The 56,948-nt window shown below is 61.8% G+C and carries 50 protein-coding genes and 1 tRNA gene (1 of these 51 running past the window's edge); 26 read left to right on the forward strand and 25 right to left on the reverse strand.

Going from position 1 to position 56,948, the window contains the following annotated elements; all coding sequences use genetic code 11:
* Positions 1–342: 342 nt before the first annotated feature.
* Both cobT and AC07R0_RS08220 read left to right on the forward strand, forming a co-directional pair.
* Positions 343–1,371 carry a nicotinate-nucleotide--dimethylbenzimidazole phosphoribosyltransferase gene (gene cobT, locus AC07R0_RS08215; RefSeq protein WP_495076318.1) on the forward strand — a complete coding sequence of 343 codons (1,029 nt, stop codon included), beginning with the start codon at positions 343–345 and terminating at the stop codon, positions 1,369–1,371.
* A 164-nt stretch (positions 1,372–1,535) separates the two neighbouring features.
* A complete protein-coding gene (locus AC07R0_RS08220; protein WP_495104448.1) occupies positions 1,536–3,779 on the forward strand; it encodes a sensor domain-containing protein in 2,244 nt (747 codons plus the stop codon).
* Between the two features lie 8 nt (positions 3,780–3,787).
* Here AC07R0_RS08220 and nth read toward each other — a convergent pair whose 3' ends face one another.
* The 3 genes from nth to AC07R0_RS08235 all read right to left on the reverse strand — a co-directional run bounded on the left by nth (position 3,788) and on the right by AC07R0_RS08235 (position 5,808).
* Complete coding sequence (nth, locus tag AC07R0_RS08225; RefSeq protein WP_495104449.1) at positions 3,788–4,426, reverse strand: endonuclease III; 639 nt, start codon at positions 4,424–4,426, stop codon at positions 3,788–3,790.
* 18 nt (positions 4,427–4,444) lie between these two features.
* A complete protein-coding gene (locus AC07R0_RS08230; RefSeq protein WP_495104450.1) occupies positions 4,445–5,251 on the reverse strand; it encodes an HDOD domain-containing protein in 807 nt (268 codons plus the stop codon).
* A 68-nt stretch (positions 5,252–5,319) separates the two neighbouring features.
* Positions 5,320–5,808, reverse strand: coding sequence for an AraC family transcriptional regulator (locus AC07R0_RS08235; protein ID WP_495104451.1), 489 nt, complete (start codon positions 5,806–5,808; stop codon positions 5,320–5,322).
* A 58-nt stretch (positions 5,809–5,866) separates the two neighbouring features.
* On the opposite strand from AC07R0_RS08235, the gene AC07R0_RS08240 reads away from it, so the two are divergent.
* The 4 genes from AC07R0_RS08240 to AC07R0_RS08255 all read left to right on the forward strand — a co-directional run bounded on the left by AC07R0_RS08240 (position 5,867) and on the right by AC07R0_RS08255 (position 9,716).
* On the forward strand, positions 5,867–7,042 hold the full coding sequence (locus tag AC07R0_RS08240; RefSeq protein ID WP_495104665.1) for an aminotransferase-like domain-containing protein: 1,176 nt from the start codon (positions 5,867–5,869) through the stop codon (positions 7,040–7,042).
* A gap of 208 nt (positions 7,043–7,250) precedes the next feature.
* Positions 7,251–8,291, forward strand: a complete 1,041-nt coding sequence (locus tag AC07R0_RS08245) for an aromatic ring-hydroxylating dioxygenase subunit alpha (RefSeq protein ID WP_495104452.1) — start codon at positions 7,251–7,253, stop codon at positions 8,289–8,291.
* A complete protein-coding gene (locus AC07R0_RS08250; RefSeq protein ID WP_495104453.1) occupies positions 8,288–9,247 on the forward strand; it encodes a PDR/VanB family oxidoreductase in 960 nt (319 codons plus the stop codon). Before AC07R0_RS08245 ends, AC07R0_RS08250 begins: the two co-directional genes overlap by 4 nt.
* A gap of 4 nt (positions 9,248–9,251) precedes the next feature.
* On the forward strand, positions 9,252–9,716 hold the full coding sequence (locus AC07R0_RS08255) for a MarR family winged helix-turn-helix transcriptional regulator (protein ID WP_495104454.1): 465 nt from the start codon (positions 9,252–9,254) through the stop codon (positions 9,714–9,716).
* Between the two features lie 72 nt (positions 9,717–9,788).
* On the opposite strand, the gene AC07R0_RS08260 is transcribed toward AC07R0_RS08255, so the two are convergent.
* Positions 9,789–10,196: an RcnB family protein gene (locus tag AC07R0_RS08260; RefSeq protein ID WP_495104455.1), complete on the reverse strand. Its 408-nt coding sequence runs from the start codon at positions 10,194–10,196 to the stop codon at positions 9,789–9,791.
* Between the two features lie 184 nt (positions 10,197–10,380).
* Between AC07R0_RS08260 and ddlA the strand changes: the two genes are divergently transcribed.
* Together ddlA and AC07R0_RS08270 are read left to right on the forward strand one after the other, a co-directional pair.
* The gene (gene ddlA / locus AC07R0_RS08265) at positions 10,381–11,487 is read left to right on the forward strand and encodes a D-alanine--D-alanine ligase (RefSeq protein ID WP_495104456.1); all 1,107 of its coding nucleotides are present in this window, start codon (positions 10,381–10,383) and stop codon (positions 11,485–11,487) included.
* Positions 11,488–11,557: 70 nt separating this feature from the next.
* Positions 11,558–12,454: a BRCT domain-containing protein gene (locus AC07R0_RS08270; RefSeq protein ID WP_495104457.1), complete on the forward strand. Its 897-nt coding sequence runs from the start codon at positions 11,558–11,560 to the stop codon at positions 12,452–12,454.
* Positions 12,455–12,457: 3 nt separating this feature from the next.
* Here the strand turns inward: AC07R0_RS08270 and AC07R0_RS08275 are convergent, their stop codons facing one another.
* The 5 genes from AC07R0_RS08275 to AC07R0_RS08295 all read right to left on the reverse strand — a co-directional run bounded on the left by AC07R0_RS08275 (position 12,458) and on the right by AC07R0_RS08295 (position 18,054).
* Complete coding sequence (locus AC07R0_RS08275; RefSeq protein WP_495104458.1) at positions 12,458–12,817, reverse strand: TfoX/Sxy family protein; 360 nt, start codon at positions 12,815–12,817, stop codon at positions 12,458–12,460.
* Positions 12,814–13,914, reverse strand: coding sequence for a lytic murein transglycosylase B (mltB, locus tag AC07R0_RS08280; RefSeq protein WP_495104459.1), 1,101 nt, complete (start codon positions 13,912–13,914; stop codon positions 12,814–12,816). The genes AC07R0_RS08275 and mltB overlap by 4 nt, the downstream gene beginning before the upstream one ends.
* 26 nt (positions 13,915–13,940) lie before the next feature.
* Positions 13,941–15,929, reverse strand: coding sequence for a transglutaminase TgpA family protein (locus AC07R0_RS08285; protein WP_495104460.1), 1,989 nt, complete (start codon positions 15,927–15,929; stop codon positions 13,941–13,943).
* 70 nt (positions 15,930–15,999) lie between these two features.
* A complete protein-coding gene (locus tag AC07R0_RS08290; protein WP_495104461.1) occupies positions 16,000–16,974 on the reverse strand; it encodes a DUF58 domain-containing protein in 975 nt (324 codons plus the stop codon).
* Positions 16,975–17,133: 159 nt separating this feature from the next.
* On the reverse strand, positions 17,134–18,054 hold the full coding sequence (locus AC07R0_RS08295) for an AAA family ATPase (RefSeq protein WP_495104462.1): 921 nt from the start codon (positions 18,052–18,054) through the stop codon (positions 17,134–17,136).
* Between the two features lie 42 nt (positions 18,055–18,096).
* Between AC07R0_RS08295 and AC07R0_RS08300 the strand changes: the two genes are divergently transcribed.
* Entirely contained in the window at positions 18,097–19,050 is a 954-nt protein-coding gene (locus AC07R0_RS08300; protein WP_495104463.1) for a histone deacetylase family protein, read from the forward strand.
* A 71-nt stretch (positions 19,051–19,121) separates the two neighbouring features.
* A complete protein-coding gene (locus AC07R0_RS08305; protein ID WP_495104464.1) occupies positions 19,122–20,459 on the forward strand; it encodes a mechanosensitive ion channel family protein in 1,338 nt (445 codons plus the stop codon).
* Here AC07R0_RS08305 and AC07R0_RS08310 read toward each other — a convergent pair.
* Complete coding sequence (locus AC07R0_RS08310) at positions 20,423–20,650, reverse strand: helix-turn-helix domain-containing protein (protein ID WP_348007854.1); 228 nt, start codon at positions 20,648–20,650, stop codon at positions 20,423–20,425. The genes AC07R0_RS08305 and AC07R0_RS08310 overlap by 37 nt on opposite strands.
* Positions 20,651–20,670: 20 nt before the next feature.
* The gene (locus AC07R0_RS08315; protein WP_495104465.1) at positions 20,671–21,231 is read right to left on the reverse strand and encodes a DUF2975 domain-containing protein; all 561 of its coding nucleotides are present in this window, start codon (positions 21,229–21,231) and stop codon (positions 20,671–20,673) included.
* 88 nt (positions 21,232–21,319) lie between these two features.
* Between AC07R0_RS08315 and AC07R0_RS08320 the strand changes: the two genes are divergently transcribed.
* From AC07R0_RS08320 to AC07R0_RS08345, 6 genes are all read left to right on the forward strand, one after another.
* Positions 21,320–21,937 (forward strand): hypothetical protein, encoded by a 618-nt coding sequence (locus tag AC07R0_RS08320; protein WP_495104466.1) that lies wholly within the window; start codon positions 21,320–21,322, stop codon positions 21,935–21,937.
* Between the two features lie 385 nt (positions 21,938–22,322).
* A complete protein-coding gene (locus AC07R0_RS08325; RefSeq protein WP_495104467.1) occupies positions 22,323–23,072 on the forward strand; it encodes an electron transfer flavoprotein subunit beta/FixA family protein in 750 nt (249 codons plus the stop codon).
* 2 nt (positions 23,073–23,074) lie between these two features.
* The gene (locus tag AC07R0_RS08330; protein ID WP_495104468.1) at positions 23,075–24,007 is read left to right on the forward strand and encodes an electron transfer flavoprotein subunit alpha/FixB family protein; all 933 of its coding nucleotides are present in this window, start codon (positions 23,075–23,077) and stop codon (positions 24,005–24,007) included.
* Positions 24,008–24,079: 72 nt separating this feature from the next.
* Positions 24,080–25,870, forward strand: a complete 1,791-nt coding sequence (locus tag AC07R0_RS08335; protein WP_495104469.1) for an acyl-CoA dehydrogenase — start codon at positions 24,080–24,082, stop codon at positions 25,868–25,870.
* An 80-nt stretch (positions 25,871–25,950) separates the two neighbouring features.
* On the forward strand, positions 25,951–26,907 hold the full coding sequence (locus tag AC07R0_RS08340; RefSeq protein WP_495104470.1) for an NAD(P)H-dependent flavin oxidoreductase: 957 nt from the start codon (positions 25,951–25,953) through the stop codon (positions 26,905–26,907).
* Between the two features lie 94 nt (positions 26,908–27,001).
* Positions 27,002–28,123, forward strand: a complete 1,122-nt coding sequence (locus tag AC07R0_RS08345; RefSeq protein WP_495076293.1) for an acyltransferase family protein — start codon at positions 27,002–27,004, stop codon at positions 28,121–28,123.
* On the opposite strand, the gene AC07R0_RS08350 is transcribed toward AC07R0_RS08345, so the two are convergent.
* The 12 genes from AC07R0_RS08350 to AC07R0_RS08405 form a co-directional block, all read right to left on the reverse strand.
* Positions 28,110–28,730, reverse strand: coding sequence for a glutathione S-transferase (locus tag AC07R0_RS08350; RefSeq protein ID WP_495104471.1), 621 nt, complete (start codon positions 28,728–28,730; stop codon positions 28,110–28,112). The two genes, AC07R0_RS08345 and AC07R0_RS08350, sit on opposite strands and share 14 nt — an antisense overlap.
* A gap of 41 nt (positions 28,731–28,771) precedes the next feature.
* Positions 28,772–29,704, reverse strand: coding sequence for an oxygen-dependent tRNA uridine(34) hydroxylase TrhO (gene trhO, locus AC07R0_RS08355; protein ID WP_495104472.1), 933 nt, complete (start codon positions 29,702–29,704; stop codon positions 28,772–28,774).
* Between the two features lie 61 nt (positions 29,705–29,765).
* Entirely contained in the window at positions 29,766–30,887 is a 1,122-nt protein-coding gene (locus AC07R0_RS08360) for an extracellular catalytic domain type 1 short-chain-length polyhydroxyalkanoate depolymerase (RefSeq protein WP_495104473.1), read from the reverse strand.
* Between the two features lie 35 nt (positions 30,888–30,922).
* Positions 30,923–31,348: a CopG family transcriptional regulator gene (locus AC07R0_RS08365; RefSeq protein ID WP_495104474.1), complete on the reverse strand. Its 426-nt coding sequence runs from the start codon at positions 31,346–31,348 to the stop codon at positions 30,923–30,925.
* Positions 31,349–31,505: 157 nt separating this feature from the next.
* A complete protein-coding gene (locus AC07R0_RS08370) occupies positions 31,506–33,038 on the reverse strand; it encodes a SpoVR family protein (RefSeq protein WP_495076289.1) in 1,533 nt (510 codons plus the stop codon).
* Positions 33,039–33,041: 3 nt separating this feature from the next.
* Positions 33,042–34,313, reverse strand: a complete 1,272-nt coding sequence (locus AC07R0_RS08375) for a YeaH/YhbH family protein (protein WP_495104475.1) — start codon at positions 34,311–34,313, stop codon at positions 33,042–33,044.
* A gap of 81 nt (positions 34,314–34,394) precedes the next feature.
* Positions 34,395–36,317 (reverse strand): PrkA family serine protein kinase, encoded by a 1,923-nt coding sequence (locus AC07R0_RS08380; RefSeq protein ID WP_495076287.1) that lies wholly within the window; start codon positions 36,315–36,317, stop codon positions 34,395–34,397.
* Positions 36,318–36,440: 123 nt separating this feature from the next.
* Entirely contained in the window at positions 36,441–37,154 is a 714-nt protein-coding gene (gene serB, locus AC07R0_RS08385; protein ID WP_495104476.1) for a phosphoserine phosphatase SerB, read from the reverse strand.
* Positions 37,155–37,294: 140 nt separating this feature from the next.
* Positions 37,295–37,385: transfer RNA gene (locus tag AC07R0_RS08390), tRNA-Ser, on the reverse strand.
* Between the two features lie 20 nt (positions 37,386–37,405).
* Entirely contained in the window at positions 37,406–37,783 is a 378-nt protein-coding gene (locus AC07R0_RS08395; protein ID WP_495076285.1) for a DUF2237 family protein, read from the reverse strand.
* Positions 37,784–37,805: 22 nt separating this feature from the next.
* Positions 37,806–38,720 carry an SPFH domain-containing protein gene (locus AC07R0_RS08400; protein WP_495076284.1) on the reverse strand — a complete coding sequence of 305 codons (915 nt, stop codon included), beginning with the start codon at positions 38,718–38,720 and terminating at the stop codon, positions 37,806–37,808.
* A 33-nt stretch (positions 38,721–38,753) separates the two neighbouring features.
* Positions 38,754–39,179 (reverse strand): NfeD family protein, encoded by a 426-nt coding sequence (locus AC07R0_RS08405; RefSeq protein ID WP_495076283.1) that lies wholly within the window; start codon positions 39,177–39,179, stop codon positions 38,754–38,756.
* Between the two features lie 180 nt (positions 39,180–39,359).
* On the opposite strand from AC07R0_RS08405, the gene AC07R0_RS08410 reads away from it, so the two are divergent.
* On the forward strand, positions 39,360–41,633 hold the full coding sequence (locus tag AC07R0_RS08410; RefSeq protein WP_495076282.1) for an Orn/Lys/Arg family decarboxylase: 2,274 nt from the start codon (positions 39,360–39,362) through the stop codon (positions 41,631–41,633).
* Positions 41,634–41,808: 175 nt separating this feature from the next.
* Positions 41,809–42,372 (forward strand): fasciclin domain-containing protein, encoded by a 564-nt coding sequence (locus AC07R0_RS08415; protein ID WP_495076281.1) that lies wholly within the window; start codon positions 41,809–41,811, stop codon positions 42,370–42,372.
* 104 nt (positions 42,373–42,476) lie between these two features.
* Here the strand turns inward: AC07R0_RS08415 and AC07R0_RS08420 are convergent, their stop codons facing one another.
* A complete protein-coding gene (locus AC07R0_RS08420) occupies positions 42,477–43,349 on the reverse strand; it encodes a DNA ligase (protein WP_495104477.1) in 873 nt (290 codons plus the stop codon).
* 182 nt (positions 43,350–43,531) lie between these two features.
* Here AC07R0_RS08420 and ggt point away from each other — a divergent pair, with 182 nt between their 5' ends.
* The gene (gene ggt / locus AC07R0_RS08425; protein ID WP_495104478.1) at positions 43,532–45,253 is read left to right on the forward strand and encodes a gamma-glutamyltransferase; all 1,722 of its coding nucleotides are present in this window, start codon (positions 43,532–43,534) and stop codon (positions 45,251–45,253) included.
* 99 nt (positions 45,254–45,352) lie between these two features.
* Here ggt and fabI read toward each other — a convergent pair whose 3' ends face one another.
* Positions 45,353–46,132: an enoyl-ACP reductase FabI gene (fabI, locus tag AC07R0_RS08430; protein WP_495104479.1), complete on the reverse strand. Its 780-nt coding sequence runs from the start codon at positions 46,130–46,132 to the stop codon at positions 45,353–45,355.
* A gap of 74 nt (positions 46,133–46,206) precedes the next feature.
* Here fabI and AC07R0_RS08435 point away from each other — a divergent pair, with 74 nt between their 5' ends.
* The 7 genes from AC07R0_RS08435 to infB form a co-directional block, all read left to right on the forward strand.
* Positions 46,207–48,006 (forward strand): extracellular solute-binding protein, encoded by a 1,800-nt coding sequence (locus tag AC07R0_RS08435; RefSeq protein WP_495104480.1) that lies wholly within the window; start codon positions 46,207–46,209, stop codon positions 48,004–48,006.
* Between the two features lie 3 nt (positions 48,007–48,009).
* Entirely contained in the window at positions 48,010–49,047 is a 1,038-nt protein-coding gene (locus AC07R0_RS08440; protein ID WP_495076276.1) for a microcin C ABC transporter permease YejB, read from the forward strand.
* Positions 49,031–50,068, forward strand: coding sequence for an ABC transporter permease (locus AC07R0_RS08445; protein WP_495104481.1), 1,038 nt, complete (start codon positions 49,031–49,033; stop codon positions 50,066–50,068). Before AC07R0_RS08440 ends, AC07R0_RS08445 begins: the two co-directional genes overlap by 17 nt.
* Entirely contained in the window at positions 50,065–51,642 is a 1,578-nt protein-coding gene (locus tag AC07R0_RS08450) for an ABC transporter ATP-binding protein (protein ID WP_495104482.1), read from the forward strand. The genes AC07R0_RS08445 and AC07R0_RS08450 overlap by 4 nt, the downstream gene beginning before the upstream one ends.
* Before the next feature lie 193 nt (positions 51,643–51,835).
* A complete protein-coding gene (rimP, locus tag AC07R0_RS08455; protein WP_495104483.1) occupies positions 51,836–52,429 on the forward strand; it encodes a ribosome maturation factor RimP in 594 nt (197 codons plus the stop codon).
* Between the two features lie 78 nt (positions 52,430–52,507).
* On the forward strand, positions 52,508–54,004 hold the full coding sequence (gene nusA, locus AC07R0_RS08460; protein ID WP_495076272.1) for a transcription termination factor NusA: 1,497 nt from the start codon (positions 52,508–52,510) through the stop codon (positions 54,002–54,004).
* A 24-nt stretch (positions 54,005–54,028) separates the two neighbouring features.
* Positions 54,029–56,948: the 5' portion of a translation initiation factor IF-2 gene (gene infB / locus AC07R0_RS08465; RefSeq protein WP_495104484.1), read on the forward strand. 32 nt of this gene lie beyond the right edge of the window; 2,920 of the gene's 2,952 nt are visible here — the first part of the coding sequence; the start codon lies at positions 54,029–54,031; its stop codon lies beyond the right edge, outside the window.

A 56,948-nucleotide genomic window follows, 5' to 3' on the forward strand; every position in this document is an offset into this window, starting at 1 on the left:
GGGCTTGCCGTCGGCGGTCTTGAAGGTGAAGGGCTCGTAGGTGGGGTCGATGGCGACTTTGAGGTCTTTACCTTGTGCCATTGCGGCAATAGACAGGGCGCTCAGGGCGAGAGTCAGAACGATTTTCTTCATTGATGTTCCTGGTAGGAGGGGTGTCAAAAATAGCTTGCAGGACACACTTTAGGGGCTCAAATTTTAGGCCCCAAGGTGGTGCGTAGCGGCAGGGGTTTGCCCTTAACAGCTGGGTAGCTTCGAATGCAAGTCCCATACCAAGGCTGGCCAGGTGGGTTGCTTCCAGTGTCTGCTGTAATCTGCGTATTTTGCATTGACCGAGAACCCACCATGACTTTGACGGATTTGTCCCAATCTTCCTTGCGTCCATTGTTGCAGCTCAAACTGGATCAGAAGACCAAGCCCTTGGGTTCTTTGGGGCGGCTGGAAGCCTTGGCCGTGCAGCTGGGCGAGATTTTGGGCACCGAGGCTCCGGTACTGGAGCAACCCCAATTGGTGGTGTTTGCTGGCGACCATGGCCTGGCTGCGCGCGGTGTGTCGGCCTATCCCAGCGATGTGACCTGGCAGATGGTGGAAAACTTTTTGGCCGGTGGTGCCTGCGTCAGCGTGCTGGCGCGCCAGCATGGCATTGCGCTGACCGTGGTGGACTGCGGCGTACGGCATGACTTTGCGCCCCGTCCGGGGCTGCTGGACTACAAGCTGGCCTATGGCACAGCCGATGCGCTGGAACAAACGGCCATGAGTGCCGCCGAATGCGAGCGGGCGATTGCCCAGGGCCGCGCGGTAGTGAAAAGCCTGCCAGGCAATGTCTTGCTGCTGGGTGAAATGGGCATTGGCAATACCTCGGCAGCATCGCTATTGATGGCCCGTTTGACCGGGCTGGATATTGCGGATTGCACCGGCGTGGGCACCGGCCTGGACGATGCGGGTTTGCAGCGCAAGATCGCCGTGCTGACCCAGGTGCTGGAGCGCCATGCCGGCGTGACCGATCCGTTGGAAGCACTGGAGGCGTTTGGTGGCTTCGAGATGGCGACCATGCTGGGCGCCGTGCTGCAAGCAGCTCAGGAAAACCGCGTAATACTGGTCGATGGCTTCATCACCAGTGCGGTGGTTCTGGTGGCGCATGCACTGCAGCCCTTGGTGTTGCAGCGCTGCGTTTTTGCCCACAGCTCGGGCGAGCGCGGCCATGCCTTGATGCTGCACCATATGGGTGCAACGCCACTGCTGGATTTAGGCCTGCGCCTGGGCGAGGGCTCGGGGGCCGCCATGGCTTGGCCGCTGCTGCAGTCAGCCTGTTTGGTACTGGCGGACATGGCTAGTTTTGCATCTGCAGGCGTGTCGCAAAGCGCGGCTCCGTAATTGGGTATTTGCTACGGTTTTAATAGCTGATTGCGCTGGTTTTATATGCGTTACAAGGCATTTTTGTATGTAAGTATGGTTTAGGGTTTGTGTGTGCGGTGGGGGGCTGTACAGCAGCATATGCACTGGTAAACTGGGCTTCGACCTCGTTGAATGGCCCACCCATGAACATGTCGCCTCCCAATTTTGGAGCCCAGTCTGTCGGAGCACCCGAAGGGGGCTTTACGCGGGCGGTGGCAAGCCAGTTGCTGCAGGCCGTGTCGCACAGTGACAGCGCTTTCCTTGTATGCGGGCCGGACGCCCGCATCAGCTACGTCAACGCAGGTTTTACCCGGGTCTTTGGTTACACCGCAAGCGAAGCGCTGGGCCAGTTGGCCAGTGTGCTGTTGGCCGGGCCACACTCTAATGCCGAGGCCATGCAGCGCATGGCCGGTAACTTTTTGCAGCCAGGCGGCGGCCACACCGAGGCGCTGATGTACACCAAGACCCGCCACCCCTTGTGGGTGTCGGTGGTGGTGGACCCATCGTATGACGAGCGCTGCCAGTTGCTGGGCTTGGTCTGTGTTCTGTCTGACGTTACACAGGTCAAGATGCATGAACAGCTGCAGTACAAGGTGCTGCAAGCCATGGCGCAGGAAATGCCCTTGCAAGACCTGATGGCGCTGGTCTGCTACGAGGTGGAACAGATCGCGCCGGAAGTGACCTCCTCGGTGCTGGCGGTGGACATGCAGGGCCGGCTGCATCCATTGGCGGCACCGGGTCTGGCCAATGAGTTTTCATCTGCGTTGGAAGGGCTGTCCATCGGGCCCCAGGCCGGCTCCTGCGGTACGGCAGCCTGGCGGCGCGCACCTGTAGTGGTGACGGATATCGCCAGTGACCCGCTGTGGGCGCCTTACAAGCACATGATCCTGCCCTATGGTTTTCTGGCCTGCTGGTCCAGCCCCATCATGGCGCAGGATGGCCGGGTGTTGGGCACCTTCGCGTTCTACTTTCGTGAAAATCGCGGGCCGGACCCGTTGCACCAGCGCCTGGTGAATGTCTGTGTGCATCTCTGTGCGCTGGCAATGGAGCGTGAGGAGTCGCGCGCGCATATCCATCAATTGGCATTTTTCGATGCTTTGACCGGCTTGCCGAATCGCACCATGCTGCGCAAACGGGCTGAGGCTGCGGTGGCGGAAGCCGGCCGTACACAGGCGCCGCTGGCTGTGCTGTTTTTCAATATCGACCGATTCAAGCAGGTCAACGACACGCAAGGCCATGGCGCGGGAGATGCGCTGCTGCGCGAAATCGCTGCCCGTCTGGGCCTGTTCGTGCGTGCGGGCGATCTGCTGGGGCGTCATGCGGGGGATGAGTTCGTGGCCGTGCTGACGGGGTGTACCTCCGAGCAGGCCACGCAGTTGGCTGATGAAATGCGTGCCGCAGTGACCGCGCCGGTGCTGCTGTCGGGTACGGTGGTGCACTCCAACGCCAGTCTGGGTGTAGCGATGTTCCCCGAAGATGGCACCGACTTCGATACCCTGCTGACCCACGCCGATCTGGCCATGCACCAGGCCAAGCGCGATGGCCGGGGTTGCATGCGTTTCTTCAATCTGGCTATGGATCGCCAGACCCAGGAACGCATTGCCCTTGAGTCGGCGTTGCGTGAGGCACTGCGCACAGGCGGCCTGCAGCTGCACTACCAGCCGCAGGTCATGGGGCATGGCGATCAGCAATTGCATGGTGTGGAAGCCTTGGCGCGGTGGACGCACGCAGAGCTGGGGGTGATTTCGCCGGCCCGCTTCATTCCGCTGGCGGAAGAGTCTGGCCTGATCGACGTTCTGGGCCGCTGGGGCCTGGAGGAAGCCTGCCGCCAGATGGCCGACTGGCGCAGACGGGGCATAGCCGTACCACGGGTGGCCGTAAATCTGTCGGCGCGCAACTTCCAGGATGTCGGGCTGCCACGCCTGGTGGCCAACTTGCTGAGCGAGCACGGGCTGACCCCGAACGACCTGACGCTGGAGATGACCGAGAGCGTGATGATGGACGCCGGTGGCAGCGCGCTGCAGACCATCCACGCGGTGCACGCCATGGGAGTGCATCTGTCGCTGGACGATTTTGGTACCGGTTATTCCTCCCTCGGCTATTTGCACCGCCTGCCCATTCACGAGCTGAAGCTGGACAAAAGCTTTGTGCAAGACCTGGACGACAGTGCTGCTGCGCAGGCGCTGACCAACACCGTCTTGCGCATCGGCGACGGCTTGCGCCTGACGGTGGTTGCCGAAGGTGTGGAAACCCAGCTGCAGGCCGACTTTCTCACGGACCGCGGCTGCCCGGTGCTGCAGGGTTATCTGTTTGCCAAGCCTTTGCCGGCGCCCGAACTGGAGCAGTGGCTGCAGTCCCGGGCCAGAGCGAGCGTCCCTCTGGTCTGACCGTGGACTCAGGGCGCCGCAGTCTTGGGTTTGAAGTCGCAGTAGCTCGCTACGCCGCACTGCCAGCACAGGGGCTTGCGTGCTTGGCAGATGTAGCGGCCGTGCAATATCAGCCAGTGGTGGGCGTGCACCATGTATTCGGCCGGAATGCGTTTGAGCAGGCCTTTTTCTACTTCCAGCGGGGTCTTGCCGGGCGCCAGCCCAGTGCGATTGCCCAGGCGGAAGATATGCGTGTCCACCGCCATGGTGGGTTCGCCAAAGGCTACGTTCAAAACCACATTGGCGGTCTTGCGGCCCACGCCGGGCAGGGCTTCCAGGGCCTCGCGGTCGTGCGGCACTTCGCCGCCGTGCAGGTCCACCAGCATGCGGCAGGCTTGCATCAGGTGCTTGGCCTTGCTGCGGTACAGGCCTATGGTTTTGATGTAGCCCTCCAGCCCCTCCAGGCCCAGGTCCAGAATGGCCTGCGGCGTGTTGGCAACTGGAAACAGCTTGCGCGTGGCCTTGTTGACGCCCACGTCGGTGGCCTGGGCCGACAGCAGCACGGCCGCCAGCAGCTCAAACGGGCTGCTGTACTCCAGCTCGGTAACGGGGTGCGGGTTGGCGGCCTGCAGGGTGGCAAAAAATCCGGCGATGGCTTGGCGATTCATGCCTGGCAGAGTTCCATTTCAGAGTGAGGAGATATCGACAAACGAGTCGGGCAGGGGGAATTTGGACTGCATCCATTCTCGGTTCAGCTGCAGGGCGTGCACGACCTCTTCGGGTAGCTCGTCCAGCATTTCCACGCCGCCGGCCGGCATATCGGCCAACAGCATGGCCAGGTGCACGATGCCGCCGAGTCGGTTGAATGGGTGGGCGGCCAGCGGGTCGGAGCAGGTGTCCAGCGCGCGCACGATCTCGGCGGGGAAGTTCCAGCGGCGCGCCAGCTCGGCGGTGATCTGGCCCTCGCTGAAGCCGGTCAGGCGCTGTTCGCGCTCCCAGCGGCCACCGGGCTGGTGTGGCAGTTTTTCAATTTCTTGCAGGCTGCTCGGCTCGGCCTGGGCAATCATCAACTCGCCCAGGCGCACCATCATGCTGGCCAGCCAGGCTTCGCTGCCGTCCAGGCCCAGGTGGGCCGACAGCCATTGCGCATAGCCAGCGCTCACCATGCAGCTGCGCCAGAACTCCTTGCGATCCAGGCCGTCCACCACGGGAAACGCGTCGCCCATGGCTGCGGCCAGGCCCAGGGTGCGTACCCGGCCCATGCCCACCAGGGTGATGGCGTCGTCCACCGTGGCCACCTTGCGGCTCAGACCGAAGCTGGCGCTATTGGCCAGGCGCAGCAGGCGGGCGGTCAGGGTGGAGTCCTTGGCGATGATGGCGGCCACCTGCGGGCCGGTGGCATCTTCATCGTTGAGCGTACGGATCAGCGCATGGGCTACTTCCGACATGACGGGCAATTTGACGGATTGAAAAAATACCGAGATGTCCGACATGGTGTCTCCTCTGCAGGTGGGTAGGGCGGCTGAAATGCATGCCTTACATAAGGCCTATTCTTACCTATTTATGCGGCGCGAATGGGTAAACATAAGCTGCATTGCAGGACCCCGGTTTCGGCGTTTACCCGGTAGCCTTCGGGGTAGATTTCCAGCAGCGGCGCCTCCATCAGACGCCAGGCGCCGTCGGCCGTCGCGCTGGGCAGCCATTCGTTGCACAGGTGCATCCGGGCCGCGTGGATGTCCAGTGCCGTGCCGGTAAATTGGCCGCATACATAGCGGCCACCGGCAAAGTCCTGCACCGCCACTTCGGCGCTGGGCATGAAGTCTTCGTCCACCTCCACGCAGCAGTCGTAGCGGCATTGTTCGGCGGGCGTGGTGCTGGCCCGGTCCTGGCGTATGCCCAGCTGGGTGCGCCGGGTTGCGTCCAGACCGTGCTGCTGGCGCCAGGTGGCAAAGCGGGTCCAGGTCTGGGTGCTGGCGGCGCTGCCGTATGGGCCTGTGCAGCGCATATAGGCCAAGTGCATGGGCGGCAGCAACCTCAGTTCTACATGCATGGAGCGTCCCTTTATTAGCGACAATGCGGTTCAGAAAGCGAGAAACCCAACCATGTCCCTGCCATTTGCCGACCGACTCAACAACGTTGAAACCTCCGCCATCCGCGAACTCTTCAAGCTGCTGGGCACGCCCGGCATCATCAGCTTTGCGGGCGGCTTCCCCGACCCTGCGCTGTTTGATGTGGCTGGTATCGCAGAGTCTACCGCCGCCGTGTTGGCGAACAACCCCGGCCCGGTGCTGCAATACGGCGCCACCGAAGGCTTTAACCCGCTGCGCGAACAGCTCAGCAAATTCATGGGCAACAAGGGCGTGACCGTTGCGCCCGATGGCCTGATCGTCACCACCGGCAGCCAGCAGGCGCTGGACCTGATCGGCAAGACCATGATCAACCCCGGCGACAAGGTGATCGTCGAAGGCCCCACCTTCCTGGCCACCATCCAGTGCTTCCGCCTGTACGGCGCGCAGGTCATCAGCGCCCCCATCGATGCCGACGGCGTGGATGTGGACGCGCTGGAAAAGCTGATCGACGAGCACAAGCCCAAGCTGGTCTACCTGATCCCCACCTTCGGCAACCCCAGCGGCGCTACGCTCAGCCTGGAACGCCGCAAGCGTATTCTGGACATTGCTGTGCGCACCCAAACCCTGGTGGTCGAAGATGACCCCTATGGCGAGCTGTACTTTGACCAGCCACCGCCACCCAGCATCCTGGCGCTGAGCGCCGATGTGCCCGGCAGCCGTGACTGGCTGGCGCACTGCGGCTCCATGAGCAAAATCCTCAGCCCCGGCCTGCGCGTAGGCTGGCTGATCGCCCCGCCTGAGCTGCTGGCCAAGGCCACCATGTGCAAGCAGTTCAGCGACGCCCACACCAGCAACCTGACCCAGGCCACGGCCGCGCATTACCTGACCCTGAATCGGCTGGACGCCACGCTGGTCGGGGTGCGCAAGGTGTACGCCGAGCGCGCCCGCGTCATGGCCGAGTCGCTGCGCCGCGAGCTGGGTAGCGCCATCACCTTCAACGCGCCGCAGGGCGGTATGTTCTTCTGGGCACGCCTGACCGAAGGCCGCGACGCCGGCGCCTTTGCCAAGCGCGCCATTGAAAAGCTGGTGGCCTTTGTGCCTGGTGCGCCGTTCTTTGCGCATGACGCCGATCTGTCCACACTGCGCCTGAGCTTCGCTACCGTGGGAGTGGAAAAGATCGAAGAGGGCATTGCCCGCCTGGGCCAGGCGCTTTAAGGAAATAAGGCCTCCAGCGCAGGAGCTACCTTCGTAGGCAGCTACAGATTGTGTAGCGTGGGCATCCACTGAAAAGGGGCGGCATCCGGGTAAGTACCGAGGCCTAGCCCCTTTTGTTTTGAATTGACGATCCGTATACTGATCGTAAGAAGCAGCGGGCCTGAACTTGCCCGCCTAAATGACTCAACCCTCGATAGGAGCCCACGCCATGTTCCCCAAAAACGCCTGGTACGTCGCCTGCATGCCCGACGACATCGCCGACAAACCCCTGGGCCGCAAAATCTGCGGCGAATCCATGGTGTTCTACCGTGGACCCGAGGGCCAGGCCGTTGCGCTGGAAGATTTCTGCCCGCACCGTGGTGCCCCCCTGTCGTTGGGCAAGGTAGAAAACGGCAAGCTGACCTGCGGCTACCACGGCCTGGAAATGGGCTGCGACGGCAAGACCGTGGCCATGCCGGGCCAACGCGTGCGCGGCTTCCCGCCGATCCGCAAGTTCGCGGTGATCGAGCGCTACGGCTTCATCTGGGTTTGGCCCGGCAACCCGGACCTGGCCGACGAGTCCAAGCTGCACCACCTGGAGTGGGCCGACAACCCCGCCTGGGCCTATGGCGGCGGCCTGTTCCATATCAACTGCGACTACCGCCTGATGGTGGACAACCTGATGGACCTGACGCACGAAACCTATGTGCACGCCAGCAGCATCGGCCAGAAGGAGATCGACGAGGCACCCGTGAAGACCGTGGTGAATGGCGACGAGGTCATCACCAGCCGCTACATGGAAAACATCTCCGCACCGCCGTTCTGGCGCATGGCCCTGCGCGGCAATGGCCTGGCTGACGATGTGCCGGTGGACCGCTGGCAGGTCTGCCGCTTCACCCCGCCCAGCCACGTGATGATTGAAGTCGGCGTGGCCCATGCCGGCAAGGGCGGCTACGACGCACCGGCAGAGCACAAGGCCGCCTCCATCGTGGTGGACTTCATCACCCCCGAGACCGAGACCTCCATTTGGTACTTCTGGGGCATGGCGCGCAGCTTCAACCCGCATGACAAAGCGCTCACCGCCAGCATCCGCGAAGGCCAAGGCAAGATCTTCAGTGAAGACCTGGAAATGCTGGAAAAGCAGCAGCGCAACCTGCTGGCCCACCCCGAGCGCAAGCTGCTGATGCTGAACATCGACGCCGGTGGCGTGCAGTCGCGCAAGGTGATTGACCGTCTACTGGCCCAGGAAGCTACGCAGGTGACGGTATGAGCGACAAGTTGCGTGTGCGCGTAGCCCGCAAATGGCTGGAGGCCGAGGGCATTTGCGGCTTCGAGCTGGTGGCGCTGGACGGCGCGGCGCTGCCTGCGTTTACCGCTGGCGCGCATATCGACGTGCATCTGCCCGGCGGCACCACGCGCCAGTACTCGCTGTGCAACGACCCGCAGGAAACCCAGCGTTACTGCCTGGGTGTGCTGCGCGACCCGGCATCACGCGGTGGCTCCGAGGCCATGCACGGCCTGGCCGAGGGCAGCGAACTGGAGATCAGCGGGCCCAAGAACCACTTTCCCCTGGCAGCGGACGCAAAGCGCAGCCTGCTGTTGGCCGGCGGCATAGGCATCACGCCCATCCTGGCCATGGCGCAGCAGCTGGCGGCCAGCCGCGCGCCGTTCGATATGCACTACTGCACCCGTTCGCAGGAGCGCACGGCCTTTGTCGAGCGCATCCGCGGCAGCGCGTTTGCGCGCGATGTGCACTTCCATTTCGACGACGGCGGCAGCGTGCAAGCGCTGTCTCTGCCCGACCTGCTGGCCGAGCCCCAGCCCGGCGTGCACCTGTATGTGTGCGGGCCCAAAGGTTTTATGGATGCGGTGCTGGGTACCGCCCGCGCCAGCGGCTGGCCCGAAGAACAGCTGCACTACGAGTTTTTCTCTGCGGAAGTGGTGCACTCGGCCAATGACGCCAGCTTCGACGTGCGCCTGGCCAGCAGCGGCAAGGTGATCCATATCGCAGCGGAGCAAACCGTCATCCAGGCCCTGGCTCTGGCGGGTGTGGAAGTGCCGTTCTCCTGCGAGCAGGGCGTGTGCGGCACCTGCCTGACACGCGTGATCGAAGGCGTGCCTGACCACAAAGACCTGTACCTCACGCCCGAGGAACAGGCAGCCAACGACCAGTTCACACCCTGCTGTTCGCGGTCAAAATCACCGGTACTCGTACTCGACCTGTGACCCCATGCCCGACACCGCTGCCACGCTTCTTGCCGCCCCCATCGACCTCAATGACCAGCCCGGCCATCTGATACGCCGGGCCCACCAGATCGCTGTGGCCAGCTTCCACCAGCATCTGGGCCGCGAGGTCACTCCCGTGCAGTACGCCATGATGCGGGTCCTGCAGGCCAAACCGGGCATAGACCAGGCCACGCTGGCGCAAGAGGTGGCGCTGGACACGTCCACCACCGCCGACATTGCGGTGCGTTTGGAAAGCAAGGGTTGGATCAGCCGCGCCGTACTGGCGCGCGGCCAGCGCAGCCTGGCGCTGACCGAGGCCGGCGCCGCGCTGCTGGGCACCCTGGTGCCCGGCATGCAAGACATGCAGACCCAGTTGCTGGATGGACTGGAGGTGGAAGAACGGCAAGAGCTGCTGCGCCTGCTGCGCAAATTCATCGCACCCGACTCCGAGCGGCGCCAGGCGCGCTAGTTGTGCATTTGCTCTACTTTTAGGAGCTGCTAGCGCAGGTAATACCAGCGCTAGAGTCCAGTTTGGCGAATATCAATTGCCCAGCAAAATCTGCGCAATGATGCCGGTGGTGATGGCAATCAGCACATAGTCGCCACCCGTTTGCACCCAGTGGTAGCCGCGCGGCGGCGCGCTGAGGTGGTGGCCGCGCCAGTCGTTCACCACATAGCTGTTGTCGCGGTACTCGCGTGGCAGACGGCCGCCCTTGCGGAAGTTGTGGTCCGGCCCGGCGCCACGCTCTTGCATCGCCATGGGGCGACCTTCCGGCCCCGGCCGTCCGTGGTCCGGGCCCGGCATGGGGCGGTCCATACGGTGCTCCTGGCGCTGGTCGCGCCGCTGCCAATCGTCATCCCCACCGCCCGGGCGGCCCTGCGCCTGTGCGAGGCTGCCGAATCCCAAGCAGGCGGCGGTCAGTGCAACGATGAAAGTGGTTTTACGCATGTGCGACTCCTTGTCATGCAGCAGCCGGTGTGGCTGCCTCTACATGTATTGGAGTCCATGGCCCGGCCGCTGGCTGTAGGAGCGGGCCTGGTTTACGGATATTTACGGGGTGGATACAGAAACGAGAGGGGTCTTTCGCGGCCCTGCGCTGGATGTACAGTTCCAGCACCAATCAAGGATGCATATGGGCGCTAAAACCAGGGTGGGGATTATTTTTGGCGGCAAATCCGCCGAGCACGAGGTGTCTTTGCAATCGGCCAAAAACATTGTCGATGCTCTTGACCGCAGCCGCTTCGAGGTGACGCTGATCGGCATAGACAAGCAAGGCCAGTGGCATGTGAACGATGTGTCCAGCTACCTGCTGCATGCCGACAATCCCGCGCTGATCGCTCTCAACCGCAGCCATCTGGACGTGGCCCTGGTACCCGGCAAGCAAAGCCAGCAGCTGATCGCTCTTCAAGGCACCGCCGGCGCGGCCCTGGGCCAGATCGATGTGCTGTTTCCCATTGTCCATGGTTCGCAGGGCGAGGACGGCTCGCTGCAAGGCATGCTGCGCATGGCCAATCTGCCGTTCGTGGGCTCGGGCGTGCTGGGTTCGGCCGTGTGCATGGATAAGGATGTGTCCAAGCGCCTGCTGCGCGACGCCGGGCTGGCCGTGGCACCGTTCCTGGTGTTTACGCGGGCCAAGGCCCAGCGCGCCCGGTTCGACGACGTGGTGGCACAGCTGGGTCTGCCACTGTTCGTCAAGCCGGCGAATATGGGCTCGTCGGTCGGCGTGAGCAAGGTGCGTACTGCGGAGGAGTTTCAGCGCGCTGTGACCCTGGCGCTGGAGTTTGACCACAAGGTCTTGGTCGAGCAGGCCATTGTGGGCCGCGAAATCGAATGTGCCGTGCTGGGCAACGACGACTCGCAGGCCAGCGTCTGCGGCGAGATCGTGTTGCGCGACGAGTTCTACGCTTATGACACCAAGTACATCGATGACCAAGGCGCCGCAGTGGTGGTGCCAGCCGACATTGACGAGGCCGCCAGCAGCGAGGTCCGCCGTGTGGCCCTGGAGGCGTTTCGCGTGCTGGACTGCGCAGGTATGGCCCGTGTCGATGTGTTCCTTACGCCGCAAGGCAAGGTGCTGGTCAACGAAGTGAATACCTTGCCCGGCTTCACCTCCATCAGCATGTATCCCAAGCTATGGCAGGCCAGCGGCCTGGGCTATACCGCGTTGATCACCAAGCTGATCGAGTTGGCGCAGGAACGATATGCGTTGGACCGGGGTTTAAAGACCTCTATTATTTGAGCGGGGTAGCAAGCTCGCTACGGCTGGTGGGTGCTGCTGCAGGGATCAATCGAATTTTGGGGAGCTTTAGATGACATCGGATGTTCAGACTTACTTTAAGTTCACGGGGAAAGGGCGCATTGAAAAGTCCATCAACTCGTTGCTTGGCCTGTTGGAAGGCATTGCAATTGATGGAAAGGTCACTTCTGGCGAGGTCGCGTTGTTGCGAATGTGGCTCTCAGATCATCAGGATGTGGCCATGCGACATCCCTTTTCAGAACTCATCCCTGTCGTGGCCGATGCTGTTTCTGATGGCTTGCTTGATCCAGAAGAGCGCGCAGATTTGACCTGGTTGTGTGAACGGCTCAGAAGTACTGAGTTCTACGACATGGTTACGGCGGATCTTCAACGTCTGCACGCTGTCGTGGGTGGCATTGCCTCTGACGGAATAATCAGCGTGGACGAAATGCGGGGTTTATCTGACTGGCTGGCAGAACATGAACATTTGAAGACCTGTTGGCCTTACGATGAAATTGAAGCCATGACCACGAAGGTTTTGGCTGACGGCCAAATCGATGAAATTGAGCACAGAATGCTTTTAGACTTCTTCACTGAATTCTTGGCAGTGCTTGACGAACGCACCATTGTCCGACCTTTGATTGCTGACAGTGGAGATCGGCCATTTACTGCGCTTTGCGCCGTGATGCCAATAGTTTCATTTCCGGGAGCAAAGTTCTGTTTCACCGGCGCTTCGGCGAAATACAAGCGAGCAGAGTTCGAAAAAATTGTTAAGGATCTTGGCGGAGAGCCAATTCCTGGAGTAACTGCCAAACTTACCTACTTGGTAATTGGAGCTGAAGGAAATCCGTGCTGGGCATTTGCATGCTATGGCCGAAAGGTCGAGAAAGCCGTCGAACTTCGGAAGAAAGGCGTTCGGGTTGTTCTCGTCCACGAGAATGATTTCCATGACGCGGTGCTGGACGCGTAGCTTTCAAACACGGACTTTGAGATGCCTTGGCTTGGCCATGCGCGCAATCTCTAGCGCTTGATTCGCCAGCGCTAGCAGAGCCGTCGGGTCTTCCAGAGCTTCAGCCGGCACCTCGAAGTATTTCTTCACCTGCACCCGCCGGGCCTTGGTGTCGTAAGCAAAGCACTGGCTACCCATTTGCTCGTACTGCGGTCGGGTGGTGTCGTTCACCGCGAAGTACAGCGTATTGCCCATCAGCATCGCAAACTGGGTGCCGCCAGATACCAGGCCGATGCCGCCGAAAAAGCGCTTGCTTTGCAGCTGCTCCATGCCGGCCAGTTGCTCGACGATGAAATCTACGAAGCTGGAGCTGCCGGCGCTCATGGTGCGGTGCGGGCTTTGACAATGGCCGCCACTTCCTGCCCCAGCTCCAGCACGGCCATGGCGTAGTAGCTGCTCCAGTTGTAGCGGGTGATGGCGTAGAAGTTTTCGGTTCCAGCAAGGTACTGCGGCGGGGCGTCGCCGTTTTGCAGTTCCACCAGGGCCAGGGGGCCGGTGTGCTGCAGGGCTGGGCCGTCCAGCAGGGCGCCCTTGGCTTGGAAGCTGACTACGCTGAAAGTAGGCAGGATGTCGGGGGCCAGCAGGGTGTCCATATCCGCATTCGGTGCCAGCTGCACCGGGTAGGTGGCGGGCATGCCGGGTTGCCAGTGGAAGGCCTTGAAGTAGCTGGCCACCGAGCCTATGGCATCGGTGGCGCTGCCGAACAGGTCCACATGGCTGTCGCCGTCGAAGTCCACCGCGTAATGCACCCAGCTGGTGGGCATGAACTGGGGCATGCCCATGGCGCCGGCGTAGCTGCCGCGCAGGCTGAGCGGGTCTATGCCGGCGCGCTGCGTGAGGCTGAGGAACTGCTCCAGCTCGCCTTTGAAGTAGGTGCTGCGCTCGGCAGCGCGCGGGTGGCTGGCGGGGAAGTCAAAGGCCAGCGTGGCCAGTGCGTCGATGACGCGGAAGTTGCCCATCTGCTGGCCGTAAATGGTCTCTACGCCCAGGATGCCGACGATGATTTCGGGCGGTACGCCATACTCTTTCTCAGCCCGCTCCAGTGCGGCGCGGTTGTCTTGCCAGAAGCGCACGCCGGCGGCGATGCGGATCGGTTCGATGAAGCGGCTGCGGTAGAGCTTCCAGTTTTTGGCCGTGCCGCTGGGCGCGGGTGCCATCAGGCGCGGCACGCTGGGCAGAAAGCGCGCCTGACCCAGGATGTTGTGCACCCAGGCGGCGTCCAGGCCACGGCGCTCGGCGATGTCGTCGGCGGCGGCCATGGCGTCGTCACGGTTGGCGTACAGCGGGCCGGCGGTGATGGCGGCGACTTTGGCGGGTTTTTTGACTTTGGGCTGTTTTGCGGGCTTGGCGCAGACAGATGCTGCGCAAGCAGCTATTAAAACGAGAGCAATCGGGCGGAATATCGGGCGGAATGGGTGCATGGAATAAGGAAAGTGGCCGCCTGAGTTTAGTGGGGCCAGACGAGCCCTCTAAAGCTGCGCCGCAGCGCCGCCAGGCTGTGCGGCGTTTGGGGTGCATAGCGCTGGGCCTCCAGCTGCAGCAGCCATTGCTGGATGGCCGGGTGCTCTGGCAGCAGGGCGGCCAGTTCGCGGGGCGGAGCGTTGGGGGCGGGGGTGATGCCGGCCTTCAACAGCTTGCGCCGGGCGGCGTCCAGCAGGCGCAGCCAGGGGTCGTGTTGCAGCCGTTCCCACTGCGCCCAGGCGGCGCCACCCAGCGTGGCCAGCACCAGCAGGCCGGCAAGCAGCTTGCCCAGGTCTTCCCAGTCGGGGTCGTTGAAGCCTATGTTCTTCAGCAGGTTCAGCTGCTTGCCCTGGCTGTAGTTCAGCACCCACTGGTTCCAGCCGTTGTTCACCGCGTCCCAGGCGGCACGCAGGCGCTTGGCCATGTCGGGGCTGACGGTGCCCAGCACCGTGCCGACCACGCCGCTGGGCGCCTGCAGGCGCTGGAAGCTGCCGACCCGGCCGGGCGACACGGCGCCCGTGGGGTCTACCCGCGTCCAGCCCCGGCCAGCCTGCCAGACTTCGGCCCAGGCGTGGGCATCGCTTTGGCGTAGCACCCAGAAGCCGTCCACGCCGTTGAGTTCACCGCCCTGGTAGCCGGTGACGATGCGGGCCGGCACGTCCAGCGCTCGCATCAGGATGACGAAGGACGAGGCGATGTGCTCGCAAAAGCCTTCCTTGCGGTCAAACCAGAACTCGTCCGCCGTGTCGCGCCCGTAGACGCCGGGGTCCAGCGTGTAGCTGTAGCCGCCGGTGCGCAGCCGCTCCAGCACCAGCGCGACCAGGGTGGCGGTATTGGCGGTAGGCTGGGCGCGGCGGATGTCGGCGGCCAGCTGCAGGGTGCGTGGGTTGTAGCCGGGCGGCAGGTCCAGAAAGGGCTGCAGGCTGCTATTGCTCTTGGTATCGGCTTGCTGCGGCCCGTACCGGAACTGCGGATAGCTTTGCACCTGGTAGCGCAGCAGGTCGCTGACCGGGCGGCTGGCCAGCCATTGCAGGTCGGGCGTCATGGCGGCGTCCATGCCGGCCAGGGTGGGGCGCTGGGGCGTGGCGTCCAGCGTCAGCAGCCAGGGGCGGTTGCTGGGCTCCAGCGTGACCTGGTAGTTCACGGGCGCACCGGATACCTGCAGATCGGTGGGTAGTGACTGGGCAAATTCGTTGTACTGGGGCCGCCACTCGCGGCCATCAAAGCGCGACAGCACCGGGCCGCGAAAGTACAGGTCTTGCTGCTGCGGTGGCGGGCCATCAAAGCGCACGCGCATGGCGATGTTGTCGTCCAGCGCCAGCTGGGCCATGGTGCCGACCTGCATGCTGGCGGACAGGCCGCTACGCCCGGCCATGGCGTCGCTGGGCACACCCCACAGCGGCGCCATGCGCGGGAACAGTAGGAACAGCACGGCCATGATGGGCGCGCCCAGCAGGGCCATACCGCCGGCGATCTTGGCGGCTTCGGGCAGGGCGGTTTGTGGGGCCACCGGCATGTGCGCGTTGACCAGCGCCGTCAGCAAGCCCAGCAGGGCGATCAGCATGGCGGCCGCCGTCAGCAGCGACTGTGAAAAGAAGAAGTTGCTGAGCATGGTGAAAAAGCCCAGGAAGAACACCACAAAGGCATCGCGCCGGGCGCGCAGCTCCAGCGTTTTCAGCGCCAGCAGAACCACGATCAGGGTCACGCCGGCATCGCGTCCGAGCAGGGTTTTGTGCGTGGCCCAGGTGGCCGCCAGCGTGACGGCCAGCAGCGCCGCCAGCCACCAGCGCGAGGGCAGGGGCCGGGCGCGCCAGGCCAGCCAGCCGCGCCACAGCAGCACGCCCGCCGTCAGGCCCGTGCACCACAGCGGTAGATTGCCCACCTGAGGCAGCACCACCCAGGCGATGACCACCAGCAGGAACAGGGTGTCGCGGCTGTCGCGGGGCAGGGCCCTCATCGGGTTCATGGTGCTCATTCCGCGCATGGGCTGCCCACTATCAAAATGAGAGCTGCTTGCGCAGGTAGATTCTGCGCTGGAGGTCGATTCAGCATAAGGCCAGTGCCTCCAGGCAGCGGCGTTTGTGCGCCTCGCCAGCAGCGGGCGGCAGGGCCAGACCAGGTAGGCGCAGGCCGTAGTCCAGGCCCAGGCGGTCGGCTTGCAGCACCCAGGCGCACAGGCGTGACAGCCGGGCCTCGGCGCCCAGGCTGCCGGCCTGGGCGTAGTCCAGCCAGAGTTCACTGCGCTGGGCCTGCTGGCTGTCGCGGCTGACCAGTTCGTCGGCCTTGGCGGCTTTCTTCCAGACCACCAGTTTCAGCGGGTCGCCACGCCGGTAGGCGCGCACGCCGTCAAAGTCGCCGCTGGCCTGGACCGTGCTGTGGCTGGCGCTGCCGGGGCGCGGCTGGCCGGGCGGCAGCGGCGGTGGGTGGGCTTCGGGCCGGGGGTAGACCAGCAACTGGGCGGCCGGCCGCCAGTAGGTCCACACGCGGAAGGTGCCCAGTGGAAAGCGCGTTTCGGCGGTGATGGGCGGCACGCGCTGCAGGCCGCGCTCGGTGGGGGTGAAGGCGATTTGCACCTGGGTGCTGCCCTGGGCGGGCACATCGGTCCAGGCCCAGTGTCCAGAGCCCAGCAGGCCCAGGCCTATGCCGTGGCGAATCGTCTTGCGCGTGCTACTGAGCTGTATGGAAATAATCGCGTTGGCGCCCGTGTACTGTGCGTCGGGTGCTATCAAATGCATACTGAGTCCGCGCAGCGTGGCGTGGCCCACGTGCATGCCCACCACGGCGCAGCCGGCCAGCAAAAAGGTCAGCAGATAGCCCAGGTTCAGCTGGTAGTTGATGCTGGCCACCAGCAGCACCAGAAGGGTGGCGGCCAGCATGAAGCCGGGCGCAGTGGGCAGGATGTAGACATTGCGCTGGGTCAGCAGCGTGGTGTCGGTGAACTGGATGCGCGCCTGCCACCAGCGCTGGAAGCGCGCGCGCAGCAGGGCGAAGGGGTTAAGCATGTGAACGGGCAGGCCCATATCCAAGCCCGTTCAAAGGACGCGCGTGACTCCTTCCAGGAATGCCGTGGAGCCGGCTTCGCCGGGCCACTGGCATTGCCCCCTGCATGTCGCATCGGTTTTTTCGAACCGATGCGAGGGGGGTTGGCGAAGACACGAAGTGCGTAGCCTGGGGGTGAGTCATGGTAATTGTGTTGATTCGAGCATGGCCTGCACCTGGGCCACGGCGCCGCGGCCGGCATCGCCCACCGGCACCAGGCGGTGCGCCACGGTTTGCGCCAGGATGGCCCGCACGTCATCAGGCGCCACGTAGTCGCGCCCGCTCAGCAGGGCCTGGGCCTTGGCGGCGCGCACCACAGCGATGCCGGCGCGCGGGCTCAGGCCCTGCAAAAACCAGCGGCCGGAGCGGGTGGCGGCCACCAGGTCCTGCACATAGTCCAGCAGCGGGGCGGCGGTGTGGACCTGCAGCACCTGTTGTTGCAAGGCCTGTAGCTCGGCCGCGTTGAGCAAGGCCGGTAGGTGCTCCACCAGGTCACGCCGGTCCTGCCCGGCCAGCAGCTCGCGCTCGGCCTGGCGGTCGGGGTAGCCCAGGGATATGCGCATCAGGAAGCGGTCCAGCTGGGATTCGGGCAGGGCGAAGGTGCCCAGTTGGTCCATGGGGTTCTGCGTGGCGATGACGAAGAAGGGCGAGGGCAGGGGGCGGGTCGCGCCTTCGACCGTGACCTGTTTTTCTTCCATGGCTTCGAGCAGCGCGCTCTGCGTCTTGGGGCTGGCGCGGTTGATCTCGTCGGCCAGCAAAATCTGGGCGAACAGCGGGCCGGGGTGGAAGACAAAAGCCTCTTTGCCGCGCTCGTAGATGGACACGCCAGACAGGTCGCTGGGCATCAGGTCCGAGGTGAATTGCACGCGCGAAAACTGCAGGCCAAAGGTGCGCGCCAGCGCATGGGCCAGCGTAGTCTTGCCCACGCCCGGTACGTCTTCAATCAGCAAGTGGCCGCCGGCCAGCAGGCAGGCCACGCAGTCCTGCACCTGCGCTGGTTTGCCCACGATCACCGTGTTAAGCTGGTTCAGCAGTGCGTGGAGTTTGTTTTGTACATGCATGCCAAGACGTTACATGAAATTTCAAGTCCCACGCCTATGACCGTGAACAAGACCGGATACTTCAGCCACCCCGCCTGCCGCAAGCACGAGATGGGCCCTGGCCATCCAGAATGCCCGGAGCGGCTGGATGCGATAGACGACAGGTTGCTGATCTCCGGCGTGGCCGACGCGCTGGACCCGCGCCAGGCGGACGCGGCGTCGCTGGCCGACATCGAGCTGGCGCACAGCCGCAGCCATATTTCTGCCCTGCGTGGCCTGGGCGATAGCCTGCGGGATGACATCAACGCCGGCGGCCCCAGCCATGCGCAGATCGACCCCGACACCAGCATCAATATCCACACCTGGGATGCAGCCCTGCATGCCGCCGGCGCGGCCATTGCCGCCACCGACGCGGTGATTGCCGGTGAGCTGGAAAATGCCTTTTGTGCCATCCGTCCGCCCGGCCACCATGCCTGCCGCGACAAGGCCATGGGGTTTTGCTTTTTCAACAACGTGGCGATTGCCGCCAAGTACGCGCTGGAGCGCCATGGCCTGAAGCGCGTGGCTATCGTCGACTTTGATGTGCACCACGGCAATGGCACCGAGGACATCGTGGCCGGCGACGAGCGCATTTTGATGACCAGCTTCTACCAGCACCCCTTCTACCCGGTGGGCGGAGCGCAGTCCGATGCGCCCAACCTGGTGAACGTGCCGGTGGCTGCCTACACCCGGGGCATGGACATCCGCGAGCTGATCGAGATGTACTGGCTACCCCGGCTGGAGCAGCACCGCCCCGAGATGATTTTCATCAGCGCCGGTTTTGATGCGCACCGCGAGGACGATATGGGCCAGCTGGGCCTGGTGGAGCAGGACTACGCCTGGATCACCCAGCGCATCAAGGACGTGGCCCGCCGCTTTTCCAAGGGCCGCATGGTGAGCTGCCTGGAAGGCGGCTATGCGCTCAGCGCGCTGGGCCGCAGCGTGGAAGCGCATATCCGGGTGCTGGCTGACTTGTAACTCGGCGTGTTACCTGGGTGTCGCGCAGCGCCGGGATAATCGGTCGCCTCGATACGCCAAGGTTTTGCACGATGGATTTTTTGAAGACGACGACTTCCCCCGCACCGATTACCGACCTGGACAGCTGGATTGCCGCGCTGCTGCGGCCTGTGACCCTGTTTGAGCTGGCCAGCCTGGCGTTGTGTCTGCTGCTGGCCTGGGCCGTGGTGTGGACGGCGCGCAAGGCGGTGGACACGCCCGATCCGCGCTCGGTGCTGTTTGGCCGCCGCATTGTGGATGGTGTGCTGTTCCCATTCCTGCTGCTGGCATTTGGCACGCTGGCCGAGCTGCTGCTGGGGCATTGGATGTCGCTGGCGGTGTACAAGCTGGCCATGCCGGTGATCATCTCGCTGGTGGTGATACGCACCGGGGTGAAGGTGCTGCAGGCGGCCTTCCATGACGCGCCGCTGGTGCGCCTGCTGGAGCGCACCATTTCCTGGGTGGCCTGGCTGGCCATGGTGCTGTGGGTCAGCGGCCTGCTGCCGGTGCTGCTGGACGAGCTGGACCAGATCAAATGGAAGGTGGGCGCGTCCACCATGTCGGCGCGCAATGTGCTGGAGGGGGCGATCACGGCCGGTGCGGTGCTGATCGTGACGCTGTGGATTTCAGCGGCCATCGAGTCGCGCTTGCTGCGCAAGGCCACGGGCAGCGTGCTGTCGCTACGCAAGGCCATCAGCAATGCCACCCGCGCCTTGCTGATGTTCCTGGGGCTGCTGCTGGCTTTGTCGGCCGTAGGTATCGACCTGACGGCCTTGTCGGTGCTGGGCGGCGCTGTGGGTGTGGGTATCGGCTTTGGCTTGCAGAAGCTGGCCGCCAACTATGTGAGCGGCTTTGTCATCCTGGCCGAGCGCAGCGTGCGTATTGGCGACTTTGTGAAGATGGACAGCTTTGAGGGCCGCATCACCGACATCAACGCGCGCTACACCGTGATCAGCGCGCCCAATGGCCGCGAATCCATCGTGCCCAATGAAATGCTGCTGACCCAGCGGGTGGAAAACCTGTCGCTGAACAACTCCCGGATTTCGCAGTCCACCGAAGTCTCGGTGGGCTATGACAGCGACGTGGATCTGGTGATGCGCCTGCTGGTGGATGCGGCGCTGCAGGAAGAGCGCGTGCTGCGCGAGCCTGCGCCCGCCGCCACCTTGACGGCCTTTGGTGCAGACGGCCTGGGCTTCAATCTAGGCTACTGGATCAACGACCCGGAAAACGGCCAGGGCAATCTGCGTTCGGCCATCAATTTGCGTATTTTGAAAGCTTTGCGCGCCCACCACATCGACGTGCCTTACCCGCAGCGCGTGGTGCACACCCGGGTAGTGCCGGCCAGCGATTCGGATCAGGGTGCTGCGGTGGTGTCTGCGTCGGCTTCGTAGACCAGCAGGTCGCCAGGCTGGCACTGCAGGATGCTGCAGATCTTCTCCAGCGTGTCAAAGCGCACGCCCTTGACCTTGCCCTGCTTCAGCAGGGACAGGTTGGCCTCGGTCATGCCCACCAGCTCGGCCAGCACCTTGGATTTGAGTTTGCGACGCGCCAGCATCACATCGAGTTGCACCACGATTGGCATTGGGCGCCTTTAACCTAGGTTTAAACGAAAGCCGCGTTTTCTTCGGCCAGCGCCTGGCCCTGGCCGATGATGGCCGCCATCAGCCACACCACCCCGGCAAACAGCAGGGTGAAGATATGGTCCGAGCCCAGCGCGATGGCCAAGTGCCGCATGCCCGGCGGGTTGTTCAGCGTCAGCAATACAGACAGGGCGGGCACCAGCAGCATGCCTGCCAGCACGGAGGCCATGGTCCAGGCGGCAAAGCGCCGCAGGCCCAGCACCGCTTGCGGGGTGAAGACCTGACCCCGGGCGAAGCTCTGAAAGCATTTGCGTGCTTCCCACAGGCCGCGCAGCAGCAGGCCTACGGGCCCGCAGGTCAGCAGCGCGCCGGCCAGCCTCTGCAGTGGCGAAAGAGCGCCCTGTATGGCGCCGGGCGCCAAGTGGGCCTGGGCAGCCAGGGTGCCGGTATCGGCCACGGCCCAGCAGGCCAGCACGGCCAGGGGTAAGGCCCAGACTAATAAGCCGCAGGCTGCCGCCAGGATGCGGCTGGTGCGACGCAATGCCAAAGGGTCGGGGGCGAGAGTAGCTGCGGTGTGTTGCATGGTCATTCCTTTGCGAGGGATTTATTTTAATTTGACAAATAATTTATGTAAAACAATAATTTATCAACATCTACTAGAAATTATTACCATGTCCAGCTATTGGCGAACTGTGATTTGTACCGGCCTGTTGTTGGGGCTGGTGGCCTGCTCCGGTATCCCCATCCGCTCCATGGCACGGTTGGCCAAGTTGCCCGATCAACTGCTGCATGCCAGCCCGGCGGAGATCATGTTCGCGGTGCAGGTGGACAACCGCTTGCTGCCTGCAGTCAGTGGCACGCCCACCTTCAGTATCGACATCCAGCCCGCCGTTGCCGGGGCTTTTGAACCCGTGCTGCGCAAGCTGCCCATGCAGCTGAATGTGACAGCGGCTCCGGCCATGGGGCTGGAGCCCGCAGGCCCTGGGCGGCGTTGGATGCTGTACCGCTTCACGCCTGCATCGCAAGTGGAGTTGAAACGCATACAGGCCCAGTTTCTGCGCTTGCAGGCAGAGCGCCGCAGTGGCACCGGCGGCAGCCTGGCGGTAGGCATCGCGCAGGACGGTGTGGTCGCCAGCGACGCGGCGCTAGACAACACGCGCTGGGAGAGTTGGCTGCAAACCGCGGCCCAGGAGGGCTTTTACATGCTGTGGTCGGGCAGCCTGGGTGAGCTGAAGGCGCAAGAGCGTGCCGCCCGCAACGCTACGGCCACACAGAAAACAGGCGGATGAATGATGCAACAACGAATGGTTTTATGGGGCGCTGCACTGGTGTTTTTATTGTGTGGCTGCTCTACCGAGGCCTGGTACAACGGCATGCAGCAAAGCGCGCAAGAGGCTTGTCGCACGCAGCGTAATGGACCTGGGGACGCTTGTACGGCAGGGCGCTACACCAAGCCGTATTCCACGTTTGAAAAAGAACGTGCGGGGCTAAAACTGTAGCTGTCACCTGGATGACGGTGGTGCGTGTATTGCGGTCTATAATTAAAAAGAACGATCGTGCTTTTTAATGGCGTACCCATGGTGATCGCTAGGTTCGCAAGAGACTGGACGTGCTGCGGCATAGAATCAGCGGGCTTACGTATACGTCAATTCAATAACTCTGAGGAGTGCAGTGATGAAGGTCCTGGTAGCAGTCAAACGCGTGGTGGATTACAACGTGAAGGTCCGGGTGAAGTCGGACCAAACGGGCGTAGACATCGCCAATGTCAAGATGAGCATGAACCCGTTTGACGAGATCGCCATCGAAGAAGCGGTTCGCCTGAAAGAAAAGGGCGCAGTCACCGAAATCATCGCCGTGTCCTGCGGCGTGACCCAATGCCAGGAAACCCTGCGCACCGCCATGGCCATCGGCGCGGACCGCGCCATCCTGGTGGAAACCAGCGAAGAACTGCAACCCCTGGCCGTGGCCAAGTTGCTCAAGGCCCTGGTTGACAAAGAACAGCCCGGCCTGGTGATCCTGGGCAAGCAAGCCATCGACGACGACTGCAACCAGACCGGCCAGATGCTGGCCGCGCTGGCCCATCTGCCGCAAGCCACGTTCGCCAGCAAGGTGGAAATTGCCGACGGCAAAGCCAACGTCACCCGTGAAGTCGATGGCGGCCTGGAGACCATCGCGGTCAGCCTGCCAGCCATCATCACCACCGACCTGCGCCTGAACGAGCCACGCTACGTCACCTTGCCCAACATCATGAAGGCCAAGAAGAAACCGCTGGAAGTGGTGAAGCCGGAAGACCTGGGCGTCAACGTCGCCCCCCGCATTAAGACCTTGAAGGTCAGCGAGCCGCCACAGCGCAGCGCCGGCATCAAAGTCCCAGACGTTGCAACTCTCGTTGCCAAACTCAAAACCGAAGCCAAGGTGATCTGACCATGACCACACTCGTTATTGCCGAACACGACAACGCCAGCCTCAAGGGCGCCACCCTGAACACCGTCGCCGCCGCCACACAGTGCGGTGGTGATGTGCATGTCCTCATCGCGGGCAGCAACGCCGGTGCAGCCGCTGCTGATGCAGCGCAGTTGCCTGGTGTGTCCAAGGTCCTGCACGCCGATGGCGCCCAGTTCGCCCATGGTCTGGCCGAGAACGTGGCCGCCCAGGTGCTGGCCATTGCCCCGGCTTACAGCCACATCCTGTTCCCGGCCACCGCTGGCGGCAAGAATGTGGCGCCACGTGTCGCGGCCCTGCTGGACGTGGCACAGATTTCTGACGCCACCAAGATCGTCAGTGCCGACACCTTCGAGCGCCCCATCTACGCCGGCAACGCGATTGCCACCGTGCAAAGCCTGGACGCAACCAAGGTCCTGACCGTGCGCACCACCGCCTTTGACCCGGTGGCGACCAGCGGCGGCAGCGCTGCTGTGGAGCAGCTGACGGCCGTGGCAGATTCCGGCCAATCCAGCTTTGTGGGCAGCGAGATCGCCAAGAACGACCGTCCCGAACTCACCGCTGCCAAGATTATTGTTTCCGGCGGCCGGGCTCTGGGCAGCGCCGAGAAGTTCAACGAAGTGATGATTCCGCTGGCCGACAAGCTGGGCGCCGCACTGGGTGCCAGTCGCGCAGCCGTGGATGCGGGTTATGCCCCGAACGACTGGCAAGTGGGCCAGACCGGCAAGATCGTTGCGCCTCAGCTGTACATCGCTGCCGGCATCAGCGGTGCGATCCAGCACTTGGCTGGCATGAAGGACAGCAAGGTGATCGTGGCCATCAACAAGGATGGCGAGGCACCGATCTTCTCCGTGGCCGATTACGGGCTGGAGGCGGACCTGTTCGTCGCCGTGCCTGCACTCGTCGCGGCTTTGTAAGAAGCAGGTCAGTGCGAAGGGGCATCGTGCGCGGTGCCCTTTTTTTATAACTATTGATCCCGGAGACACCCCATGAGCTACACCGCCCCGCTGAAAGACATGCTTTTCAACATCCAGCATCTGGCCCATATCGACCAGATCGCTGCGTTGCCAGGCTTTGAAGACGCGGGGCTGGACACGGCCCAGGCGGTGCTGGAAGAGGCCGCCAAGTTCAACGAGGGGGTGTTGTCTCCGCTGAATTGGGAAGGCGACAAAAATCCGTCTAGTTGGAAAAACGGCGTGGTCACCGCCACGCCCGGATTCAAGGATGCCTTCAAGCAATTTGCCGAAGGCGGCTGGCAAGGCCTGCAGCACCCCACCGAATACGGTGGCCAGGGCTTGCCCAAGACGATTGGCGCGGCCTGCGTGGAGATGTGCAATAGCGCCAACCTGAGCTTCGCGCTATGCCCGCTGCTCAGCGACGGCGCGATCGAAGCGTTGCTGACAGCCGGCTCGGACGCACTCAAGGCCACCTACCTGGAGAACCTGGTCAGCGGCAAATGGACCGGCACCATGAACCTGACCGAGCCGCAGGCCGGCAGCGACCTGGCCATGGTGCGCAGCCGCGCCGAACCGCAGGGCGATGGCAGCTACAAGGTGTTTGGCACCAAGATTTTCATCACCTGGGGTGAGCACGACATGGCCGAGAACATCGTCCACTTGGTGCTGGCCCGGGTGACCGGTGCGCCCGAAGGGGTGAAGGGCATCAGCCTGTTCGTGGTGCCCAAGTTCCTGGTGAATGCCGATGGCTCGCTGGGGGCGCGCAACGACGTGCATTGCGTCAGCATCGAGCACAAGCTGGGCATCAAGGCCAGCCCCACTGCCGTGCTGCAGTATGGCGACCACGGCGGTGCCGTGGGCTATCTGGTGGGCGAGGAAAACCGCGGCCTGGAATACATGTTCATCATGATGAATGCCGCGCGCTACGCGGTGGGCATGCAAGGCATTGCCGTGGCCGAGCGGGCCTACCAGAAGGCCGTGCAGTTCGCCAAGGACCGGGTGCAAAGCCGCCCGGTCGATGGTTCGGCCAAGGCCAGCGTGGCCATCATCCACCACCCAGATGTGCAGCGCATGCTGATGACCATGCGGGCCCACACCCAGGGTTGCCGCGCCATGTCGGCCGTGGCAGCCGCTGCCTATGACACGGCGCACCACCATACCGATGCCGAGACACGCCAGCAGAGCCAGGCTTTCTATGAATTCCTGGTGCCGCTGGTCAAGGGCTACAGTACCGAGATGAGCCTGGACGTGGCTTCGCTGGGCGTGCAGGTGCATGGCGGCATGGGCTTCATCGAAGAAACTGGCGCCGCACAGTATTTGCGCGACGCCAAGATCCTGGCCATCTACGAAGGCACGACGGCGATCCAGGCGAACGATCTGGTAGGCCGCAAGACGGTACGCGACGGCGGCGCCACTGCTAAAGCGATTGCACGCCAGATCGTGGTCACCGAGACCGAATTGGCCCAGAGCGGCAGCGCCCACGCGCAGGCTGTGGCCAAGCGCCTGAAGGCCGCGCGTACCGCCTTCCTGGACGTGGTGACTTTTGTGGTCAGCAACACCAAGACCGAGCCGAATGCAGTGTTTGCCGGCAGCGTGCCCTACCTGATGCTGGCCGGCAAGCTGGTTGCCGGCTGGCAGTTGGCGCGCTCGCTGCTGGTGGCCGAGGACCTGCTGGCCAAGGGTGAAGACACAGCGTTTATGCAAGCCAAGATCAGCACCGCACGTTTCTATGCCGACCATGTGCTGGTCACCGCGCAAAGCCTGCGCGACAGCATTCTGGAAGGCGCGGACAGCGTCACTGCGCTGGGTGTGGATGCGTTCTGATTTGCTATTGATTGTGTAGCTGCTAGCGCAGGTATTACCTGCGCCAGAGCCAGATTTTTTATAAATGCACCGGAGACCCCATGTCCAGATTGCCTGCCCCGTTGAACGCGCTGCCGCTGCCCATCATCGCTTCGCCGATGTTCATCGTCAGCACCCCCAAGCTGGTGATTGCCCAGTGCATTGCCGGGGTGGTGGGCTCCATGCCCTCGCTGAATGCGCGTCCGGCATCGCAGCTGGACGACTGGCTGGCCGAAATCACTGAAACCCTGGCGGCCTACAACCTGGCCCACCCCGACGCACCGGCCGCGCCGTTCGCCATCAACCAGATCGTGCACAAGTCGAATGACCGCCTGGAGCACGACCTGCAGGCCTGCGTGAAGTTCAAGGTGCCCATCGTCATCACCTCGCTGGGCGCGCGCGAGGATGTGAACGCAGCGGTGCACAGTTACGGCGGCGTGGTGCTGCACGACATCATCAACAACAAGTTTGCCCACAAGGCGATAGAGAAGGGCGCTGACGGCCTGATCGCTGTGGCGGCCGGTGCCGGCGGCCACGCGGGAGTGAAGAGCCCGTTCGCCCTGGTGCAGGAAATCCGTGAATGGTTCGACGGCCCGCTGGCCCTGAGCGGTGCCATCTCCACCGGCGGCGCGGTGCTGGCGGCACAGGCCATGGGGGCTGACTTTGCTTACATAGGCTCAGCCTTCATCGCTACCGAGGAAGCACGTGCCGTAGACGCCTACAAGCAGGCCATCGTGGATGGTGATTCGGACGACATCGTACTGACCAATCTGTTCACCGGCGTGCACGGCAACTACCTGGCACCGTCCATCCGCGCGGCCGGCCTGGACCCTGAGCATCTGCCCGAAAGCGACCCTACCAAGATGAATTTTGGCGGCGATACGGCGGCCAAAGCGTGGAAAGATATCTGGGGCTGCGGCCAGGGCATTGGCGCAGTCCGTAAAATCCAACCTGCGGGCGAATACGTGGCCCAGCTCCGGCGCGAATACGCCGAGGCCAAAGCCCGTTTATCCGTTTAGCCTATCCCTTTAGATTTTTACCGGGGAACGCCTTGTGCGTTCCCCTTGTTTTTGTGGACCCCGGACTGTTGCGGGGGCCGCCTTTTGTGTGACGATGCCTTCTTCCTCTAACCGTTCCAACGCTTCTCGTATCCCCCTGCTAGATGTATTCAAAGGACTGGCTTGCATGCTGGTCGTGGGGCACCACCTAGTTTTTTACGGTCCTATGTCGGACGTGGCTTTTCCGCTGGCCCCTGGCCTGATGGACTGGCTGTTCGACTACGGCCGTATGGCGGTGCAGGTGTTTCTGGTGCTGGGTGGTTATCTGGCGGCCAGCACCTTGGCGCCCACCGGTGTGGCCCGGTTCGAGCAGGCCTGGCCGCAGGTGCAGCGCCGCTTTGTGCGCCTGTCCACACCGTATCTGGCTGCGCTGCTGCTGAGCTTGCTGGCGGCGGAGCTGGCACGCAATGGCATGGAGCACTCGTCCATCCCGTCTGAGCCGTCCCTGCCGCAGCTATTGGCCCATGTGCTGATGCTGCAGGACGTGCTGGGCTTTGAGGCACTGTCGGCCGGTGTCTGGTACGTGGCCATCGACTTCCAGCTGTTCGTGCTGGCGGTGGCGGTGTTCAGCCTGGCGCGTGCCTGGCCCACGCATGGCCGCAGTCCCTGGCTGGCGCCCGCGCTGGTGCTGGGCCTGACTTGCGCGTCTCTGGCTTATTTCAACCGCATGCCGTCGCTGGACACCTGGGCTTTGTATTTCGTGGGCTCGTATGGGCTGGGCATGCTGGCCTTCTGGGCCGGGCGCAGCCAGCGGCCGTTGCTGTGGCTGCTGGCCTTGGCCTTGCTGGGCGTGGCGGCACTGGCCTGGGATTTCCGGGGCCGCATTGCCGTGGCGTTGGTCATGGCTTTGGTGTTGTGCGTGCTGCAGGCCAGCCAGAGCGTGCGGCACTGGTCGCCTCTGGCGCCGCTGCAGCGCTTGGGTCAGATGTCGTACTCGGTGTTTTTGGTGCACTTTCCGGTGTGCCTGCTGGTGAACACTGCGTTCAACCAGTTCTGGCCCACCCAGCCCTGGGTGAATGCCTTTGGCATGGTGCTGGCGTTTGCGGCGTCCATGGTCAGTGGACGCTGGCTGTACCGCCACGTGGAAACCCGTCTGGTCTGCATGCCCTCGGCCCTGCGCCTGCAAGGTGGCTTGCTGGCTGCCGGCCTGCTGCTGGCGGGGATCAAGGCGCTGTAGGAAAGCATACGGCAGGCGCTCCGGCCTGCCAGGGCGGGAACTTGGGCATCACCTGCGCCAGGGCGTCGGAGGCCTCCCAGGCGGCCAGCCAGGCTTGCAGCCGGGGCCAGGGCTGGGCGGCGAACCAGTCTGCATCCACATGGGCAAACTGCCGTACAAAGGGCGCCACCGCCATATCGGCCAGGCTGGTGCGCTGGCCCAGCAAAAAGGCGTGCGCTGTCAGCCGTGTTTCGAATTCTTCCAATAACAGGCTGGCAGCAGTCCGGTGCATATGCGTATTGGGTAGCGTGCTATTTTCTTCATAGCGGCCCGGGTATTTGTAGCGGTCCAGATGGTGTTTGAAATTGCCATCCACGCGGGCCACCAGGGCCAGCATGTCGCCCAGTGTGCCGTGAGTAGGTGCCAGCCAGCCGGCCGGGTCGTTCTGCCGTAGCGCCCAGAGCATGATGTCCAGGCTCTGGTCCAGAACTTCGCCGCCGGGCAGCACCAGCACGGGTACGGTGGCCTTGGCGGATGCGGCGAGCAATTCGGGGGGCTTGTTGCGCAGCACTACTTCGCGCAGCTCGCAGACTTGGTTGCTGGCCCACAAGGCCAGCCGTGCCCGCATGGCATAGGGGCATCGGCGAAAGGAATACAGGATGGGCCGCACTAGGATTTCAGCTTTGCTCCCACATGCGGCTGCTGCCGCTCGCGGGCCAAGGCCATCTGGTGCTCGCGCTCCAGAAAGCCTTGTTTTTGGGCTTCGGTCTTTTGGTCGTGGCAATGCGCGCAGGACACGCCGCGCACAAAGTGGGGCGATGCCAGATCGTCTTCATTCAGAGGCCAGCGGCAGGAGCGGCACAACTCCAGCGTGCCGGGCACCAGGCCATGGCCCACTGAGACCCGCTCGTCAAACACAAAGCACTGGCCGTCCCAGCGGCTCTCGGCCTGGGGTACGGTCTCCAGGTATTTCAGGATGCCGCCTTCGAGGTGGTAGACCTCTTCAAAGCCCTGGGCGCGCAGCAGCGCGGTGGATTTTTCGCAGCGTATGCCGCCGGTGCAGAACATGGCAACCTTGGGCTTGCGGTGCAGCGGCTGGCCCTCGGCGCGGGCTTGCTCCACCCACTGCGGGAACTCGGCAAAGCTGTCGATATGCGGGTTGATGGCGCCTTGGAAGGTGCCTATGCCGACCTCGTATTCATTGCGTGTATCCACCAGCACCACGTCGGGATCGGCGATCAGCGCATTCCAGTCTTCGGGCTTGACGTATTGGCCGGCCATCTGGCTGGGGTTCAGCCCTGGCACGCCGAGCGTGACGATCTCGCGCTTCAGCCGTACTTTCATGCGGTAGAAGGGTGAATGCTGGGCGAAGCCTTCCTTGTGCTGCAACCGCGCCAGCCGCGGGTCAGAGCGCAGCCAGGCCAGCACGGCATGCACGCCGTCTGGCGACCCAGCGATGGTGCCGTTGATGCCCTCGGTGGCCAGCAAAATCATGCCTTTGACGCCGTGCGACTCGCAGCAGGCCTGCAGCGGTGCCTGCAAGGCGGTGTAATCGGGCAGCTCTACGAACTGGTAGAAGGCGGCGGTGAGGTAGTCAGACATGCAATTCGGCGTACGCGGTTAGGGTCGGCAGTGTAGCCAATGCACCAGTTGAGGCCCCCAGTTAATGCACCAGCGGGCGGGAATGGCTCTCGAAGAAGCGCCACATTTCTGCCGACGCGTCCGGGCCCAGTGGGTCGGTGTAGCTGCCGCTGTTGTTGCCGCCCGACCAGGCATGGCCGGCGCCGTGCAGCTCCCAGTATTCGGCCAGGCTGCTGCCGTCCTCACGCTGGTAGCGGGTGCGGGTATAGGCCCGGCCCTGGGGCGACTTGCTCTGGCCCTTGTTGGGCGTGGACTGTTCACCTGCGCCAACCACGGATTGCAGCACGGCTTGGCCGTTGTGCGGGTGCACTACCGTATCGGCGTCACCGTGGAAGACGATGATGGGGACAGTGGACTGCAGCTTGCTGCGGCCATTGCCGCTTTTCATGACCGACAGGGCGCTGATGAGGCCATTGGCCGCGCCACAGGCCAGGCCGGAATGCACGCCGACAGCGGCAAACAGGTCCGGGTGGGTGTGGCCCAGGATGCTGGCCATGGCACCGCCTGCGGACAAACCTGCCACGTACACGCGGCGTGGGTCTATCGCGTGCTGGGCGGTCACGTGCTGCACCAGGGCTGCCAGCAGGGCTGCCTCGCCGCCGTCGCGTTGCTGGTCTGTGGGTTTGAACCAGTTCCAGCAGCGCTGGCTGTTGGCGGTCTGCTGCTGGGCGGGGTAGAGAACGGCAAATCCATGTTCTAACGCGATGGCATTCATGCCGGTGCCGGCCGCAAAGTCGTCAGGGTCCTGCGTGCAGCCGTGCAACATCAGCACCAGTGGCATGGGCTGGGCTTGGGGACCGGGAGGGGTGTACAGCTTGTACTGCAGTGCACCCAGGGCGTGTTCGAACCGGCCTTCTACAAAGGCTTCCGCTGTGTCATGGACTGCGGGGCGCGTGGGGGCTTCTGCGGGTGGTGTGGCAGGTGCGCTGGGCTTTGTCGGCAATTCGGTGACGTAGCCATCGAATATCCAGGGGGATGCCGCGGGGGGAGTGGCTGGCGCCGGACGGGCGGGTGCTTTGGCCGTCGCAAAGCCCTCTGTCACCCGTGCGAGTGCCTGCTGGATGGCGCGGGTGGCATCTTGCAGATGGCCGCGTTGTGTCAGCCGGGTGGCTTCTTGCATGATCTTTTTAAACAGTGCGCTCATGCGGGCTTTCGTTGTAAGTCGGTGGACATGGGGTTTCAGGCTTGGCGCTTGGCCAGAGCTGCTTTGACGGCTGAGCTGGCATGCAGGGCGCCCAGCACTTCCAGCGAGTCGATGGTGGCCAATGCCAGCTCGGGACTCACGTCGTGGCCAATGCTGGCCAGGCCCAGCACACGGATCTGCAGTTTTTGGTTGGCGGCCTGGACAGCCAGCAAATCGCTTTCGCTGAAATGCTGCATGCCCAGCACCAGCATCTTGCGCGCTACCACCTGCTTGACGGCGTCGGCGTGGGTGGTCAGCTGGTTGCGGATGGCGGTGCGGATGAAGTCTGTGCGGTTGGCGTAGAAGCCTTCCGACACCAGCAGGTCCACATGGCCGAGGTCCACAAAACCCAGGTTGATGGTGATTTTTTCAGAGTCCTGGGCCTTGGCTTTGGCGGACTCGGTTGCAACGGGGGATTTCATGTTCGCAGTATGCACCATCCACATGGATGGCAAAGGGATGGTTTTTAAAACCACACACTGCAAATGGACGCATCGAGAAATTTATGAAAAAGAAGGCTGTAGCGCAGGAAAAATCTGCGCTGGCAGCTATAAAAGATGTAGCGTTGTGCTCCGACGCTCAGGGCGCGCTTTTGCCGGGCGCGCGGCGGCGCTTTTCGCTCAGGTGCTCGGCCACCAGGCTGGTGCTGCCGTCGGCGTTTTGCCGTTCCAACCGCACATTGAAGCCCCACAGCGTGGCCATGTGCTTGAGCACGGTGGCGCTGGAATCGCCCAGTGGGCGGCGTTGGTGGCTGAAGTGGCGCAGGGTCAGCGAGCGATCGCCGCGCAGGTCCACGTTCCAGACCTGGATATTTGGTTCGCGGTGGCCCAGGTCGTATTGCTCGGACAGCTGGTGGCGCAGCGCGCGGTAGCCGCTGTCATCGTGGATGGATCTGATCTCCAGGGTTTTACGGGCGTCGTCGTCCAGCACGCTGAACAGGCGGAACTCCCGCATCAGCCGGGGCGACAGGTACTGGGCAATGAAGCTTTCGTCCTTGAAGTTGTGCATCGCGAAGTCAAAGGTCTCGCGCCAGTTGGAGCCGGCAATGTCGGGGAACCAGGCGCGGTCCTCGTCGGTCGGGTCTTCGCAGATGCGGCGTATGTCGCGCCACATGGCAAAACCCAGCGCGTAGGGGTTGATGCCCGAGTAGTAGGGGCTGTTGTACGGCGGCTGGTAAACCACATTGGTATGCGACTGCAAGAACTCCAGCATGAAGCCGTCGCCCAGCCGGCCTTCGTCGTACAAGGTGTTGAGCAGGGTGTAGTGCCAGTAGGTGGCCCAGCCTTCGTTCATCACCTGGGTTTGGCGCTGCGGGTAGAAATACTGGCCGATCTTGCGCACGATACGCACAATTTCACGCTGCCAGGGGTCGAGCAGTGGGGCGTTTTTTTCGACGAAGTACAGCAGGTTTTCCTCGGGCTCCGGCGGAAAGCGCTTTTCCTCCTGCGTGGCCTCGGCCTCAGCGCGTGGGGGCAGGGTGCGCCAAAGGTCGTTGACCTGGGCTTGCAGGTATTCGGCGCGCTCTTTCAGGCGCGAGGTTTCTTTTTCGAGCGACAGGCGGGGCGAGCGCTTATAGCGGTCCACCCCCAGGTTGCTCAGCGCGTGGCAGGCGTCGAGCAATTGCTCTACAGCTTCTACGCCGTGGCGTTCCTCGCATTGTGCGATGTAGTTGCGGGCAAAAACCAGGTAGTCCACGATGGCGTCCGCGCTGGTCCACTGCTTGAACAGGTGGTTGCCCTTGAAAAAGGAGTTGTGACCGTAGGCCGCGTGGGCGATCACCAGCGCCTGCATGGGTAAGGTGTTTTCGTCCATCAGATAGGCGATGCAGGGGTCGGAGTTGATGACGATCTCGTAGGCCAGCCCCATCTGGCCGCGCTTGTAGCGGTTTTCGGTAGCCAGAAAATGTTTGCCGAAGGACCAGTGGTGGTAGTACACCGGCATGCCGATGGAGGCATAGGCGTCCATCATTTGCTCGGCGCTGATGATCTCCAACAGGTGGGGGTAGCCGTCCAGCTTGTAGCGGCGAGCGACTTCGCCTATGGCCTGGTCGTAGGCCTCGATGGCTTCAAAGGTCCATTCGGAGCCGGTGGGGAGGAGTTTGGAGGCGCTCATGGTTCAGGCACGCCGCTTGAAGAGTTCACGGAACACAGGGTAGATGTCGGCCACCGTGGCAATGCGTTGCATGGCGAAATTGCCGCCAGCGCTGCCTTGCAGCTGGGTGTATTCGTCCCACAGGTTTTGTGGCGGGCCTTCGGTTATTTCGATGTAGGCGAAGAACTGGCACAGCGGTAGCAGCGACTCTTGCAGTAGGTTTTTGCATAGGGGGGAGTCGTCGTGCCAGTTGTCGCCGTCAGAGGCTTGCGCACCGTAGATATTCCAGGCGTGGCTGTTGTAGCGGGCGGTGATGATTTCATGCATCAGCTTGAGCGCGCTGGACACCACGGTGCCGCCCGATTCGCGCGAGGTGAAGAAGTCGTCTTCATTCACTTCACTGGCCACCGTGTGGTGGCGTATGAATACCACCTCGATGCGCTCGTAGTTGCGCGTCAGGAACAGGTAGAGCAGCATGAAGAAGCGCTTTGCGATGTTCTTGCGCCCCTCGTCCATTGAGCCCGACACGTCCAGCAGGCAGAACATCACGGCCTGCGTCGTGGGCTGGGGTATGCGTACGCGGTTGTTGTAGCGCAGGTCAAAGGTGTCCACAAAAGGCACGGCTTCGATCTTGGCACGCAGGTGGGCGATGTCGCGGCGCAGTTGCTCCACGTCCGGGTCGTCCTCAGGTTGGGTTTTACGCAGTTCTTCCAGCTCGGCTTCGAGCGCGCGAATCTGCGCGGCATAGGGGCCGCCCACCGCAATGCGCCGCCCGGCTGCGCCGCGCATGGTGCGGCTGAGATTGATGTTGGTGGGTACGCCGGTCTGTACAAAGCCGGCCCGCACGCGGCGGTACTGGTCTATGCGCGCTAGCTGCTGTTTGACCAAATTGGGCAGGGCCAGCTCATCGAAAAAGATGTCCAGAAATTCGTCGCGGGTGAGGGTGAAGACGAATTCATCCAGGCTTTCGCCTTCGTTGCTGGCTTGGCCCTTGCCTTTACCGCCTGCGCCGCCGCCTTGGGGGCGCTCCACCTGGTCGCCGCGGTGGAAGCGGTCGTTGCCGGGGCGCACCACTTCCCATACGCCGCCCTGGCCGTGCTCGAACTGCGGCTCACCTATGTCTTTGCCGGGAATGCTGATTTTTTCACCATTGTCCAGATCGCGCATGCCGCGCTTGTTCACGGCGTCTGAAACGGCTTTGCGGATCTGGCCCTTGAAACGCTGGATGAAGCGGCTGCGGTTGACCGAGCTCTTGTGCTTGCTGTCAAACCGCCGGTCTACGATGCGCACCGTCATAGAGTCTCCCGTTGACTTGAAGGAACCCGTCTGCTGTGGTGCGCTGCACACATGGTGCAGACGGGTTGGTTGGCTATTGCGTTACGAGGATTTGCGCACCCGCAAATACCACTCGCACAGCAAGCGCACCTGCTTCTCGGTATAGCCCTTGGCGATCATGCGGTTGACGAAGTCCTGGTGCTTCTTCTGTTCTTCGCCACTGGCTTTGGCGTTGAACGAGATCACCGGCAGCAGCTCTTCGGTGTTGGAGAACATCTTCTTCTCGATCACCGCGCGCAGCTTTTCGTAGGATGTCCACAGTGGGTTGTGGCCGTCCTGGCGGGCACGGGCGCGCAGCACGAAGTTGACTACTTCGTTACGGAAGTCCTTGGGATTGGAAATGCCGGCAGGCTTCTCGATCTTTTCCAGCTCGTCGTTGAGCGCACTGCGGTCCAGCATTTCGCCGGTGTTGGGGTCGCGGTATTCCTGGTCCTGGATCCAGAAGTCGGCATACACCACATAGCGGTCGAAGATGTTCTGCCCGTACTCGGAGTAGCTTTCCAGATAGGAGGTCTGGATTTCCTTGCCTATGAATTCTGCGTAGCGCGGTGACAGGAATTCCTTGATGGCACGCAGGTATTTTTCTTCCACCTCTGGCGGATACTGCTCTTGCTCGATCTGCTGCTCCAGCACATACATCAGGTGCACCGGGTTGGCAGCAACTTCACGGTGGTCGAAGTTGAAGACGCGCGACAGGATCTTGAAAGCGAACCGGGTGGACAGGCCCGTCATGCCTTCGTCCACACCTGCGAAGTCACGGTATTCCTGGTAGCTCTTGGCCTTGGGGTCGGTGTCCTTGAGGTTTTCACCGTCGTAGACCCGCATCTTGGAGAAGATGCTGGAGTTTTCGGGGTCTTTCAGCCGCGACAGTACCGAGAACTGGGCCAGCATGCGCAGCGTGTCGGGAGCGCAAGGCGCTTGTGACAGCGACGAGTTGGACACCAGCTTTTCGTAGATATGGATTTCATCGGACACGCGCAACGAGTAGGGCACTTTAACGATGTAGATCCGGTCCAGAAAAGCCTCGTTGTTGCGGTTGTTCTTGAAGGCCTGCCACTCGGCCTCGTTCGAGTGAGCCAGTACCAGGCCATCGAACGGTATGGCGCCAAAGCCTTCCGTGCCCTTGTAGTTGCCTTCTTGCGTGGCGGTTAGCAAGGGGTGCAAGACCTTGATGGGGGCCTTGAACATTTCCACAAACTCCAGCACGCCGCGATTCGACAGGCACAGGCCGCCCGAGTATGAATACGCGTCCGGGTCGTTTTGGGAATAGGTTTCCAGCTTGCGGATGTCGATCTTGCCGACCAGGGACGAGATGTCCTGGTTGTTTTCGTCGCCCGGTTCGGTCTTGGAGACCGCGATCTGTGACAAGACCGAGGGGCGTAGCTTCACCACGCGAAAGCGGGTGATGTCACCGCCGAACTCCTGCAGGCGCTTGACCGCCCAGGGGCTCATGATGGTGCCGAGGTAGCGTCGTGGGATACCGTAGTCGGTTTCCAGTAACTCGGCATCTTCTGCCGGGTTGAAAAGACCCAGCGGGGACTCGTGGACCGGGGAGTCCTTGATGGCGTAGAAAGGCACTTTTTCGATCAAGGCCTTGAGTTTTTCAGCCAGAGAAGACTTGCCGCCGCCGACCGGCCCCAGCAGATAGAGAATCTGCTTTTTCTCTTCAAGGCCTTGGGCTGCGTGGCGGAAATAGGAGACGATGTGCTCTATCACCTCTTCCATGCCGTAGAGGTCTTTGAAGCTGGGGTACACCTTCAAGACCTTGTTGGCGAAGATGCGTGATAGGCGGGAGTCGGTGCGGGTATCTACCAGCTCGGGCTCACCAATTGCCAGCAGCATGCGTTCTGCCACGCTGGCGTAGGCCGTGGGGTCACGCTTGCATAACTCCAGATAGTCCTGAACCGACATTTCCTCTTCCTGTGCTGCTGCAAAGCGGCCTTGGTAGCGGGTGAAAATGGTCATGGCATTCTCCTAATATTTGCAATGGACTTATACGGTCTGGATTCGCTGCTCTCGCTAAAAGTTCTATCTACTTAACGACCATCATAGGCCTTCCGTTTACCACTTGCGCAGAAGGGGACGGAATTAGTGCACTACCTCCAACAAACGGTCGAGTCCGCCGCTGTTTATAGCGACCATGGCTTTTTCGCGCACGGCTGGCTTGGCGTGGTAAGCCACCGACAAACCGGCTACGCCCATCATCGGCAAATCATTGGCACCATCGCCCATGGCAATGGTTTGCTGGGCTGTGATGCCCATTTCAGCACAGGTCTGCAGCAGCATCTTGCGCTTCTCGTCGCCATCGCAAATATCGCCCCAGGCCTGATCCAGCATGCGGCCGGTAAGCATGCCATCTACTGCTTCCAACATGTTGGAACGGGTGGCGTCTATGTGCAATAGATCACGAATGCGGTCGGTGAAAAATGTGAAGCCGCCACTGACTAGCAGCACCTTCATGCCGGCGGCTTTGCAGGCTGCCACCAAGGCTGCGGCACCTGGGTTGAGTTGCAGACGTTCGTTGTAGACCTGTTCCATGCTGGCTACGCTCACGCCCTTGAGCAGGGTCACGCGTTGGCGCAGGCTTTCCTTGTAGTCGGTGATTTCGCCGCGCATGGCGGCTTCGGTGATGGCGGCTACCTCGGCCTTGCGACCGGCAGCGTCGGCGATCTCATCCACGCACTCGATGTTGATCAGGGTGGAGTCCATGTCAAAGGCGATCAGTTTGAAGTCGCTCAGGCGCAGCGGGGGCGTGAAATCTTGGACGGTAAGGCCAGGGGAAATTTCGGTGGCAATAGACATGGTGCGCTTGTGCGTGTTGATCAAAAAATAGAGGCGGTGCTTGGATGTATTTTGCTTGAAGCCCTGGGCATGAAAAAGTCGAAAAAAAAGCCCTAGCGTTTTAAGGCGCTAGGGCTTTTTTCAGGCTTTGGAAGCCAATCTGGCGGAACAGGCGGGATTCGAACCCGCGGAGGGCTATTAACCCTCACACGCTTTCCAGGCGTGCGACTTAAACCGCTCATCCACCGTTCCAGAGCCTCGAATTATAGCAGTCAAACGGCGGTATTTCGACCCGGTACTGCATGTCGCAACAAGTCTTCCAATAAAACAAATTCCAACGCCCGGATGTGGGTGGAGTCCAGCACCACCGGTGGGGCCACTCCGGCCTCCAGCGCTTCCTTCCAGCGGCTGGCACACAGGCACCAGCGGTCGCCGGGTTTGAGCCCGGCAAAGCGGTAGTCGGGGCGGGGCGTGCAGAGGTCGTTGCCGCGTGACAGCGAGAAGGCCAGGAACTCGCGTGTTACTTTGACGCAAACCACATGTGCGGCCGCATCGCTGTCGTCGGTATTGCAGCAGCCGTCGCGGAAGTAGCCCGTCAGCGGGTCGTAGGAGCAGGGCACCAGCTCGGAGCCGAGTACGTTGTGTTCCATGGCCGGGTCTTCCATAGGGCTCCTATTGCGGTTTGGTGGCGTTGACCATCTTCATGGCCGAGCCTATCAAGGCCGATACCTCGGTCATATTGCTGGGCACGATCAGGGTGGTTTTGGCATCAGCGGCGACCCGACTGTAGGCTTCGACGGCCTTTTCTGCCACTTTGAGTTGCACGGCCAGCTCACCGCCGGGTTGCCGAATCGCGGTGGCCACACGTTCGATGGCATCTGCGGTGGCGGTGGCGACTGCGGTGATGGACGCGGCTTCACCTTGCGCCTTGTTGATGACGGCCTGCTTTTCGCCTTCCGAACGGGCGATAAAGGCCTCGCGTTCGCCGGTGGCGATATTGATTTGTTCCTGGCGGCGGCCTTCGGAGGCGGCGATCAGCGCGCGCTTTTCGCGTTCAGCCGTGATCTGTGCTTGCATGGCGTGCAAAATTTCCTTGGGTGGTGTCAGGTCCTTGATTTCATAGCGCAAGACCTTGACGCCCCAGTTCAGCGCGGCTTCGTCGATGGCGGCGACCACCTGGGCGTTGATGATGTCGCGCTCTTCAAACGTCTTGTCCAGCTCCAGTTTGCCGATGACGCTGCGCAGCGAGGTTTGCGCCAGTTGGCTGATGGCCATGATGTAGTTGCTGGAACCATAGCTGGCGCGCATGGCATCCGTGACCTGGAAGTACAGAATGCCGTCCACCTGCAGCTGGGTGTTGTCCCGTGTGATGCAGACCTGGCTGGGGATGTCCAGCGGGATTTCTTTCAACACATGTTTATAGGCCACCCGGTCCACGAAGGGCACCAGGAAATTCAGGCCTGGCGTCAGCGTGCCGTGGTATTTGCCCAGCCGCTCTATGACCCAGGCATGCTGCTGGGGCACGACTTTCAAGGTGCGGCTGACAAAGATGATGGCGATAACGAGGACGACGAGGGCAATTTCCATAACAACTCCGGTAGTGGGCAGGTGCCCAGTGTTTCACAGTTTGTCGACCAACAGGCGGTTTCCCACCACTTCCGCAACCCGATGCGGGCCGCTGCTGGGCGGGTTGCCAGCGCGGTGCACCACCGTCCATTGGGCGCCTCGGTAGTGCACCTGGGCGGTACCGTCGGCCTGCCAGGTATCAACCACCACGGTTTCACCGATGTCCATATTCACGTCAGGGTTGGCGCTGGCCGGGAGGCTTTGGGGATGTTTGCCACGGATGCGGCTCCAGACGATGACCGCACCGCCACCGACGGCGCTGGCCAGCAGGATTTGCACCGTGGTGCTTGCTCCGAATAGCGCCGCCAGGGCAGCTGCGGCGAAGCCAATGGCCAGCATTAACAAATAGAAGGTGCCGGTGACAAGTTCCACAGCGACTGCGGCACCTGCCAGCAGCCACCAAAAGGTCGATTCGGCCATATTGCTCTCGATTGTGTTGCTAGCGCCACATTTTGGGACAAAAGCAGCCCTGTGTCGGAGAAGCTTCACCAGATGTCCTTACACTTCGCGCCTATTTTGCAGATTTGTCCCCGCTGGCGCGGCCCTGGGTGGTGCCGGGCGGGTGTGGTAGCTTGATTCACGTATTGGCTGGAGGCCGGCATGAAGTTTCGTTTCCCTATCGTCATCATCGATGAGGATTTTCGCTCTGAGAACACCTCGGGCCTGGGCATTCGTGCCTTGGCGCAGGCCATAGAGCAAGAGGGTTTTGAGGTGCTGGGTGTGACCAGTTATGGCGACCTGAGCCAGTTCGCCCAGCAGCAAAGCCGTGCCAGTGCGTTTATTTTGTCGATTGACGATGAAGAGTTCTCGCCCGGGCCGGATCTGGACCCGGCGGTGCTGAACCTGCGCCACTTCATCGATGAAGTGCGCCGCAAGAACCGCGATGTGCCCATTTATATATATGGCGAGACCAAGACCTCGCGCCATATGCCTAACGACATCCTGCGCGAATTGCATGGTTTCATCCACATGTTCGAAGATACGCCGGAGTTCGTGGCCCGCCACATCATCCGTGAGGCCAAGTCCTATCTGGAGAGCGTGCAGCCGCCGTTCTTCAAGGCCTTGCTGGACTATGCGGAAGACGGCTCCTACTCCTGGCACTGCCCCGGTCATTCTGGTGGTGTGGCCTTTTTGAAGAGCCCGGTGGGCCAGATGTTCCACCAGTTCTTTGGTGAAAACATGCTGCGCGCCGACGTCTGTAACGCAGTGGAAGAATTGGGCCAGCTGCTGGACCACAACGGCGCGATTGGCGACAGCGAGCGCAATGCCGCGCGCATCTTCAACGCCGACCATTGCTTCTTCGTGACCAACGGCACCAGCACCAGCAACAAGATGGTCTGGCACCACACGGTGGCACCGGGCGACGTGGTGGTGGTGGACCGCAACTGCCACAAGTCGAACCTGCACGCCATCATCATGACCGGTGCAATCCCGGTGTTCCTGAAGCCCACGCGCAACCATTTCGGCATCATTGGTCCCATTCCGAAGAGCGAATTTGAGCCCGCAGCCATCAAGGCCAAGATTCGCGCCAACCCGTTGCTCAAGGGCGTGGACGCGGATACGGTGAAGCCACGCATCCTCACGCTGACGCAGTCCACCTACGACGGCGTGCTGTACAACACCGAAACCATCAAGAGCATGCTCGATGGCTACGTGGAAAACCTGCACTTCGACGAGGCCTGGCTGCCGCATGCGGCCTTCCACCCGTTCTACGGCAGCTACCATTCGATGGGCAAGAAGCGCATCCGTCCCAAGCATGCGGTGGTGTATGCGACCCAGTCCATCCACAAGCTGCTGGCCGGCATCAGCCAGGCCAGCCATGTGTTGGTGCAGGACTCGCAAAACGTCAAGCTGGACCGGCATCTGTTCAACGAAGCCTATCTGATGCACACCAGCACCAGCCCGCAGTACAGCATCATCGCCAGTTGCGATGTGGCGGCCGCCATGATGGAGCCGCCCGGCGGTACCGCCCTGGTGGAAGAAAGCATTGCCGAAGCGCTCGACTTCCGCCGCGCCATGCGCAAGGTGGACGAGGAATATGGCACCGATTGGTGGTTCAAGGTCTGGGGACCGGACAAGCTGGTGGAGGAGGGCATTGGCCGCGCCACCGACTGGATCATCAAGGGCGAATCCAAGACCAACGCCAAGGCCAACTGGCACGGCTTTGGCAAGATGGCCACCGGCTTCAATATGCTGGACCCGATCAAGTCCACCATCGTGACGCCCGGCATGGATCTGAACGGCAAGTTCGCCAAAACCGGCATCCCGGCCAGCATCGTGACCAAGTTCCTGGCCGAGCACGGTGTGGTGGTCGAGAAGACCGGCCTGTACAGCTTCTTCATCATGTTCACCATCGGCATCACCAAGGGCCGCTGGAACAGCATGCTGACCGCGCTGCAGCAGTTCAAGGACGACTACGACAAGAACCAGCCCATGTGGCGCATCCTGCCCGAGTTTTGCCAGAAGTACCCGCGCTATGAAAAGATGGGTCTGGCCGACCTGTGCCAGCATCTGCATGCGCTGTATGCTAAATACGACATCGCCCGCCTGACCACGGACATGTACCTGAGCGACCTGACACCGGCCATGAAGCCCAGCGACGCTTACGCGCACATTGCGCTGCGCAAGACCGAGCGGGTGGAGATCGACAACCTGGAAGGCCGCGTCACTGTGGGCCTGGTCACGCCCTACCCACCGGGCATTCCGCTGCTGATCCCGGGTGAAGTGTTCAACAAGAAGATCGTGGACTATCTGAAGTTCTCGCGCGAGTTCAATACCCAGTGCCCCGGCTTCGAGACCGACATCCACGGCCTGGTGGAAGAGGTGGATGCCGACGGCAAGCACCACTACTACGCCGACTGCGTGAAGCTCTAAAACTGCATTTGCTATCAAAAGCGTAGCCGCCAGCGCAGGTAACACCTGCGCTGGCGGCTTGTTTTTTATAAACTCCAGGAAACACCAAGGGTTTTCTGCATCCAAAGTCGAGCCCGCTCCGTATTGAGATCAGCCGCAACATTTCGGCTTGTCATCAACCTACTAGGAGCATTCCATGGTCTCGATTCAAACTACCCGCAAGCTGGCCTCTTTCAGCCTGGCCCTCGTGATGTCGGCCGTTTCCGTAGCCGCCATGGCCGATGTGATGGTCGGCGGCGCGCCCATGCTGGCATCCAAGGACATCATCGACAACGCCGTTAACTCCAAGGACCACACCACCTTGGTCGCTGCTGTCAAGGCTGCGGGTCTGGTGGAAACGCTGAAAGGCCCCGGCCCGTTCACCGTGTTTGCGCCTACCAACGCCGCCTTTGCCGCCTTGCCTGCTGGCACGGTAGACACGCTGCTCAAGCCTGAAAACAAGGGCACGCTGACCACCATCCTGACCTACCACGTGGTGGCCGGTAAATACGACGCAGCCGCCATCGGCAAGATGGTCATGGATGGCAAGGGCATGGCCACCTTGAAGACAGTCAGCGGCGGTACCTTGACCGCCAAGGCCAACGGCATGGGCGTCACGGTGACCGATGAAAAAGGCGGCACTGCGAATGTGACGATTGCCGATGTCTACCAGTCCAACGGCGTCATCCACGTCGTGGACAAGGTGCTGCTGCCCAAGTAATTTCGTCTCTGATTCAGCCCGGTATGTCGTTGCTTCGCCTTGCCGTACGCAAGTACTGTCTGCGGCTTCGCGCCCAATCTCGGACTGAATTAGAAACGAAAGGGTCATAAATTCGCATCCTCCCGCTGCCGCAGATAGCTGGCAAAGCGGGGGATGCCGCTGGGGTTGACATCGCGGAAGCGGTACGTCACCCAGCTACCGATAGCCGGTGGATCGCGGCGCTGGGCATCGCTCAAGCCGGTGCCCAGTTTGAAGCGCTGACCCTGCGGCGTCTCCACCAGCAGCGCGCCCAGCATGCCTTCGAATTTACCCTTGCCCGGAATATGCGCCACGACTTTGGCCTCGGCGTCGTCAAAGGGTTTGAATTTCAATAGATCTTCGTTGCGCTGGGCGCTGTACAGCGAGTCGCCCCGGTGTAGTACCAGGCCTTCGCCACCATCCCCCACGGTTTTGCGCAGCAGGGCTTGCAGGGCCGCGTGGCTGGTAATACGCGACTGTGCCACCGGCTGCACCCAGGCGGGCAAAGACAGCTGCTGCAGCGCCTTTAGTCGCTCGTCAAATATGCCACCTTGGTTTGGCAGATCAAACACCATGTAATGCATCTCGCGCCACGCCGCATCGCTGGCCGCTTGCTGGCGCACCGTGGATACCGCGCTGGCAAATGCGCCATGTCCGACCCAGAGTTCACCGTCCATGGGCACAGACGGCCAGCCTGCAGTGAACCAGGCTGGCGGCGTGACGCGTTGGCCGCCGCGCGTCCATAGCTGCTGGCCATCCCAGTAGCCACGCACACCGTCAAACTTTTCGCTGACCCAGTACCCGTTCAGCGCCACACCTTGCCGGTAAATCTTGGGCAACATCAGCGGAGGGGCCTCGGCCCGTGCGCGTATCGGGGCTAAACCACTGGCGACTAGGAATAGTGCGCACTGCAGGACGCTGCGGCGCGGAAGTGTCGGTGTCGATGTAGGATTTTTCATGCCGACATTTGACGCCGCCCCTGGCGCGCAGCAAATACCTGAGTTGGTTATTTTTCCTTACAAAGCAGCATGACTTGCATATAAAAAGCATGCCGTTTTCGCCACTGCAGTTGTTACAGTGGTTTCTGTGCCGACGTAAATTTTTGTAGTAGCCCGTCCCCCAAGTTTGGAGATCTATTCGCATGCAAACTCTATCTTTCCGTCTGGCGTTGATCGCTAGCGCTGCCAGCCTGTGCTGTATTGCGCAGGCCGCTTCCGTGGCACCGGTTGCCGCTGAAAACGGCATGGTTGTCACCGCCCAGCACCTGGCAACCCAGGTCGGTGTTGACGTACTCAAACGCGGCGGTAACGCCATCGACGCGGCAGTCGCCGTGGGCTATGCGCTGGCGGTGGTGTACCCGGCTGCCGGCAATTTGGGCGGCGGCGGCTTCATGACCGTGCAACTGGCCGATGGCCGCAAGACCTTCTTTGACTTTCGCGAAAAAGCCCCATTGGCTGCTACGGCGAATATGTACCTGGACGCCGCTGGAAACGTAGTCAAGGGCGCCAGCACGAATGGCTATCTGGCCGTGGGGGTGCCTGGTTCGGTTGCCGGCTTTGAAGAGGCCCGGACCAAATACGGCACCATGCCGCGCGCCAAGCTGATCGCCCCGGCCATCACCTTGGCCGAGCGTGGCTTTGTGCTGCAAGAGGGTGATGTGGAGATGCTGAAAACTTCGACCGAAGACTTCAAGAAAGATGTGCCTTCTGCCGCCATTTTCCTGAACAAGGGTGAGCCTTTCAAAATCGGCGAAAAATTGGTGCAGAAAGACCTGGCCAAAACGCTCAAGCTGGTCAGCCAGAAGGGGGCGGACGGCTTCTACAAAGGCTTGGTCGGTGCCAACATCGTTGCCGCCAGTACCGCCGGCAAGGGCATCATCACCCAGGCCGATCTGGACCAGTACAAGGTGCGTGAGCTGGCGCCGGTGGAGTGCGACTACCGTGGCTACCACATCGTCTCGGCGCCGCCCCCCAGCTCAGGCGGTGTGGTGATCTGCGAGATTTTGAACATCGTCGAGGGCTATCCCATGAAAGAGTTGGGCTTCCGCTCGGCCCAAGCTGTGCACTACCAAATCGAGGCCATGCGCCACGCCTACCTGGACCGCAATAGCTACCTGGGCGACCCGGACTTCGTGAAGAATCCGCTGGACCGCCTGCTGGACAAAGCCTATGCCGCGAAGATCCGCGCTGCCATTGATCCGAGCAAGGCCGGGGTCTCAAAGGACTTGAAGCCAGGCGTCGAACCGCACGAAGGCAGCAACACTACCCACTATTCCATCGTGGACAAAGATGGCAATGCGGTATCGGTGACCTACACGCTGAATGACTGGTTTGGCGCGAAAGTGACGGCGGCCAAAACCGGCGTGTTGCTGAACAACGAGATGGACGACTTCACCTCCAAGGTGGGTGTGCCCAATCTGTACGGTCTGGTGCAGGGCGAGGCCAACAAGATTGAGCCCGGCAAGCGTCCGCTGAGTTCCATGAGTCCGACCATCGTCAGCAAAGACGGCAAGCCGGTCATGGTGGTGGGCACACCGGGCGGCAGCCGCATCATCACTGCGGTGACGCACACCATATGGAACGTGATTGACTACGGCATGAACGTACAAGAAGCAGTAGACGCGCCGCGCTTTCACCAGCAATGGCTGCCGGACCTGACGAACGTGGACACTTTCGGCATCAGCCCGGATACCCGCAAGATTCTGGAAGGCATGGGCCACAACCTCGGTGCGCCCCAGCCCGCAAACCACTTGGCTGCCATCTTGGTGGGGGCGCCAACGCTAGAGGGCAAGCCGCGCGGCAACTTTCGCTTCTACGGCGCGAACGATCCACGCCGCAATACCGGTCTGGCGGAAGGCTACTAAGCCCACAAATAGCTATAACAAATATAGCTAGGGGCGCTGGTGCTATCTGCGCCAGCGCCCCTTTTTGCTTGGATCCTGGCGGCGACTGCCGCGTGAACCTTATTCGCCGATACCACCCACGACTTGGCTAAAGCCGCCGTCCACGTAGGTGATCTCGGCGCTCACACCGGCCGCCAAGTCGCTCAGCAGGAAAGCGGCGACATTGCCCACGTCTTCAATCGTTACATTGCGGCGGATGGGATTCATGGCCGTGGCCTTGAGCATCTTGCCGAAGTCCTTGATGCCGCTGGCGGCCAGGGTCTTGATTGGACCGGCGCTGATGCCGTTGACGCGCACGCCCTTGGGGCCCACCGACTCAGCCAGGTAGCGCACGCTGGCTTCCAGCGAGGCCTTGGCCAGGCCCATGGTGTTGTAGTTGGGCAGCACGCGCAGGGCGCCCAGGTAGGTCAGGGTCAGCAGGGCCGACTTGTCGCTGAGGTAGGGCAGGGCGGCCTTGGCCATCGCGGGGAAGCTGTAGGCGCTGATGTCGTGCGCAATCTTGAAGCCTTCACGGCTCAGGCCTTCCAGGAAGTCGCCGGTGATGGCTTCGCGTGGTGCAAAGCCGATGCTGTGCACAAAGCCGTCGAACGTGGGCCAGGTTTGTGCCAGGTCGGCGAACAGCTTGTCGATCTGCGCGTCGTCACCCACGTCGCAGTCCAAAATCAGCTTGGAGTCGAATTCGGCGGCGAACTCGGTGATGCGGTCCTTGAAGCGCTCGCCCACGTAGCTGAATGCCAGCTCGGCACCCTGTGCGTGGCAGGCCTTGGCAATGCCGTAGGCAATCGAGCGGTTGCTCAGCACGCCGGTGATCAATAGTTTTTTGCCAGCAAGAAATCCCATGACTAAAGTCTCCAAGAAAAGTGAGCAGTGCTAAGCGTGTCGTTTAGCGACCAAAAGTATTGCAGAATTGTCGCATGCGATTTCTGCTGGCTTTGGGGGGACTGTTGTGTGCCGCGTCGGCCTGGGCCGCGCCTGGCTATGCGCTGTGGGGCGAGCTGAAATACCCGCCCGGTTTTACGCACTTTGATTACGTCAACCCCGATGCCCCCAAGGGCGGCGAGCTACGCCTGGTCAGCAACATCCGCAGCTCCACCTTCGACAAATACAACCCCTTCACTATCAAGGGCAGTGCGCCGGCCTATTTGACCGAGATGCTGTTCGACAGCCTGCTGGTTGGCTCCATGGACGAGAACGGCGCGGGCTATGGTCTGCTGGCCGAGGACGTGGCGGTGCCGGCCGACGGCATGGGTGCCACTTTTGTGCTGCGCCGTGAGGCGCGCTTCCACAATGGCGATCCGGTGCTGGCGTCTGATGTGAAGTTCAGTTACGACACACTGATGGGCCCCTACACCTCGCCCGGCTACAAGACCGCGCTGGAGGACGTGGCCGGTATTGACGTCTTGGATGCACGCACCGTGCGCTATCGCTTCAAGAAGCCAAACCGTGAGCTGCCGTTGACCGTGGGCGGCCTGCCCGTCTTCAGCCATAAGTGGGGCCAAGGCAAGCGCTTTGACGAGGTGGTGATGGACCTGCCGATTGGCAGCGGCCCCTATCGCATCGGCCCGGTGAACTTCGGCAAGGACATCACTTATGTGCGCGACCCCAACTACTGGGCTCGCGACCTGAATGTGAAGCGCGGCACCGAGAATTTCGACCGTATCACGGTGAAGATCTACAAGGACAACACGGCCCGGCTGGAGGCGCTGAAGGCCGGTGAGTTTGACCTGATGCGCTTTTTCTCTGCCGGCGATTGGGCGCGTCGCGTGACCGGCAAACGTTTTGACACGGGCGAGCTGGTCAAGGGTGAATTCCAGCACCGCCTGCCTTCGGGCTTCCAAAGCTATGTGCTTAATCTGCGCCGTGACAAATTCAAGGATGTGCGGGTGCGCGAGGCCCTGGGCCTGGCGATGGACTACGAGTGGATGAACCGCCAGATGTTCTACGGCGCCTACCAGCGCGTGAACGGCCTGTTTGGCAATACCGACTGCGCGGCCACGGGCTTGCCCAGCCCGCAGGAGCTGGCCCTGATGGAGCCGCTGCGCAAGGACATTCCGGCTGCGGCCTTTGGTCCGATGACGGTGCCGCCGCGCACCGATGGCGATTCGTCCCTGCGTGCCAATCTGCGGCGCGCCCAGGCCTTGTTACAGGAAGCGGGTTGGACGGTACGTGACGGTGCGCTGCGCAATGCCAAGGGCGAGCCGTTGGTGATCGAAATGCTCGACAGCAGCGAGAGTGGCGTGCGCGTGGTCAGCCCCTGGGCACGCAACCTGGAAAAGCTGGGCATCCAGCTGAGCTACCGGCCAGTGGACTTCGCGCTGTACCAACAGCGCTTGAGCAAGTTCGAATTCGACATGATCTCCATCAACTACCCCGGCACCAACAACCCGGGCCAGGAGTTTGCAGATCTGTTTGGAAGCAAGGCCGCAGATGTGGAGGATTCTGGCAACTACAACGGTCTGCGTAACCCGGCGGTGGATGCGCTCATTACCCGCATGACGGGCGCCAAAACCCAGGCCGAGCTGCTGCCCGCCTGCCGGGCGCTGGAGCGCGTGATCAGCCACAGCCATGTGCTGATTCCGCAGTGGACGGCCACCACCCACCGCATGGCTTATAACGCCTGGCGCCTGGCGCGTCCCGATGTGGTGCCGCCGTATTCTCCCGGTGAAAGCTGGGCCATCCACACCTGGTGGGCCCGGCCCGTCAAAGCACCTTAAACCATGTTTGTCTACATACTGAAGCGTTTGCTGCTGATGGTGCCCACGTTGCTGGGCGTGCTGCTGATCACCTTCGCCGTGGTGCAGTTTGTACCCGGAGGGCCGGTGGAGCAGTACCTGGCCGAGGCCAGGGCCGGTGTGGCCGGTAGCGGTGGTGCGGGCGAGGGGGCGGGCTTCAGCTACCGCGGTGCGCAGGGCGTGGACCCCAAGCGTATCGAGCAAATCAAGGCGCTATATGGTTTTGACAAACCGGCGCATGAGCGCTTCGTCCAGATGCTGGGGCAGTTTCTGCGCTTCGACCTGGGCAAGAGCTTTTTCCAGAACAAGCCGGTGTCGCAGTTGGTGTGGGAGAAGCTGCCGGTGTCCATCAGTCTGGGCCTGTGGACGTTTTTCATCAGCTATCTGGTCGCTGTGCCGCTGGGCATTGCCAAGGCGGTTCGGGCCGGGTCCACGTTTGACCTGGTGACTTCGCTGCTGATTTTGGTGGGCTACGCGATTCCCGGTTTTGTGCTGGGTGTGGTGCTGCTGGTGGTGTTTGGCGGGCAGTTGCAGTGGTTCCCATTGCGCGGCCTGGTGTCGAGCAATTTTGACGAGCTCAGCTGGGGCGCCAAGGTGGTGGACTACCTTTGGCACATTGCCTTGCCGGTCACGGCCATGGTGGTGGGCAGCTTTGCCGTCACCGCCATTCTGACCAAGAACGCCTTCCTGGAAGAGATTCGCAAACAGTATGTGCTGACGGCGCGGGCCAAGGGCTTGTCGCAGAACCAGGTGCTGTACAAGCACGTGCTGCGTAACGCGCTGATCCCCATCGTCACCGGTTTTCCGGCGGCCTTCATTGGCGCCTTCTTCACTGGTTCATTGCTGATCGAGACCCTGTTTTCGCTGGATGGCCTGGGCCTGCTGAGCTACGAGAGCGTGATCCGCCGTGACTATCCGGTGGTGTTGGGCACGCTGTATTTGTTTACGCTGATCGGCCTGGTCACCAAGCTGATTTCCGATCTTTGCTACGTATGGGTGGATCCGCGTGTCAGATTTGATTAGCCCATCGCCCGGCCGCCGCGCCTGGCAGCGCTTCAAGCGCAATCGCCTGGGGTACTACAGCCTGGTTGTTTTTTGTGTGCTGGTATTGCTGAGCCTGGCGGCCGAGCTGGTCAGTAATGACCGGCCGTTGGTGCTGCGCTACCAAGGTCAGCTGTACTTCCCCTTGGTGCATGACTACTCCGAAAAGACCTTCGGCGGCGACTTTGAAACCAGCACCGATTACTTGGACCCGTTCATCCAGGCGCAGCTGGCCCACGGCGACAACTGGGTGCTGTACGCGCCGAACCGCTACGGCCCCAAGACGCTGAACTATTTTGCCAAGTTCCCCAATCCATCCGGGCCGTCGCGTGACAACTGGCTGGGCACGGACGATCGGGGGCGCGACCTGTTGGCGCAGCTGCTGTACGGCTTTCGTGTCAGCGTTCTGTTCGCGCTGGCGCTGACTCTGGTCAGCGTGGTCGTGGGCGTGGCGACGGGTGCGCTGCAGGGCTATTTGGGCGGCAAGACGGACTTGGTCTTCCAGCGGTTCATTGAAATCTGGAGCTCCATGCCGTATCTGTACATGCTGATCATTTTCAGCGCGATTTTCACGCCCAGCATCAGTCTGTTGTTGGTCCTGCTCAGCCTGTTTGGCTGGATGGGCCTGAGCGACTACACCCGCGCCGAATTTCTGCGGAACCGGCAGATGGACTACGTGCGCTCCGCGCGCGCCCTGGGGGTGAGCGATATGCAAATCATCTGGCGTCACATCCTGCCCAACAGCCTGACGCCGGTGGTCAGCTTTTTGCCGTTTCAGATGAGTGCCTCCATCCTTACGCTAACTTCGCTGGATTTTCTGGGCCTGGGCGTGCCGCCCGGTACGCCGTCGCTGGGCGAGCTGCTCAGCCAGGGCAAAAACAATATCGACGCCTGGTGGATTTCGCTGTCCACCTTTGTGGTGCTGGTGGTCACTTTGCTACTGCTGACCTTTATGGGCGACGCGCTGCGTGATGCGCTCGATCCGCGAAAGGTTCAGGCATGAGCTTGCTCGACGTACAAGACCTGAGCGTGCGTTTTGGCGACAAGCCGGTGGTGGACCGCGTCAGCTTCCAGATACAGCCAGGGGAGAAGTTTGCACTGGTGGGTGAGTCCGGCTCTGGCAAGAGCATCACGGCGCTCAGTTTGTTGGGTTTGGTGGAGGACGCCCGGGTTTCCGGTAAGGCCCTGTGGGGCGGAACCGATTTACTGACACTGTCAGAACGTGCCTTGCGCGGTATCCGTGGGCAGGACATCGCCATGGTGTTCCAGGAGCCGATGACGGCGCTGAACCCGCTGTTCACCATTGGCCGCCAAATTGCCGAGGTTTTTGAGTTAAAACAGGGCCTGACGCAGGCGCAATCTGCGCAGGCAGCTATTGAAATACTAGCAAGTACAGGTGTTGCTGAACCCGCACGCCGGGTGGGCAGCTATCCGCACCAACTCAGCGGCGGCCAGCGCCAGCGCGCCATGATCGCCATGGCCCTGGCCTGCAGACCGAAGCTGCTGCTGGCGGATGAGCCCACCACCGCGCTGGACGTGACGGTGCGCGCCCAGATTCTGGCCTTGCTGTCCGATCTGCAGCGCCAGTACGGCATGGCCGTGCTGTTGATTACCCACGACCTGCATTTGGTGCGCCAGTTTGCCGACCGCGTGGCGGTGATGGAGCAGGGCCGCATCGTCGAAACTGGTGCGGTGGCCGAGGTGTTTGCCCGTCCGCAGCATGTCTACACCCGCAAGTTGATCGATAGCACGCCGGTCCGCAATGTGGTGCCCGACAGCCCCGCGCCGCCCTTGCTGCAGGCTCAGTCCCTGCGGGTGGTCTATCCGGTGCCTATCGCCGGCCTGCGGGGCTGGTTTCGCAAGGCGGAGTTTGTGGCGCTGAAAGAGGCCAGCTTTGCCATTCCCCCTGGTCAGACACTGGGCGTGGTGGGCGAATCGGGTTCGGGTAAATCCACGCTGGCACTGACGGTTCTGGGGTTGCAGAAATTTTCCGGTAGCGTGCAGTGCGCCGGCCAGGCCTGGGGCCGTGATGCGACGGGCAACAAGGCCCTGCGGGCCAAGCTGCAGGTGGTGTTCCAGGACCCGTTTTCCTCCTTGTCGCCACGTATGACGGTGGAAGAGATTGTGGGTGAAGGTCTGCGCGTGCATGCGCCGCATGTAGGTGTAACGGATCGTAAAAAAATGGTGCTGGAAGCTCTGGCTGAGGTGGGCTTGGGCGAAACCCAGTTCCCGGGTCTGCTGCAGCGTTACCCGCATGCCTTTTCGGGCGGCCAGCGCCAGCGGCTGGCGATTGCACGGGCCCTGATCGTGCGGCCCCAGCTCCTGGTGCTGGACGAGCCCACCAGCGCGCTGGATGTGACCATCCAGAAGCAGGTGCTGCAGTTGCTGCAGCAGTTGCAACGCACGCATGGCATGGCCTATCTCCTGATTACCCACGATATGGCGGTGATACGTGCCATGGCCCACCAGGTGCTGGTGATGCAAGAGGGCAAAATCCTGGAATCGGGCCCGGTAGACCAGGTCCTGGATGCGCCACACCATGGCTATACCCGGGCGCTGGTGGCTGCGGCGGCCTGAATGCCGGCCAAGCCCCGCTAAAACCCTTACGTATCAATGGATTAAAGCCATTTTTGCGCTACAATCCGGGCTCACGACCAAACGGGCGGGTAATTACCGGCCCGTTTTTTTTGGTCGATTGTTTTTAACACGCCTCTCGGCACCTGCTTTTATGGCGGTGCGGTCGGGCCCAATGTACTCATATTCATAACACGTGGCGTTACAAGACATCGTTGAACAAACCGTGACCGGATTCGGTTATGACCTCGTAGAGATCGAACGCTCTGCTGGTGGTTTGCTGCGCATCACTATCGACCATCCTTGGGTCGCGGGGGCGCCTGAGCAGTTCATCAACGTGGAAGACTGCGAAAAAGTCACCCGCCAACTCCAGTTTTCGCTGGAAGTCGATGGCGTCGAATACAAGCGGCTGGAAGTCTCCTCGCCCGGTATCGATCGCCCGCTGCGCCACAAGACCGACTTTGAACGTTTTGAAGGTTCGGTGATTGATATCACCCTCAAGGTCGCCATCGGTATGTCGGCCGGTGGCCAGGTCAATGCCAATCGCAAGAAATTTCGCGGCACGCTGGAAAGCGTTGCCGCTGTGAGCGCCGATGCGGCGCCCACTTGGCAAATCGTCTGGAGCGACGAGCCCGTGGCCAAGCCCGGTGCGCGTATCAGTAAAAAGCGGGCTCCCGCGCCAGTGCAGGCGTTGGGGTTCACTCTGGATGAGATTCGGGATGCCCGTTTGGCTCCTATCGTAAGTTTCAATGGCCGCAACGCAAAAGACACTGGCGCGGCGCTTGGGTGATGGTCCGTCGGCGCCAGCGTGCAGATGCGGCTCAGCGGGTTTGGTTTTGTTGGTTTAAGTGTTCAGGAGATTCGTGACATGAATCGCGAAATGTTGATGTTGGTAGATGCCATTTCACGTGAGAAGAACGTGGAGCGGGACGTTGTGTTTGGCGCAGTGGAATCGGCTTTGGCGCAAGCCACCAAGAAGCTGTACCAGGGCGAAGTGGATATCCGCGTGGCGCTGGACCGCGATAGCGGCAACTACGAAACCTTCCGCCGCTGGCTGGTGGTGCCAGACTCTGCCGGTTTACAAAACCCCGAGGCAGAAGAGCTGGTGTCGGACGTGCGCGACGACATTCCTGACATCGAAGAAGGCGACTACATCGAGAAACCGATTGAGTCCCTGCCGATTGGCCGCATTGGTGCGATGGCCGCCAAGCAGGTCATTCTGCAAAAGATCCGCGATGCCGAGCGCGAAATGCTGTTGAACGACTTCATGAGCCGCGGCGACAAGATTTTTGTCGGCACCGTCAAGCGCATGGACAAGGGCGACATCATTGTCGAGAGCGGCCGCGTTGAAGGCCGTCTGCGTCGTAACGAGATGATCCCTAAGGAAAATCTGCGTACCGGTGACCGCGTTCGCGCCATGATCATGGAAGTGGACCTGACTTTGCGCGGTGCCCCCATCATCCTGTCGCGCAGCTCGCCTGCCTACATGGTTGAACTGTTCCGCCAGGAAGTGCCTGAAATCGAACAAGGCCTGCTGGAGATCAAATCCTGTGCCCGCGACCCTGGTTCGCGCGCCAAGATCGCCGTGCTGTCGCACGACAAGCGCGTTGATCCCATCGGCACCTGCGTGGGTGTGCGTGGTACCCGTGTCAACGGTGTGACCAATGAACTCGCTGGCGAGCGCGTCGACATCGTGCTGTGGAGTGAAGACCCGGCCCAGTTCGTGATTGGCGCCCTGGCTCCGGCCAATGTCACCTCCATCGTGGTGGACGAAGAGCGCCATGCCATGGATGTGGTGGTCGATGAGGAAAATCTGGCGATCGCGATCGGCCGTGGTGGTCAAAACGTGCGCTTGGCCGCCGAATTGACCGGCTGGAAGATCAATATCATGGACGCCGCCGAGTCGGCCCAGAAGCAGGCTGTGGAAACCGATTCCAGCCGCAAGCTGTTCATGGAAAAACTCGATGTCGATGAAGAAATGGCTGACATCCTGATCCATGAAGGCTTTACCAGCCTGGAAGAAATTGCCTACGTGCCTCTGCAGGAAATGCTGGAAATCGAAAGCTTTGACGAAGACACCGTGCACGAGCTGCGCTCGCGTGCCAAGGACGTGCTGCTGACGATGGAAATCGCCCTGGAAGAAAATGCGGAGGCGGTATCCCAGGACCTGCGCGACCTGGAAGGTCTGACCCCCGAACTGATTGCCAAGCTCCATGCGGGCGGCATCCAAACACGCGACGATCTGGCCGATTTGGCTGGTGATGAGCTCTCCGAAATTACCGGCCAGTCTGAGGACGAGGCCACGACCTTGATCATGAAGGCGCGCGCGCATTGGTTTACCAATGACGGCGCCTCTCAAGAGTAATGGTCATGAAAGGTCACACAATACATGTCCACTACTACCGTCGCCGAGTTTGCTGCTGAACTCAAAAAATCCCCTGACACCCTGCTGGAACAACTCCGGGGTGCCGGTGTTGCCAAAGCTGCTGTGTCTGACGTTCTGAGCGAGTCCGATAAGCAACGCTTGTTGGGCTATCTGCAGGCCAGCCATGGCACTGCTACTCTGGAACGCAAGAAAATTACCTTGGTGAAGAAATCCACCAGCGAAATCAAGCAGGCCGATTCCACCGGCCGTGCTCGCACCATCCAGGTCGAGGTGCGCAAAAAGCGCACCTTCATCAAGCGTGATGAAGGCATGGACGCGAGCCCCGAGGGCGCTGTGCTAGAGGCTGAACTGGAAGTTCCGTCCAGCAACGCGGCAGAAGAAGCTGAATTGGCCCGCCGTGAGGAAGAAGCTCGCCGCCAGGCTGAGCTGATGCGCCGTCAGGAAGAAGAACTGATCGAAAAGCGCCGCCAGCGTGAAGAGCAGGAAGCGCGTGAACGGGCTGCTGCTGAAAAGGCAGAAGCTGAAGCAGAAGCGGCGGCCAAGGCTGCAGCACGTGCCCAGGCTGAACAACAAAAAGCGGCTGCGCCCACGCCGCCTCTGTCTGCCGTTGGACAAAACATCAACGCCGCAGCTGAAGCTGCTGCCCAGGCCAAGGCGCAAGCCGACGCTGCTGCGGCCCAAGCCAAGGCCCAGGCCGAGGCGGATGCCCGCGCCAAGGTCGCTGCCGAGGCCAAGGCCCGTGCAGACGAAGAAGCCGCCCGCGTGGTGGATCTGGGAGACCGCCGCCGCAAGGCCGAAGCAGAAGCTGCCGCCATCCGTTTGATGATGTCCACGCCCAAGAAGGTGTTGGTCGCCAAGAAACCGGAAGAGCCCAAGCCTGTGGCCAAGCCTGCAACCGCTGACGCGGCCAAGGCCGGCATGAAGGGCACCTTGCACAAGCCCGCTGCCGGTGCAGCTCCGGCCAAGCCGGCGCCAGCGCCAGCAACTACCGGCGCTGGTGCAGGTAAGGAAGTCAAGTCGGCCAAGCTGTCGAGCAGCTGGGCAGATCCCGCCAAGAAGAAACCACTGCCCACCCGTGGCGATTCCAGCGGTGGCGTCGGTGGCCGTGGCAACTGGCGTGGTGGACCGCGTGGTCGCCGTGGCAGCAATGACCGCGACCAGCATGACGACCACGCGCAACAAGCGCCGGTGGAAGCGCGCATCATTGAGGTGCACGTGCCTGAAACCATCACCGTGGCCGAACTGGCCCACAAGATGGCGGTGAAGGCCTCCGAGGTGATCAAGCACCTGATGAAGCTGGGTCAGATGGTCTCCATCAACCAGCCGCTGGACCAGGATACGGCCATGATCGTGGTCGAGGAAATGGGCCACAAGGCGGTGGTGGCGGCACTGGACGATCCAGAAGCCTTCACCGACGACGAAGTGTCGCAGCAGGATTCCGAAGCTTTGCCGCGCGCACCTGTGGTGACCGTCATGGGTCACGTGGACCACGGTAAGACTTCTCTTCTGGATTACATCCGCCGTGCCAAAGTGGCATCGGGTGAAGCCGGTGGCATTACCCAGCACATTGGCGCCTACCACGTGGAAACCCCGCGCGGTATGGTGTCCTTCCTGGATACGCCGGGCCACGAGGCGTTTACCGCCATGCGTGCCCGTGGAGCCCAGGCAACCGATATCGTGATTCTGGTGGTGGCTGCCGACGACGGTGTGATGCCGCAAACCAAGGAAGCTATCAAGCATGCGAAAGCGGCTGGTGTGCCTATCGTGGTTGCCATCAACAAGATCGACAAGCCTGATTCCAATCCCGAGCGCGTGAAGAACGAGCTGGTGGTGGAAGACGTGATCCCTGAAGACTTCGGTGGCAACTCGCCATTCGTGGCGGTGTCGGCCAAGACCGGCCAGGGCATTGACGAACTGCTGGAGCAAGTGCTGCTGCAGGCCGAAGTGCTGGAACTGAAAGCACCGGTGGACGCCATGGCCAAGGGCCTGGTGATTGAAGCGCGTCTGGACAAGGGCAAGGGCCCTGTGGCCACCGTGTTGGTGCAGTCGGGTACGCTGAAAACCGGCGACATCGTGCTGGCAGGTTCTACCTATGGCCGTGTGCGCGCCATGCTGGATGAAAACGGCCGTCCCTCCAAGTCGGCTGGCCCATCAATCCCGGTGGAAATCCAGGGCTTGACCGAAGTGCCACAGGCAGGGGACGAATTCATGGTTCTGCCGGACGAGCGTCGGGCCCGTGAAATCGCTACCTACCGTGCTGGCAAGTTCCGCAATACCAAGCTGGCCAAGCTACAAGCCGCCAAGTTGGAGACCATGTTCACGGACATGACGGCGGGCGAAGTCAAGATACTGCCTATCATCGTCAAGGCCGATGTGCAGGGTTCGCAGGAAGCTTTGGCTGCATCGCTGCTCAAGCTGTCGACCGACGAAGTCAAGATCCAGATGGTGTACGCCGCTGTGGGTGGTATCAGCGAGTCCGATATCAACCTGGCGATTGCGTCCAAGGCTATCGTGATCGGCTTCAATGTGCGCGCCGATGCCGGTGCCCGCAAGCTGGCCGAAGGCAATGCTGTGGACGTGAAGTACTACAACATCATTTACGACGCCGTGGATGAGTTGAAGGCTGCCATGGCCGGCATGCTGGCGCCCGAGCAACGTGAAGAAGTCATCGGTATGGCCGAGATTCGCACCGTGTTCGTGGCTTCCAAGATCGGTACGGTCGCAGGCTGTATGGTTACCAACGGCTCGGTCAATCGCAGTGCACGCTTCCGCTTGCTGCGCGAAAACATCGTCATCTACACCGGTGAAATTGACTCGCTCAAGCGTGTCAAGGACGATGTCCGCGAAGTGCGCGAAGGCTTCGAGTGCGGTATCAAGCTCAAGAACTACAACGACATCGCCGTGGGCGACCAGTTGGAGTTCT

The sequence above is a fragment of the Rhodoferax sp. GW821-FHT07F03 genome (assembly GCF_059418745.1).

Bases quoted from the DNA above. Each gene is read 5' to 3' on its own strand.
- AC07R0_RS08270 (WP_495104457.1), top strand. From the start codon at position 11,558: ATGACATCGGATGTTCAGACTTACTTTAAGTTCACGGGGAAAGGGCGC.
- AC07R0_RS08440 (WP_495076276.1), top strand. From the start codon at position 48,010: ATGTTTGTCTACATACTGAAGCGTTTGCTGCTGATGGTGCCCACGTTG.
- AC07R0_RS08450 (WP_495104482.1), top strand. From the start codon at position 50,065: ATGAGCTTGCTCGACGTACAAGACCTGAGCGTGCGTTTTGGCGACAAG.
- AC07R0_RS08325 (WP_495104467.1), top strand. From the start codon at position 22,323: ATGAAGGTCCTGGTAGCAGTCAAACGCGTGGTGGATTACAACGTGAAG.
- AC07R0_RS08380 (WP_495076287.1), bottom strand. From the start codon at position 36,317: ATGACCATTTTCACCCGCTACCAAGGCCGCTTTGCAGCAGCACAGGAA.
- AC07R0_RS08335 (WP_495104469.1), top strand. From the start codon at position 24,080: ATGAGCTACACCGCCCCGCTGAAAGACATGCTTTTCAACATCCAGCAT.
- AC07R0_RS08350 (WP_495104471.1), bottom strand. From the start codon at position 28,730: ATGCGGGCACGGCTGGCCTTGTGGGCCAGCAACCAAGTCTGCGAGCTG.
- AC07R0_RS08405 (WP_495076283.1), bottom strand. From the start codon at position 39,179: ATGGCCGAATCGACCTTTTGGTGGCTGCTGGCAGGTGCCGCAGTCGCT.
- AC07R0_RS08275 (WP_495104458.1), bottom strand. From the start codon at position 12,817: ATGAGCGCCGGCAGCTCCAGCTTCGTAGATTTCATCGTCGAGCAACTG.
- AC07R0_RS08365 (WP_495104474.1), bottom strand. From the start codon at position 31,348: ATGAAATCCCCCGTTGCAACCGAGTCCGCCAAAGCCAAGGCCCAGGAC.
- mltB (WP_495104459.1), bottom strand. From the start codon at position 13,914: ATGCACCCATTCCGCCCGATATTCCGCCCGATTGCTCTCGTTTTAATA.
- AC07R0_RS08330 (WP_495104468.1), top strand. From the start codon at position 23,075: ATGACCACACTCGTTATTGCCGAACACGACAACGCCAGCCTCAAGGGC.
- AC07R0_RS08245 (WP_495104452.1), top strand. From the start codon at position 7,251: ATGTTCCCCAAAAACGCCTGGTACGTCGCCTGCATGCCCGACGACATC.
- AC07R0_RS08415 (WP_495076281.1), top strand. From the start codon at position 41,809: ATGGTCTCGATTCAAACTACCCGCAAGCTGGCCTCTTTCAGCCTGGCC.
- AC07R0_RS08220 (WP_495104448.1), top strand. From the start codon at position 1,536: ATGAACATGTCGCCTCCCAATTTTGGAGCCCAGTCTGTCGGAGCACCC.
- AC07R0_RS08310 (WP_348007854.1), bottom strand. From the start codon at position 20,650: ATGCCAATCGTGGTGCAACTCGATGTGATGCTGGCGCGTCGCAAACTC.
- nth (WP_495104449.1), bottom strand. From the start codon at position 4,426: ATGAATCGCCAAGCCATCGCCGGATTTTTTGCCACCCTGCAGGCCGCC.
- AC07R0_RS08435 (WP_495104480.1), top strand. From the start codon at position 46,207: ATGCGATTTCTGCTGGCTTTGGGGGGACTGTTGTGTGCCGCGTCGGCC.
- AC07R0_RS08295 (WP_495104462.1), bottom strand. From the start codon at position 18,054: ATGCATGTACAAAACAAACTCCACGCACTGCTGAACCAGCTTAACACG.
- trhO (WP_495104472.1), bottom strand. From the start codon at position 29,704: ATGTCTGACTACCTCACCGCCGCCTTCTACCAGTTCGTAGAGCTGCCC.
- AC07R0_RS08375 (WP_495104475.1), bottom strand. From the start codon at position 34,313: ATGACGGTGCGCATCGTAGACCGGCGGTTTGACAGCAAGCACAAGAGC.
- AC07R0_RS08290 (WP_495104461.1), bottom strand. From the start codon at position 16,974: ATGGGCCTGCCCGTTCACATGCTTAACCCCTTCGCCCTGCTGCGCGCG.
- AC07R0_RS08420 (WP_495104477.1), bottom strand. From the start codon at position 43,349: ATGAAAAATCCTACATCGACACCGACACTTCCGCGCCGCAGCGTCCTG.
- ggt (WP_495104478.1), top strand. From the start codon at position 43,532: ATGCAAACTCTATCTTTCCGTCTGGCGTTGATCGCTAGCGCTGCCAGC.
- AC07R0_RS08235 (WP_495104451.1), bottom strand. From the start codon at position 5,808: ATGCATGTAGAACTGAGGTTGCTGCCGCCCATGCACTTGGCCTATATG.
- cobT (WP_495076318.1), top strand. From the start codon at position 343: ATGACTTTGACGGATTTGTCCCAATCTTCCTTGCGTCCATTGTTGCAG.
- fabI (WP_495104479.1), bottom strand. From the start codon at position 46,132: ATGGGATTTCTTGCTGGCAAAAAACTATTGATCACCGGCGTGCTGAGC.
- AC07R0_RS08260 (WP_495104455.1), bottom strand. From the start codon at position 10,196: ATGCGTAAAACCACTTTCATCGTTGCACTGACCGCCGCCTGCTTGGGA.
- AC07R0_RS08250 (WP_495104453.1), top strand. From the start codon at position 8,288: ATGAGCGACAAGTTGCGTGTGCGCGTAGCCCGCAAATGGCTGGAGGCC.
- nusA (WP_495076272.1), top strand. From the start codon at position 52,508: ATGAATCGCGAAATGTTGATGTTGGTAGATGCCATTTCACGTGAGAAG.
- AC07R0_RS08370 (WP_495076289.1), bottom strand. From the start codon at position 33,038: ATGAGCGCCTCCAAACTCCTCCCCACCGGCTCCGAATGGACCTTTGAA.
- AC07R0_RS08320 (WP_495104466.1), top strand. From the start codon at position 21,320: ATGTCCAGCTATTGGCGAACTGTGATTTGTACCGGCCTGTTGTTGGGG.
- AC07R0_RS08345 (WP_495076293.1), top strand. From the start codon at position 27,002: ATGCCTTCTTCCTCTAACCGTTCCAACGCTTCTCGTATCCCCCTGCTA.
- AC07R0_RS08230 (WP_495104450.1), bottom strand. From the start codon at position 5,251: ATGTCGGACATCTCGGTATTTTTTCAATCCGTCAAATTGCCCGTCATG.
- serB (WP_495104476.1), bottom strand. From the start codon at position 37,154: ATGTCTATTGCCACCGAAATTTCCCCTGGCCTTACCGTCCAAGATTTC.
- AC07R0_RS08400 (WP_495076284.1), bottom strand. From the start codon at position 38,720: ATGGAAATTGCCCTCGTCGTCCTCGTTATCGCCATCATCTTTGTCAGC.
- AC07R0_RS08315 (WP_495104465.1), bottom strand. From the start codon at position 21,231: ATGCAACACACCGCAGCTACTCTCGCCCCCGACCCTTTGGCATTGCGT.
- AC07R0_RS08395 (WP_495076285.1), bottom strand. From the start codon at position 37,783: ATGGAACACAACGTACTCGGCTCCGAGCTGGTGCCCTGCTCCTACGAC.
- AC07R0_RS08340 (WP_495104470.1), top strand. From the start codon at position 25,951: ATGTCCAGATTGCCTGCCCCGTTGAACGCGCTGCCGCTGCCCATCATC.
- ddlA (WP_495104456.1), top strand. From the start codon at position 10,381: ATGGGCGCTAAAACCAGGGTGGGGATTATTTTTGGCGGCAAATCCGCC.
- AC07R0_RS08285 (WP_495104460.1), bottom strand. From the start codon at position 15,929: ATGAGCACCATGAACCCGATGAGGGCCCTGCCCCGCGACAGCCGCGAC.
- AC07R0_RS08255 (WP_495104454.1), top strand. From the start codon at position 9,252: ATGCCCGACACCGCTGCCACGCTTCTTGCCGCCCCCATCGACCTCAAT.
- AC07R0_RS08305 (WP_495104464.1), top strand. From the start codon at position 19,122: ATGGATTTTTTGAAGACGACGACTTCCCCCGCACCGATTACCGACCTG.
- AC07R0_RS08410 (WP_495076282.1), top strand. From the start codon at position 39,360: ATGAAGTTTCGTTTCCCTATCGTCATCATCGATGAGGATTTTCGCTCT.
- AC07R0_RS08360 (WP_495104473.1), bottom strand. From the start codon at position 30,887: ATGAGCGCACTGTTTAAAAAGATCATGCAAGAAGCCACCCGGCTGACA.